The organism is Hydrogenophaga atypica (genome assembly GCF_042665215.1).
In the GTDB taxonomy this organism is placed as follows: Bacteria; Pseudomonadota; Gammaproteobacteria; order Burkholderiales; family Burkholderiaceae_C; genus Hydrogenophaga; species Hydrogenophaga defluvii_A.
In genome coordinates this window covers 109,816-165,092 of sequence record NZ_JBHTCA010000006.1, presented here as the reverse complement: position 1 = coordinate 165,092, position 55,277 = coordinate 109,816, and the positions used below count along the sequence as shown (strand labels likewise).

Genomic DNA, 55,277 nt, shown 5'->3' with positions numbered 1-55,277 from the left:
TCGTTTATGGGGTGAACGCAGGTGAAAGCATCTTCAAGACAGTACAGACGGAGTCGAGCCCGTGGGCAATATGATGGCGGTCGATGTGTGCATTCGCGATTTGATTCGGTGGTCGAGCTCCACGTGCGCGAAAAACGCGCTGGCCGTCTTGAGGAGGCTGTTGGCCTAGCGTAATTTCTTGACCTCTCGCTCGAGCGCCTTGATGGGCTGGGCGACGGACGTTGTTGTGACCGGACTCTGGCTTTGTCTACCTCGACCTTCTTGACCCAATTTCTGAGGGTCTGCGGCACGCAGCCAACCTTCGGGGCAAGCGATTCCATGGTTACCCACAGCGACGGTTAGTCGGCTCGATGCTCCTGCAGCCTGCGTATGGCGCGCTCGCGGGCTTCGGAGGCCACATCATTCCAGCACCACTCAGCTTGTCATGCACAGCTTGACGTGCAACACCGGGTACGGTATCCTTTTGCAACACTGTCGGGTCAACACCGGTAGTCAAAACAACGGTTTTCGTGAGTCGGGCCTCAGTCCCGTCCACTCCGCCAAGATTAAGCCTAAGTAGTTGATCTACTTAGGCTTTTTTCTTTTCTGGCCACCAAACCCAACATCCGACCCAACAAAAACGGTTGCGGTAGGAGATGCCTGGGTTCGCGCCAAAACCCAGCACCTCGATGCGAACGTCCAGAATCTGGTTGCGCATTCGCTGAATAAACCTTGCGTTTTCGAGACCGAGAACTTGCCCGCGCCCGTCGCTTGTCACGCTGAGCGGGGCAGCATGGCATTTCCGCCCGCTTTCAGGGAGAAGGTTGTTTTAACACCAGGCAACCGCATCACCAGGGGCGATGTGCTTATAGGTGGCTGGGCAAACACAAAAAACCTGGTGAAGGGCTTCAAGTGCCGGGCCATCGGCTGTAGGGGGTACAAGGTCACCGCGCAGGTTTGGCCTTGTGAGGCTCTGGACGGCCCTCAGCACTGAAGCGCAGATGTCGAGCCGTTGCGGCCGGTCAGGGTGACATTGAAGCCCAAGACTCCACGTCCAACAGTACCGCTGTGTTGTTCTTGTCGGCACCCCAGAATGGCGAACTCTGGCTCCAATAGTAGAAATGAGCTATCCCATCTCGACCATCTAGAGGCTTCTTGCTTGACGTACCGCGCTTTGTGTAAAGCACGATCAAGTCGCGCCTGTTCACAGCTACGTCTGGGAACCAATAAGCATCCTTGGTGCCAGAAATAGGCTTTCCGCTGTCACTTTTCTTGGATCGCAAGACCACATAAGAGCCGAGCCTCTTGGGGAACCCCACCGCCTCACGGCGGTGCCTTTTAGAGGGGAGGAAAACCCGAGCATGGACGCGGAGCAAATCCGGGAGCGGATACGCGCCCGGCATCCGGGCTTTTCGTATCTGGACACGCAGGTAAGTGCCACTTTCTTCCAGCGGACTGCTGGGATAGGTATAACTGCCGCTGAACTAGATGATGCTGTGAGATCATTGGTTGCAGACCCCACGAAAATGCTTACAGCGGGCGCGCTTTTTGATTTTTTTGCGTCCAGACGGCGGCGGCCTAGACGTTTGGTGGGCGGAGTGGTGTTGTAACTGATTGAGGTCAGCATCAGCCTACAAAGATTAATTAATTACTTAATAAAGGGAATAATTTAGATGGGTGCGATCACTGTTAAACAATGCTGCCACTCTTCTGTTCAAGCCCCAAGATTCCAAGTGATAGCGGGCGACAAAATCATGAAAAAGCATGATGGGATCATTGATTTTGTCGTTGTTACATCAATTTTTTCTCCCGAGACTTTGGATGTCACCTTGGCAAACGGTAGGGTAACATCGATAGATAGCAGTCAGGTTGTTGCGTTAATGCTTGATGATTAGCCTAGACAATAAAAACTTGCTGCTGATGCTTGATCTACTTGCTCCGCCCAATTGGTGTGCATAGTTTTGGCTACGGGGTTCTTTCCAAACACTGAACCATTCTGCTCTCGTCTTTGATTTTTAGGCACCTTTCAATTGCACTATCTGGCTTCTTTTCTTTTGGTGTGGCTTTTGTATTATTGGTGTTTTTGGGCGGGGGATTATTTTGTGGCGCCTTCTGCGGAGTTGGCGTGTTTGTGCTGACAGCCGATGGGGTGTGAGTGGGTGTTGGAATATATGGTGCCGCTTGGCGGGGAACATTTTCCGGTTTGATTTTTTGAATAGACCAAATCGACCACGCCACAATACCAAGTCCGCAAAGGAATGTAAAGGCTAACATTTGACGCTCAACTTTTTTTTCACGTTCTTTGTTTTTAGGGTCAGCATGATATTCTCTGAGCGATTTTTTCCAGCGTGCAATAAACCCATCAGTGGACTGTTTGAACTCCACGTTTTTTAATGCCAATGCCGTGGCAATTACTACCGCCGCGATATCTAACGCCATGTAGGCGGGATTTCCTGTTACCACGCCACTTAAGATGGCGATCAAGGCGGCTATAAAAGTCGCTTTTTTGCTCTGCGACGACTCTGCCACAACATAGACTACAACTGCTGGAACAGCAGCAATTGCCAATGCGACGATCATGTGTATACTTTCGTCAATTGATGGTGTTTGCAGGTCGTCTGCGTATTTGATTTTGTTGCATGACAGGCCGCCAAGTTTTTGGATTAGTATCGGAGGGTGATTATGGGGATCATTTTTCGCATATTGTTAACCATTTTGGTTTATTTTGTTGGGTTCATTGGCATGCGAATTTATCAAGATGTTAATGCTTTGCCAATTAGTCCATCGCAGGCCACCACCGTGGGTTTTACGCTGGCAATAATATGCTGGTTTTTACTTCCGAGGAAGAAGTAGCAATTCAGTCGTCATCCAAGGATGGCGGTTGAGAAAGGCGAAAAAATCGAAGCAGGGAAGCTCGGACCAGCCCGCCCGCGCTCCGGGTAGGTCATGCACCCGCAGAAGATTTTGGCTCTTGGTCTCGTTACCGGGTGCGTCGTGCGGTAGCGCGCTTGCAAGTGGCTCTTTGCTGTCAAATGGCAAGTGTTTTCTGCGGTAGACTGCGATTTTGAGCCCTTCAACTTGAACATCGAAGTGGTCCACTCAGTGGCTCACTCACAGCAAGAGAGTTGGGAAAAAATCGTTATAAATCAACGCTCCGGCAGGGTGTGGAAGGGTATCCCGTCCACTCCGCCAGAGTTTCAAAAAGCCTGCAGATCGTTGATTTGCAGGCTTTTTGTTTTTCGGGGCCTGTCTTTCAGGCCGCAAGCGGTAGAACGTTGGGTTCTTCTTGGGCCTCAGCATAGGCAGCGCGTTCCATCAAGGCTTCCAGCGACAGCTCTCTGGACAAGAGGTGGCCTTGGCCCTGGGTGATGCCGAGCGCGAGCAGTTCGTCAAGCTGGCTCCAGGTTTCCACCCCTTCGGCCACAAACGTGGCGTTGTAGCGTTGGGCCGATTCGAGCGCCAGTTCGATGGCCGCGCGCATTCTGGCGTTGCCAATCAGGGCAATCATGGTGTGGTCCACCTTGAGTTCTGAGAACTGGAACCGCGCCAGCACCGCGAGACCTGAGTAGCCGCTGCCAAAATCGTCGAGCGACAGTTTGATGCGCTGCTGGTTGAGGTGTTGCACGTTTTCCCGCACGGTGTCGATGTCGGGCACCGGGTCGTACTCGGTCACCTCCAGCACCAACGCCTCGGGTGGCAGGTCCATGCGCTTGAGCAGCGCGGCCAGCCGCAAGGCGAAGTTGGCCGTGACGAGCGATGCGCTGGAAATGTTGACCGACAGGGGGCGCGCTCCGCCCGCGAGCGACCACCGCTGGTAGTCGCGGCAGGCGCGTTCGATGGTGCACCACTCGAATGCCGGCAGCAGTTTGTGGCGGGCCGCCAGCACCAGCACCTGCCCGGGGGGAACGTGTTGCCCAAGCCCGTCGTTGAAGCGCAACAACGCTTCCGCCCCCACCACCGCGCGCGTGCGCAGGTGGAATTTGGGCATGTAGGCGAGTGGCGGGTTGTTGTTGTCGATCCAGTCGACGAGGCAGGCCAACAGTTGGGCCTCGCGCCTGGCCACGTGGGTGAAGCTGGTGTGCAGAAAGGTCACCGTTCGCAGTTCGTGGCCGTGGGCATGGAGGTACAGCCCGAGATCGCGCAAGGCGGACGCGGCATCGGCATGCCTTTGCGCGTCACAGGTGGCAACGGTCATGGCCAGGCTGGGGGTGGGGCCGTTGGCAGTGTGGCTGTGCATTTTCAGGCTGAGCTCCTGGTGCAGCCGGGTGGCGAGGCCACTGTCGTCCAGGTCGGCCGGGTTGATGCCATCGAGCACCAGCACCAGGCTCAGGTCGGTGAACTGAAACACCCGCAGCTCGAAGGCATGGAGCAAGGACTTGATCGGTTCTTCGTGGACCGTGATGGCGAGTTGCTGTAAAAACTTGTCGCCCCAGCCGTGGCCTTGTGCCAGCAGCATCTGGGTGTGGTTGTTCACGCCGATACAGATCAGGGCCATCTTGTGGGGGGCAGGGCGACCAAAGTGGCGGGCAAGGTGTTCGCCGAGCGCGCGCCGGTTGGGCAACTGCGTCAACGAATCTTTGCGGCTGCTGTCCCAGTCCAGTCGCTGCCGACGCCGGTCGTGTGCGTCGAGCCTGAACATCGCAAACACGCAGACAAAAAAGAGCAGCGCTGGCGCGGCCATCAAGGTCTTGCGCACCAGAGAACCCAGCGAGTTGGTGCGTGGCAGCAAATCGAAAACAACCCAGCCGTCAGGAAGGTGGTGCAGCCCGAGGAGCACCAGGCCGGAGACCACCAGCGTCAACGACCGCATGGCCCACATCCAGAGCATCTGGCGCAGGCCCACATCGGCGAGATCGAGGTGACGGTACCAATGGTGGGCCCAAATGCCGCCGAGCGTGACGATGGCCATGTCGATGCCGGTGTACACCCCTTGCACCGTGCCGGCAAACTGCAAGCGGGCGCCAAAAATCAGCACATACCCCAGCAAGCCGCCGCGCCAGCCGCCCAGCATGCCAGCCAAGAACAACAAGTCGTAGCGGATGGGGGCGCTGGACGGCGGAGGCAGGTAGATGTGCAGCAGCGCGCTGATGCCATAGCCGGCCACCGCCAGCACCACGCTGTGCAGCCAGCCCGCTTGCCGCGGGCCAATGTGCAGCGGGCGGGTGAGCACCAGCATGAGGGCCATCAGCCCGAGCACGGCAGCGTACTGCCACATGAACATGGGGATGGGCCCCAGCTCATAGCGAATCAATTCAAGCCACGACATGGCGTTCTCCCTGGTTCGGCTGTGGGCCGAATCTGGGCGAGAACATACCATCGCTGGCTGGAAGTGTTAATAAATGTGTCTAAATGCGCCGCAGCCTGTCACAAAGGCAGGCTCATGCCGGTTTTCATTTGAAGTTTTTGACGTTCAGCGAGGGCGTGCCGTCGCCAGTGGCCGCCACAAACCCGTGGCCAGGGAGATGCCCAGCAAGATCACGCCACCGCAGACGATCATCCAGCCGGTCACGGCTTCACCCAGGAAGGTGGTCCCATAAAAGACCGCAAAAAGCGGAATCATGAACGTGACGGTGATGGCTTTGGCGGGGCCGGTTCGCGCGATCAGGCGGAAATAGAGGATGTAGGCGAGGGCACTGCAAAACACCGCCAGCGCCACGATGGCGAGCCAGGCCTGTAGGCTGGGTGTCTGCTCAGGCCAGAACCACAGGGTAGGCAGTGCCAGCCCGACCGTGGCGCCCAACTGGCTGCCGGTGGCGTTGACCAGCGGCGGCACACCGGCCAGAAAGCGTTTGGCGTGGTTGGCCGCCATCCCGTAGCACAGGGTGGCGCCCAGGCAGGCCACCACGGCCCAGCCGGTGCCCCCCGCTGTGAAGGTGGCCTTCTCCCACGACAAGAGGGCCACGCCCGCAAAGCCCAAGGCCAGGCCCAGCAGGCGGTTTCTGTCGAGCCTTTCGTGCAGCCACAACCACGCCACCAAGGCGCCAAACAGGGGGGCTGTCGCGTTGAGGATGGCAGACAGTCCGGTTGAGATCGACGTGACCGCGTAGGAGTACAACGCAAACGGTAGGGCCGAACTCAACATGCCTGAAACAAACAAGGCACCCGCGTGCTGCCGCAACCGCGCGAGCTGTCCTTCGCGCCAGAGAAGCGGCAGCAGCACGAGGGCGGCCAGCCCGACACGCCCGCCCGCAGCCGCCACGGCGCCAAACTCGGCGGCGCCCAAACGCATGAACATGAAAGAGGCACCCCACAGGGCCGCCAGCAGCACGAACTCGGCCGCAACAGTGGATTTCATGAGAACAATTCGAGGGTGGCGCCGGTGGGCGAGGTGGGGGGATGGCCGAGTTCAAGGCGCAGCAGGGCGGTCTTGCGCCACAGGCCGCCGGCGTAGCCGGTGAGGCTGCCGTCCGCGCCCAAAACGCGGTGGCAGGGCACGATGATACCCAGGGGGTTGCGCCCCACGGCGGCGCCCACGGCACGCACGGCCGCCGGTCGCCCGATCTGCCGCGCCAGCGCCCCGTAGCTCAGCGACGCGCGCACGGGAATCGTCAGCAAGGCTTGCCAGACCGCGCGCTGGAAATCGGTGCCTTGGTCCAGGTCCAGCGGCAGGTCGAAATCGTTGCGCTCGCCGGCAAAGTAGGCGTGCAACTGGCGTTCGGTGGTGTCCAGTACCGCATGTTCACTTGCAGGGGCGGGGGTGCGGTTGGCCAGCCAGGCCGGCAGGTGGCGCTGGTCATCAAACCACAGGCCGCTCAGGCCGCGTTCGCTGGCCGCCAGCAGCAGCGGGCCCAGTGGGCTGTCGGTGCGGGCCACGGCGACGATGGGGGAGGTGCTTTTCATGTCGGTGTCTCCTGGGAAGAACGGGTGCCGCCGTGCCAGGCGCACATCACGGCATAGGCGCGCCAGGGCCGCCAGGCCTCGGCGCGGCGTTCGGCTTCGCGGCTGGCCTGGCGCACGTTGAGGCCGCGCAAGCCCAGCGCGTGGTGCAAGGCCACGTCGCCGGCCACAAAGGCGTCGGGCCAGTGCAGGGCGCGCATGGCGATGTAGTGGGCGGTCCAGTCGCCTATGCCGGGCAGGGACTTGAGCTGCTCGATGGTGGCCTGCACCGGGGCATCGCTGTCCAGCCGCAATTCGCCGCTGTCCAGCGCACGAGCCAGCGCGCGCAGGGCGGCCTGGCGCTGGCGCGTCACACCCAGCTCGCCCAGGGCATCTTCGGTGGCCTGCGCGATGCTGCGGGGTGTGGGAAACAACCGGTCCAAGCCGGCCCAGGGCGTGGTGATGGGTTCGCCAAAACGCTGTGCCACCCGGCGGGCGAGGGTGCGGGCTGCGGCCACCGTCACCTGCTGGCCCAGCACCGCACGCACCGCCTGCATGAAGCCGTCAAGCGCGCCCGGCAGGCGCTGGCCTTCGGCGTTGTGAAAATCCCGCCCAAGCACTTGTGTGACGGCCTCGGGCTGCAGGTCCAGGTCCAGCGCGTGCCGCACCCGCTGCAGCACCTGGGGCAGCACCGGGGCCAGGCTGCCGGCCACACGCAGCAGCACGCGGGGCCGTTCGGGATCGAAGGCGGCCACCACCCAGCCGATGTGCGTTTGGCCAGCTTGCATCAGGCGCAGCGTGCTGCCCCATTGGGCGATGGGGTGATCAGGCTGCACCACATCCACGCCGTCTATGGTGCGCTGGGCCAGGAAGTCCAACAAACGTGTGCGGTCCAGCGGCGGGCGGTAGTCGAGCCGGAAGCTGAAAGCCTCGGGCAGGGGCGTGTCGGGGGCCTCGCCTGTGGAGCGCCGGAGTTGCAGCGGTGGCAGACCGTAGCGCGCCTTCCATGCCGCGTGGAAGCTGCGTTGCGAGGCGAAACCACTGAGCGAGGCCACCATGGGCACGGGCAGGCGGGTGTCGGTGAGCAGCAGCTTGGCATTGAGCAGCCGCAGCGTCTGCAGAAACTGCAGTGGCCCGGTGCCCCAGTGCTGGCGGAAGATGCGGCGCAGGTGGCGTTCGCTCACACCCAGCCTTTGGGCGATGTGGTCCAGCCCCTCGTTGTCACCGGCACCGTGTTCGACCTGGGCGCGCAGCAGCCGCACGGCCTCGTGCGCCAGCAGGCGGCTGGCGTCTTCGTGGTTCCAGGGCATGGGGCCGCCGGCCGCAGGTGCCAGTTCGGGCCGACAGCGCAGGCAGGGCCGAAAACCCGCCGCCTCCGCCTGGGCCGCGTGATCGAAAAAACGGCAGTTGCCGGCCTTGGGCGTTCGCACCCGGCACACCGGGCGGCAGTAGACGCCGGTGCTGGTGACACCGACAAAAAACACGCCGTCAAAGCGCGCATCGCGGGCGCTCAGGGCGAGGTAGCGGGCATCGGTGTCGGGGGTGTCCATGGGGGCATGATAGGCCGCGCAGAAGAAAAAAATCGCCGTTTTCGGACTTCGTCCTTGGGTGTGCTCGTGAGCCCGTTCGGACGGACCGACCGGGCGGCGGGTGGGGCGCCGCTGCCTACAATCGCGGCATGCTGCAACTCCAACCGGCCATCTTCAAGGCCTACGACATCCGGGGCGTTGTGCCCGACGCCCTCAACACCGAGGTGGCCCATGCGTTGGGCCGTGCCTTCGGTGCCGAGGCCCTGGCCCAGGGCGAGACCACCGTGGCCGTGGGCCGCGATGGCCGCCTGAGCAGCCCCTCGCTTGCCCAGGCGCTGATCCAGGGCCTGTCTGACGCCGGCGTTCAGGTCATCGACGTCGGCATGGTGACCACGCCCATGCTGTATTACGCGGCCAGCACCGCCTGCCGCAGCGGCATTCAGGTCACGGGCAGCCACAACCCCAAAAACTACAACGGCTTCAAGATGGTGCTGGCCGGCCGCGCCATTTTTGGTGATGACATCCAGGGGCTGCGCCGCCGCATGGAACACGGCGACCTGCCCACCCGCGCGGGTGGCGGTGTGCGCACGCTGGATGTGGGCGACACCTACCGCGATCGGATCGTCGGCGACGTGAAGCTGGCACGCCCCATCAAGATCGTGATGGACTGTGGCAACGGCGTGGCCGGTGCCTCGGCGCCCGCGCTGTTCCGCGCCCTGGGCTGCGAGGTGATCGAGTTGTTCAGCGAAGTGGATGGCGAGTTCCCCAACCACCACCCCGACCCGAGCAAACCCGAAAACCTGCGCTGGCTGATCGAGACCTTGCAAAGTTCGAACGCCGAGCTGGGCCTGGCCTTTGATGGCGATGGCGACCGGCTGGGCATCGTCACCAAGAGTGGCGAAAACATCTTTCCCGACCGCCAGATGATGCTGTTCGCCCAGGACGTGCTCTCGCGCGTGCCCGGCGGCACCATCCTGTTCGACGTCAAGTGCACCCAGCGCCTGGGCCCGGCCATCTCGGCGGCGGGCGGCGTGCCGCTGATGTACAAGACCGGCCACTCGCTGATCAAGGCCAAGATGAAAGAGGTCGACGCCCCCTTGGGTGGCGAGATGAGCGGCCACATTTTCTTCAAGGAGCGCTGGTACGGTTTCGACGACGGCAGCTACGCCGGGGCGCGCCTGCTCGAAATCCTGAGCCGCCACACCAACCCGTCGGCGGTGCTCGAAGCCCTGCCGACCAGCTTCAGCACGCCCGAGCTCAACGTGGCCTGCGCCGAAGGCGAGCCACACGCACTGGTGGCCCAGTTGCAGCAGGCCAGCTTCGAGGCGCCGGCCCAGGTCTCCACCATCGACGGTCTGCGCGTGGACTGGCCTGACGGCTTTGGCCTGATCCGCGCCAGCAACACCACGCCGGTGTTGGTGCTGCGCTTCGAGGGGCAGACGCCCGAGGCCCTGCACCGCATCGAGGCGCGCATGATGGCCTTGCTCAAGTCGGTGAAGCCCGATGCCTTGATTCAACAAGCGGCGCACTGATGACCTCCGCCCGCCCCAGCGACGACCCCGAGGTCATTGTCTTCAACCTCAAGAAGCGCTACACCGGCGTCTCGGCAACGGTCAACGCGCTGGTGCCTATTCAACTGGGGCAGTGGCGCCTGGCCTACTGCGGCACGCCGCTGCCACACGGTGTGCCGGGCATGACGCTGAAGCAGGCCATCGCGCTGTCGCGCAAACCACCCGCCGGGCGCGCGTTCCGGATTTGGCACGTGCGGCGCGACCACGAAATGATGGCTGGCCTGTGGGCGCGCGATGTGCTGCGTTTGCCCATCAAGCTGGTGTTCACTTCGGCCGCGCAGCACCTGCACGGGCGTTTCCCGCGCTGGCTGATCTCGCGCATGGACGCGGTGATTTCCACCACACCCCTGGCCGCCCGTTTTGTGCCCAACACCACCGCCGTGGTGCCACATGGCATTGACCTGCAGCGCTTCGCCCCACCGCCCGACAAGGTGAACGCCTGGGCCGATTCGGGCCTGCCCGGCCGTTACGGCATCGGCACCTTTGGCCGCGTGCGGCCCGACAAGGGCAGCGATGTGTTTGTGGACGCCATGATCGCCGCGCTGCCGCACCTGCCCGACGCCACCGCTGTCATTGCCGGCCTGGCGCAGCCCCAGCACCAGGCTTACGAAACGGCGCTTCGGGAGAAAATCGCCGCCGCCGGCTTGAGCGAGCGCATCGTTTTCCTGGGCGAGGTGCCGGCGGCCGAGGTGCACCGCTGGTACCAACGCTGCCTGCTGTGTGTGGCCTGCCCACGCTACGAACCCTTTGGTCTCACCCCTTTCGAGGCGGCGGCCACCGGCTGTGCCGTGGTGTGTTCGCGCACGGGTGCCTTCGACCAACTCACCGAGCCGGGTGAAACCGGTGAATTGGTGGACACCGGCGACGCGGTTGGCCTGGCGGATGCCGTGCGCCGCGTGATGGCCGACCCGCAGCGCACGCTGGCCATGGGCGAGGCCGCGCGCCAGCGCGTGACCGAGCGTTTCTCGCTGGCGCAGGAGGCGGCCGGTATTGGCCGCGTCTACCGGCAACTCTTCGACAAGACATGACACTGGCCCAGCGCCTGGCCTTGGCGGTGTATGGCGCCGTGACCACGCTGGCCCAACCGCTGCTGCGGCGCAAGCTGCGCCAGCGTGGGCAGGTGGAACCGGGCTACCTGGATGCAGTGGAAGAACGTTTCGGCCGCTATGGCGCAGAAGCGGCGTCGCGCGCTTGGGTGTGGGTTCATGCCGTGTCCCTGGGCGAAACCCGGGCCGCCGCGCCGCTGATCGCCGCCCTGCGCGAGCAACAACCCGGCCTGCGCCTGCTGCTGACCCACGGCACCGCCACCGGCCGCGCCGAAGGCCAGCGCCTGCTGCGCCCGGGTGACCGCCAGGCCTGGCTGCCCTGGGACACGCCGGGTGCCACGCAGCGCTTCCTGGCCCATTTCCGTCCGACCGTCGGTGTGCTCATGGAAACCGAGGTCTGGCCCTGCCTCACACGGGCCTGCCGTTCGGCTGGCGTGCCGCTGCTGCTGGTCAACGCCCGCCTCAGCGAAAAATCACTGAAGCAAGCATGGCGCTTGAAAACCTTGTCGCAGGCCACCTATGGCGGCCTGCACGCGGTCTACGCCCAAACCGAAGCAGACGCCCAGCGGCTGCGCCAACTCAAAGCACCGGTGCAAGGCGTCTTCGGCAACCTCAAGTTCGACGCCACGCCCAGCGCCGCGCAACTGGCGACGGCGCGGCGCTGGCGCGCATCGCCCGCAGCGCGCCCCGTGGCCCTGCTGGCCAGCGCGCGCGAGGGCGAGGCGGCGATGTGGCTGGCGCAGCGCCAACCCGGTGCCCTGTGGTTGGTGGTGCCGCGTCACCCGCAGCGTTTCGACGAGGTGGCGGCCTTGCTGGCCGGTGCGGGCCTGAAGGTGTCGCGCCGCAGCCAATGGCCCGAATCCGGCCCCAGCGCCGCCGACTGGGTGGCCGATGTCTGGCTGGGCGATTCGCTGGGCGAGATGGCGCTGTACTACGGCTTGGCCGAGGTGGCCTTGCTGGGTGGCAGCTTTGCGCCCCTGGGCGGGCAGAACCTGATCGAGGCGGCCGCCTGTGGCTGCCCGGTGGTGATGGGGCCACACACCTTCAACTTCCTGGAAGCCGCCGAGCGGGCCCAGGCCTGTGGCGCGGCCTTGCGGGTGGCCGACATGGGCGAAGCCTGCCAAACCGCGACGACCTTGTTGAACGATGGCGCGCGTTTGGCGGTGGCTCGCCAGGGCACGGTGACATTGATCGATGGCGGGCGGGGTGCCGTGCAACACACGGCCCAGGCGGTGATGGCGGCGCTGGCCCGACCGTGATCAGGCGGGTTCGGGCCCGCTGTGGGGGGCCTGTGTGATGCTGGCGCGTTCGCGCTTCTGGCCATACATGCGGCCATCGGCCTCGCGCAGCAAGGCCACCAGGTTGTCGCCGTCCTCCGGGAAACACGCCACGCCCATGCTGATGCCCACGGGCGTGGGCGGACCATCAAACAGAGGTGACGCGTCCAGCGTGCTCCGCAGCCGCGCCACAGCGGCCTGCACGGCCTGTGGGCTTGAGGCTTCCAGCACCACCACAAACTCGTCACCGCCGAGCCGCGCTACCAGGTCGGTCTCCCGGGTGGCTTGCCGGGCGCGTTGCGCCACTTCGCGCAGCACACCGTCACCGGCGGCGTGGCCGTGGCGGTCGTTCAGTCCCTTGAATCCGTCCAGATCCAGCAGCACCACGGCCAGGTGATCGCCGTGCCGCTGGGCACGTCGCAAGGCCTGCGCGGCAAAGCTGTCGAGCTGGCGGCGGTTGGCCAGACCCGTGAGTGGGTCGATCAAGGCCATCTGCTGCAGCCGTTCCTGCACGCTGAGGTTGACCGCCAGGCTCATGCCACATATCCAGGCCAGGTTGTGGGTCAACAGCAACAGGAACACCAGTCCCATCACCGGGTGGTCCTGCATGGGCGTGCCGGGTGGCGACTGCCAGGACAACGTGGCGCGCACCACCAGGGCCAGGCCGGCCAGCGCCACAAACACGGCGCATGTGCCGTAGAGGGCCCGCCAGTGGCCCTGGGTGTGTTGCAGCAGCAGCACCGCCGTGGCCAGCAGCACACACGCGACCACGGGATCCAGCGTGCCGTAACGCATGCGGGCGTCGGTGGCATACACCGACGACAGGAGCACCACCAGCCCCATCACCGGCGCCCACCAGCCCCAGCGGCCCCTGGCCTGCGGCATGCGTTTGAAACGCAGCAGCCCTTCGATATGCAAGAGGGCCGCACCCACCAGCAGGCTGTTGTTGACGGGCGAGATGAACACGCCCAGCGCCGGGCGCATGATGACCGCCAAAAATCCCAGGCCACTGCAGACCGCCGCCACCGTCCACACCCCCGGGCCGGGCACGTCGCGGTTGATGTGCCACAACGCCAGCATCACCAGGATCGCGACGCCGTTCACAATGGCGACGATCAGGCTGAGCGTGGGGTAGTGAAGCTCATACATGGGCTTGGTAAATTTAACACTTTCGCCCACTTTCCACACCTGTGCCCACCCTGCCTCATGCGCATCCGATGAACCGCCCACCCAAAATCCCCCAGTCGGTGCTGGTCGTCATTCACACACCCGATCTGCACGTGCTGCTGATCGAGCGCGCCGACGCCCCCGGTTTCTGGCAATCGGTGACCGGTGCCAAGGATTTTGCCGAGGAGACGTGGGGCCAGACCGCGGCGCGCGAGGTCGCGGAAGAAACCGGCCTGGACGCACACGCCCCGGGCCACCGGCTGCGTGACTGGGGGCTGGAAAACGTGTACGAGATCTACCCCCAATGGCGCCACCGCTACGCGCCCGGCGTCACCCACAACACCGAACGCCTGTTTGGCCTGTGTGTGCCGGCGCCGCTGCCCGTGCGCTTGAACCCACGCGAGCACACGGCCCAGGGTTGGTGGCCTTGGGCGCAGGCTGCCGAGCGCTGTTTTTCGCCATCCAACGCCGAGGCCATTCTGTGGTTGCCCCGGCTGGGTGGCATGATGGTGTGATGGACAGTTTCCGCGTTGCCACCTACAACATCCACAAAGGCGTGCAGGGCCTGGGGCCGGCGCGCCGGCTCGAAATCCACAACCTCGGTCACGCGGTGGAGCAGCTCGACGCCGACATCGTGTGCCTGCAGGAAGTGCGCAGCCACCACCACAAGCTCAAGAAGCGCTTTCAGCATTGGCCGGAGCAGGCGCAGGCCGACTACCTCTCGCCCGAAGGCTACGAAGCCATCTACCGCACCAACGCCTTCACCCGCCACGGCGAACACGGCAACGCGCTGTTGTCGCGCTGGCCGGTGCTGGCCACGGGCCACCACGACGTGTCGGACCACCGCTTCGAGCAGCGTGGCCTCTTGCACGCGGTTGTCAACGTGGCCCATCGCACGGTGCACGTGGTGGTGGTGCACCTGGGCCTGATCCACGCCAGCCGGGAACGTCAGGTGCAGCGCTTGGGGCAGTTCATCGAACGCGAGGTGCCGGCCGGCGCGCCCCTGGTGGTGGCGGGCGATTTCAACGACTGGAGCGCCAAGCTGCTCGCGCCCATGGCCAACCTGGACCTGCGCACCTTCGACGGCATACGCCTGCCCACCTTCCCCTCGCGCCTGCCTTTGCTGCACCTGGATCGCATCTACGTGCGGGGCCTGCGGCCGGTGTCGGCCCACGTGCCTCATGGGCGGGCGTGGGCGCGCATGTCCGACCACCTGCCGCTGGTGGCGGAGCTGTCGTTCTGAGTGCCATGGCGTCGCCGGCCACAGACAACTGGCGCCCAGCACGCCCACAACCCGGCCACCGCCTGCTGCTGCTGCAGGGCGGTGACGCGTTTTTCCCCGCCCTGGTGGCGGCCATGGACGCGGCCGTGCAGTCGGTGCACCTGGAAACCTACATCTTCGAATTTGCCGGCAGCGCCCTTCAAGTGGCCGAGGCCCTGGAGCGCGCCGCTCGGCGTGGGGTGCACGTGCGCCTGGTGGTGGACGGCATTGGCACGCCCCACATCCCCACCGAATGGCAACAGCGGCTGGCGGCGGCCGGGGTGTACTGGCGCGTGTACGCCCCACTGGGCCGGTTTGGCCTGGCCTTGCCCAGCAACTGGCGCCGCCTGCACCGCAAGCTGTGCGTGGTGGATGGCAGCGTGGGGTTTTGTGGTGGCATCAACATCATCGACGACCTCGACGACGTGGCGCTGGGGCGGCTCGCCCACCCACGGCTGGATTTTTCGCTCCAGGTCAGTGGCCCGCTGGTGGCCGACATGACGGAAACCATGGAGCGCTTGTGGTGGCGCCTGCAGGCCGTGCGCAAGGCGCGGCAGCGCGAGTTCCGTGCCGCCTGGGACGCCTTGCGCGCGGGCACGCCGGTGGGCGATTTTTCGTCGCTGTTCGCGTCCGACCTGGGCCACGGCGCCCACGCCGGCAACGCCGCCCTGGTGCTGCGCGACAACCTGCGCCACCGCCACGACATCGAGCGCGCCTACCTCAAGGCCATTGGCGAATCGCACCACGAGGTGCTCATCGCCAACGCCTATTTCATCCCCGGGCGCAAGCTGCGCCGGGCGCTGACCATGGCGGTGGCGCGGGGCGTGCGCGTGCGCCTGTTGTTGCAGGGCAAATACGAGCACTTTCTGCAGTACCACGCGGCGCGGCCGGTGTTCCACCAGCTGCTGCGTGCCGGCATCGAAATTTACGAATACGTGCCCAGTGCGCTGCACGCCAAGGTGGCTGTGGTCGATCAGCGCTGGGCCACGGTGGGCTCCACCAACCTCGATCCCCTGAGCCTGTTGCTGGCGCGCGAGGCCAACGTGGTCAGTGCCGACGAGGGTTTTGCCAAGGCTTTGCACGAACGCCTGGATCACATCGTCACCCACCAGGGCCGGGCGCTGCAGCGGCACGAGCTGGCGGCGCGCCCTTGGCCGCAGCGTGCCCTGGACCGGCTGGCTTTTATGGTCATGCGCGCGACGCTGTTTGTGACCGGCCACAGATACTGATGACTGCCCCCACGCTCCACCGCTTCGCGGGTCGCTGCCCCCCATGGGGGCTGATCGGCCTTGGGGCGGCCCGGCGGCCGATCGGTTTGTTGACGTGCAAGACCTGATCGTTCAGCGCCCCGAAGGCCTGTACTGCCCGCCGGGCGATTTCTACATCGATCCCTGGCGCCGCGTGGAGCGTGCCGTCATCACCCACGCGCACGCCGACCACGCGCGCGCCGGCCACGGCCACTACCTGGCCACCGCCGTCTCAGAAGGGGTGCTGCGCGCGCGCCTGGGCAACATCACCCTGCAGCCGTTGGCCTATGGCGACGTGGTGGAACACCGGGGTGTGCGCATTTCATTGCACCCGGCCGGGCACGTGCTGGGCTCGGCCCAGGTGCGGGTGGAACAAGCCGGTCGTGTGTGGGTGGCCAGCGGCGATTACAAGGTCGCGCCCGACCCCACCTGCGCGGCCTTCGAGCCCGTGCGTTGCGACGTGTTCATCACCGAATCCACCTTCGGCTTGCCGATCTACCGCTGGCAGACCGATGCGCAGGTCTTTGCCGAGATCAATGCCTGGTGGGCACAGAACGCGGCACTGGGCCGGGCCAGCGTGTTGGCCTGCTACAGCTTTGGCAAGGCGCAGCGCCTGCTGGCGGGGGTGGACGCGTCCATCGGCCCCATCGTCTGCCACGCTGCCGCCGAGCCCATCAACCGCGCCTACCGCGAGGCCGGTGTGGCTTTGCCTGACACCACGCCCGCCACGTCGTTGGACAAATCCGCCGTCGGGCGCGCCCTCGTGTTGTGCCCGCCTGCGGCCATGGCAGGCACCTGGCTGCGCCGCTTCGGCGACCACAGCGACGCTTTTGCCAGCGGCTGGATGCGGCTGCGCGGCGGCCGCCGGCGCGGTGGCTTCGACCGGGGCTTTGCCCTGAGCGACCACGCCGACTGGCCCGGCCTGATGTCGGCCATTGGCGCCACGGGCGCACAACGGGTCATCGTCACCCACGGCAGCGTGCCGGTGATGGTGCGCCACCTCACCGAACAAGGTCTGCAGGCCGAGGCGTTCGAGACCCAGTACGGCGATACGCAGGAAGCGGCGGCGGAGGCGTCGGTATGAAGCGTTTTGCCGCGCTCTACGCCGACCTGGACGCCAGCACGTCTACCCAGGCCAAGCTGGAAGCATTGCGTCGCTATTTCAGCGACGCGCCGCCTGAAGATGCGGCCTGGGTGGTGTACTTCCTGGCCGGAGGCAAGCCGCGCCAGGTCGTGCGCACCGCCGCTTTGCGTGCCACCGCCTGCGAACTGGCGGGTTTGAGCGACTGGCTGTTTGAAGCCAGCTACCAAGTGGTGGGCGATTTGGCCGAAACCATTTCGCTGTTGATTCCTGATGGGCAGGATGGCCAAAGCCCGCTGGCCCAGTTGGGCTTGAGCCACTGGATGACCGAACAACTGTTGCCGCTGCGCGGGCAACCGCCTGAGGCCGTGGACGCCCCCTTGCGCGCTATGTTCACGGCCTTGGATGCCGCTGGCCGCTTCTTGCTCATCAAGCTGGTGGGCGGGGGGTTTCGTGTTGGGGTGAGCAAGCTGCTGGTGCAGCGGGCCTTGGCCGAACACGCGGGGCTGGACCCCAAACGCGTGGCTCAGCGCATGATGGGCTACACCGATGCCAAGCGCATGCCCACCGCCTCCCGCTTCCTGGCCCTCGTCGCGCCCGAGGGCAGCGCCGACGATGAAGCGCGCAACGACGGTCAGCCCTACCCCTTTTTCCTGGCCCATCCTCTGGCCGATTTGTTTGACCCGCCCGACGACACCAGGGCTTGGGGCGCTGTGTTGGGCGCTCTCGATCAGTGGCTGGTGGAGTGGAAGTGGGACGGCGTGCGGGGCCAGGTGGTCAAGCGCGCTGGGCAGGTGTGGGTGTGGACACGCGGCGAAGAGCTGGTGACCGAGCGCTACCCTGAGTTGGTCGCGCTGGCCGCCACCTGGCCCGACGGCACGGTGCTGGACGGCGAAATCCTGGCGTGGAACGCGCCCAACAACAGCCCGGCGCCGTTTGCCCTGCTGCAACAGCGCATCGGTCGTCGAAGTGTGACCCGCAAGCTGCTGACCGAGGTGCCGGTCACTTTCATTGCCTATGACCTGCTGGAAGCCCAAGGGATGGACCAACGCGACCAACCCCTGTGGTGGCGGCGCGAGCAACTGCAGGCCTTGGCGGTTCAATGCCCGACATTGCGCCTGTCCCCGCTGGTGCAGGCCGTGGATTGGCCAGCCCTGGCGGCCCAGCGCGCCCAGGCCCGCGAACAAGGCCATGAAGGCCTGATGCTCAAACAGCGTGAGGCCCGCTATGGCGTGGGCCGCACGCGCGGCGACGGGCTGTGGTGCAAGTGGAAACTGGACCCCATGGCGGTGGACGCGGTGCTGATCTACGCCCAGGCTGGCCACGGCCGCCGCGCCTCGCTCTACACCGACTACACGTTTGCCGTCTGGAGCCGCCCGCCCGTGGACGCGCAAGAGGCGCAGGCGGTGATCGATGCCATCGCGCGGCGCGAGCCGGCACAGCCCGGGGCGTTGCAACTGGTGGCCTTTGCCAAGGCCTATTCGGGCCTGACCGATGCCGAATTCGCGCAGGTGGACGCCGTCATCCGCCAGACCACGCTGGAAAAGTTTGGCCCCGTGCGCAGCGTGCGGCCCACCCTGGTGTTCGAACTGGGGTTTGAGGGCATTGGTGCCAGCACACGCCACAAGAGCGGACTGGCGGTGCGTTTTCCGCGCATGTTGCGGCTGCGCACCGACAAGCCCTTGCACGAGGCCAACACCCTCGCCGACCTGCAGGCCCTGGTGGTCCGGCGCCAATAACCTCATGCACGCGGCGCATGGGGGCCGGTGTTAGCATGGCCCAATGTTGAGGAAAGTTGAGCCAATCATGAACCCTACCGACGATTCCGGTCGGCGCGACGAGGACGTCGGTGTCCCCGTGTCGGTCAAGATCCGCGAGCGGATCAAGAGCGCGCGCAAGCGTTTCCACTCCAACGACAACATCGCCGAGTTCATCCAGCCTGGCGAACTCGACAAGCTGCTCGACGAGGTGACCGTCAAGATGCAGGGCGTGCTCGACGCCATGGTGATCGACACCGAGAACGACCACAACACCGGTGACACCGCGCGCCGCGTGGCCAAGATGTACCTCAAGGAGGTCTTCAACGGTCGCTACGTCAAAGGCCCCAGCGTCACCGAATTTCCCAACGCCGAGCACCTCAACGAGCTGATGATCGTCGGGCCCATCACCGTGCGCAGCGCCTGCAGCCACCACTTCTGCCCGGTCATTGGCAAGATCTGGATTGGTGTGATGCCCAACGAGCACACCAACGTGATCGGCTTGTCCAAGTACGCGCGCCTGGCCGAGTGGATCATGGGCCGCCCACAAATCCAGGAAGAGGCGGTGGTGCAGCTGGCCGATCTGATCCAGGAAAAAACCCAGCCCGACGGCCTGGCCATCGTGATGGAAGCCAGCCACTACTGCATGGCGTGGCGCGGCGTGAAGGACATGGACAGCAAAATGATCAACTCGGTCATGCGCGGTGTGTTCCTCAAGGACCCCAACCTGCGGCGTGAATTCCTGTCCCTCATTCCCCGAAAGAACTGACCATGCTGGTGCGCCTGCTCTACGTCAGCCGCGCGGTCGAAAAAGACTGCTCGGCCGCCATCGAATCCATCCTGCACGCCTCGCGCAACCACAACCTCAACCACGGCATCACCGGCATCCTGTGCTACGGCGGTGGGGTGTTCTTGCAAGCCATCGAAGGCGGTCGCGAGGCGGTCAACAAGCTCTACAACCACCTGATCGAAGACGATCGCCACACGGACGTGGTGCTGCTGCACTACGAAGAGATCACCGAGCGACGCTTTGGTGGCTGGACCATGGGCCAGGTCAACCTGAGCAAGCTCAACACCTCCATCGTGCTCAAGTACTCTGAAAAACCCGAGTTCGATCCGTATTCGGTGTCGGGCAAGGTGTCCTTGGCCTTGTTGGAAGAGTTGATGGCCACCGCCTCCATCATCGGTCGCGCCTGAGCGCAGTGCTCCCGCAAGGCCGCAGCCCGTGCCCGGTGCTGCGGCCTTTGCCATTCTGAACCACCGTGTCGCCCACCGCTTTCCTGCTCATCGTGCTGGCCGGTCTTATCCACGCCGGCTGGAACATCGTCGCCAAAAAGGCCGGTGGCGACGCGCGGTTTGCCTTTTTTACGGCCGTGCTGATGATGCTGGTGTGGGCGCCTTTGGGTGCTTGGCTGGGCGTGGACGAGGTGCCCCGCTGGGGCGCCACCGAATGGGCCTTTGTGGTGGCCAGCGGTGTGTTGCATGTGGCCTATTACGTGGTGCTGTTGCGCGGCTACCGCAAAGCGGATCTCACCGTCGTCTACCCGCTGGCGCGCGGCACCGGCCCGCTGTTGTCGTCGCTGGTGGCCATCGTCTGGTTGGGCGAGCGCATCTCGGCCCTGGGGGCGCTGGGCATCGCGGGGGTGGTGGGTGGTGTGTTCCTGATCGCCGGTGGGCCCGGCTTGTTGCGTGCTGCGCACGACCCCACGGCGCGTGCTCGGGTGCACAAGGGCATGTGGTACGGGGCGATCACGGGGGTCTTCATCGCGTCCTACACCGTGGTGGACGGCTACGCGGTGAAGGTGCTGCTGATGTCACCCATCCTGGTGGACTACATGGGCAACTTTGTGCGGGTGGCCGTGCTGGCACCCAACGCCTTGCGCGATCAGACGGCGATGTGGGCCCTCTGGCGCACGCAGTGGCGCCACGCGCTGGTGGTGGCCATCATCAGCCCGGTGGCTTACGTGCTGGTGCTCTACGCCATGCGTGAAGCCCCGCTGTCGCACGTGGCGCCGGCGCGCGAGGTGTCCATGCTGTTCGCCGCCTTGCTGGGCGGGCATCTGCTGGGCGAGGGTGACCGCATCGCGCGCCTGTTCGGCGCCGCGTGTATTGCGGGTGGTGTCACCGCCCTGGCCTTGGGATGAGCATGAACCTGCCGGCCGTCATCGGTTGCGACTTTTCCAGCGCCCCTTCGCGCCGCAAACCCATTGTGGTGGCGCACGGCCGGTTGGTGAGCGGGCGGGTGGCATTGGGTCACATCGACACCTTCGACAGCCTGGACACCTGGGCCGCGTGGCTGGCGCAGCCGGGTGACTGGGTGGGGGGCTTCGACCTGCCTTTTGGTCTTCCGCGTGAACTGGTCGAACACCTGGGCTGGCCCACCGAGTGGAGCGCTTGTATGGACCACTACGCCGCCTTGTCGCGCGAGCAGATCCGCGCGCAGTTTGCCGCCTTCTGCGATGCGCGTCCCGCCGGCCACAAGTTTGCCCACCGAGCCACCGACGGCCCGGCCGGTTCCAGCCCCAGCATGAAGTGGGTGAATCCGCCGGTGGCCTACATGCTGCACGCGGGCGTGCCGCGGCTGCGTGCGGCCGGCGTGGCCATGCCCGGTTTGTGCGCGGGTGACCCTCGGCGTGTGGCGCTGGAAGCCTACCCCGGCCTGCTGGCGCGCGAGCTGTTGGGGCAGCGTTCTTACAAAAGCGACGACAAGGCCAAACAAACGCCCGAGCGCCTGATCGCGCGCAAAGACCTGGTGGAGGCGCTGGAGCAGGGCCGCACGCGGTTGGGTTTGCGTCTCAAGCTCAGCCACGCGCAGCGCGATGCGCTGGTGGACGACGCCAGCGGCGACCGTCTGGACGCGGTGTTGTGTGTGCTGCAGGCGGCGTGGGCCTTGACACAACACCTGGCCGGGCGCTCCCGCTACGGCTTGCCCGAAAGCGATCCGCTGGAGGGTTGGATCGTTAGCGCCGCCTAGAATGGCGGGGTTCGGTCGTTCAGACCGGGCATGCGTTCTCAGGGCGGGGTGAAATTCCCCACCGGCGGTGATGGTGGCCTGGTCCACACGAGTGCCGCGAGCGCCTGGGTGCCTGTCACCCAGGGTCAGCAGACTCCGGTGAGATCCCGGGACCGACGGTCACAGTCCGGATAAAAGAGAGCGCGAGCCGCTTGCGCGTGCTGGCCTTTGGGTCGCATGAGGCGTGCGCGTGCTTGTGCGCCCTGATTCAGTCCACTCCTTTTTGAGGAAACCATGAATCAGACCCCACTGCCTTCCCACCTTCGTTTTGCGTTTGTCGAGGCCTCCTGGCACGCCGACATCGTGCACCAGGCGCGTGACGCCTTTTTCGAGACCATGGCGCAAGCCGGGTTTGGTGCCGATGCCATCGACGTGTTCGATGTCCCCGGCGCTTTTGAAATCCCGCTCCACGCCCAGCGGCTGGCGCGCTCAGGGCGCTATGCCGCCGTGGTGGGCAGCGCGCTGGTGGTGGACGGCGGCATCTACCGCCACGACTTTGTGTCGGCCACCGTGGTGCAAGCCCTGATGGACGTGCAATTGCAGACCGGCGTGCCGGTGATTTCGGCTGTGCTCACGCCCCACCACTTTCACGAACACGCGGAGCACCGCAAGTACTTCCTGCGTCACTTTGCCGTCAAGGGCACGGAAGCGGCCGAGGCTTGTTTGCAGACGGTGGCCAGTTTGCTGCGTCTGCCGCCGGTGCTGGGCTGATCAGCCGAAAGGGCGCACGCCGATCAGCAGGCCGTGGGCCCACAAGGCAAACACCACCCAGCTGGCGCCCCCCACCAGCACCGACACGGCGGTGCCGGTGCGGCTGGCGGCCGGGTAGGTGGTGCCCAGGGCGCGGTCGTGGCGGCGACTGACAATGAACAACACCACCGCCCAGGCCAGGAAACCGCCGAACAGCAGCACATCAGCCAGGTTGCCGTTGGCCAGCAGGTGGGCCAGCGCCCACAGCTTGGTGCCCAGCAGCATGGGGTGGCCCCAGCGCGCCTTGAACACATTGCGTGGCACGTAGGCCGCCGCCAGCAACACAAAGCTGCCGAGCGTGAGCAGGCTGGCCGCGTGGCGCATGCCCAACGGGGGCACCCACAGCGTCACAGGTGCCTGACGGGCCAGGCCATAGCCCCAGCAGATGGCCACAAAACCGGCCAGGCTGACCAGGCTGTAAAGGCCTTTCCAGGCGCCTTCGCCCAGGCGGGCGCGGGTCGCGTCGCGCCAGGGCGCGGCGAAGACGCGCACGGAGTGCACGCCCAAAAATATCACGAGGCCGAGGATCAGCAGGTTCATGGCGGGTGCGGTTGCGAGGTGGTGCCGATGTGGCTGCCGCATTATGGTTCAGCCATTCCGGTGACGCGCGCAGTGCTCACAAGACCCCCAAGTGGCGGGGGCAGGGGTATGCTCAGGCCCATGTTGCGATGTGCTGCCGTGTGGTGTGTGGCTTGGTCTGTGTGGGCTTTGGCCGGGGCAGCGCCCGCGCGCGGTGGGCACGCCGACGGCGAGGTGTTGCTGGGGGCCGTGGTGCTGCGGGTGGTGGATGGCGACAGCCTGTGGGTGCGCCCGTCGGGTGGTGCGCCACTGCGCCTTCGGGTGTCGGGCGTGGACGCGCCGGAGATTTGCCAGCGCCATGGGCGCGAAGCGCGCGATGCGCTGGCCACACGCTTGCAAGGCCACACAGTGCGTGTCACCCTGCAGCACAAAGACACCTACGACCGCTGGCTGGCGCGCGTCGATGGCCCGGACGGTGATGTGGGCGCTTGGCTCGTGGGGCAGGGGCACGCCTGGTCCATGCGCTGGCACAACAACCCAGGTCCATACGCCGTGCAGGAGAGTGCGGCGCGCAAGGCGCGGCGGGGGCTGTTCAGCGAGCCACGCCCGGAGCCACCACGCGATTTCAGGCGCCGGAATGGGCCCTGTCAGGCCGGTGGTGCGCCACACACCGGGCAGCCAGGTTGACGGCCCATGCGGATGTCGGTGAAGGCCATGCTGCGGCCGTCCAGCATCAGCAAGCGGCCCACCAGCTGTGAGCCCATGCCCGACAAAATTTTGAGCGCCTCGGCCGACTGCATGGTGCCCACGATGCCCACCAGCGGCGCAAACACGCCCATGGTGGCGCAGCGCACCTCTTCCATGTCGTCGCTCTCGGGGAACACGCAGGCATAACACGGGCTGTTGCTATCGCGCGGGTCGTACACCGAAAGCTGGCCATCCAGACGGATGGCCGCGCCCGACACCAGCGGCACACCATGGCGCACACAGGCGCGGTTGATGGCGTGGCGGGTGGCGAAGTTGTCGGTGCAATCGAGCACCACCTGGGCCTGGGGCACGAGTTGGTCCAGCAGCGTGGCGTCGGCCCGCTGCAGCACGGTGGTGATCTGCGGATCGGGGTTGATGGCCGACATGGCTTCGCGCGCCGAGGCGGCCTTGGCCATGCCCACACGGGCCAGCGTGTGGGCCACCTGGCGCTGCAGGTTGGTGGCGTCCACCGTGTCGTGGTCCACCAGGGTGATGTGGCCGACCCCGGCGCTGGCCAGGTAGAGCGCCACCGGTGAGCCCAGGCCACCGGCACCAATCACCAGCGCGTGGGATGCCAGCAACCGTTCCTGCCCCTCGATGCCCAACTCGTCGAGCAGAATGTGGCGCGAGTAGCGCAGCAGCTGTTCGTCGTTCACGCGTGGGCCTGAGCGCTCAGTTCTCTTTTTTCTCTTCCGGGCGTTCGGTCTGCGTCTTGCTGACGATCACCGGCTGGCCTTTGAGTCGGTTGAGCGCTTGCTGCAGCTGGAAGTCTTTGTCGGAGCCGAACTCGGGCATCAGGCGCTGGCCCGGGTTTTTGCGGGTTTCCTCTTCCAGGCGCAGGCGGGCGCGTTCGCGCGCTTCCTCGCGGGCCTTGGTGGTTGCGGCGTCGGGCTTGTCGGCGTTTTTGTCCTGGCCGTTGCCCAGGTGGGCGGTCAGATCGGCCTCGCGGGTGCGCAGGGCCGCAAACAAGTTGCCTTCTTCGGTTTCGTCCACCAGCACCTCGGGCACGATGCCCTTGGCTTGAATCGAGCGGCCCAGCGGCGTGTAGTAACGCGCGGTGGTGATCTTGAGCGCCGTGTCGGGGCCCAGCGGGCGCACCGTCTGCACCGAGCCTTTGCCAAAGGTCTGGCTGCCCATGATCACGCCACGTTTGTGGTCTTGCAGCGCACCAGCCACAATTTCACTGGCCGAGGCCGAACCCTCGTTGACCAGCACCACAAGGGGCACGGTCTTGAAGACGCCCTTGGTGTTGTCGGTCAGGCGTTTGATGGGGTCGTTGCCGCCCCGGCGCAGGTAGAACTGGGGCGCGGCCTTGTAGACAAACTTGCTTTCTTCGAGCTGGCCGTTGGTGGAGACCACGGTCACGTTTTCGGGCAGGAAAGCGGCCGAGATAGCCACCGCTGCGTCGAGCAGACCGCCCGGGTCGTTGCGCAGGTCCAGCACCAGGCCTTTGAGCTGCGGCGATTCCTTGTGGATCTCTTCGAGCTTGCGGGCGAAGTCTTCCACCGTGCGTTCCTGGAACTGCGACACGCGCAGCCAGGCGTAGCCGGGTTCGATCACCTTGGACTTGACGCTCTGGGTCTTGATTTCCTCGCGTGTGATGGTGACCGGGAAGGTCCGGTTCTCATCCTTGCGGAAGATGGTCAGTTGCACCTTGGTGTTGGGCTCGCCGCGCATGCGCTTGACGGCGTCGTTGATCGACAGGCCCTTGACCAAGGTGTCGTCGATCTTGGTGATCAGGTCGTTGGGCTTGAGGCCAGCGCGAAAGGCGGGTGAGCCTTCGATGGGCGACACCACCTTGACCAGGCCATCTTCCATGCTGATTTCGATGCCCACGCCCACAAACCGGCCGCTGGTGCCCTCGCGGAATTCCTTGAAGGACTTCTTGTCGAAATACTGGGAGTGCGGGTCCAGGCTGGCCACCATGCCGGAGATGGCATCAGAGATCAGCTTTTTCTCGTCCACCGGCTCCACGTAGTCGGTCTTGACCATGCCAAACACCGCTGCCAGCTGCTGCAGCTCCTCCAGCGGCAATGGCGACAGCGTGCCCCGTGCCACGGCTTGCACCTGCACGGTGGTCAGTGCGCCCGCCATCGCGCCCAGCGCAATCCAGCCGGCGATCTTCAGTTTCTGGCCCATGTCCCAACACCTTCAAAAATGGTCAAGGCAATATACACCTCAGAGTGCGCTCCAAGGTTTCGGTTCCGCAAAGACCATGGCTCGCTTCTGCGAAGCAGATTGTCCAATGGGCCGCAGCGCCGGGCCGCCCCAAGCAAGGCCGCGCCCCCATGGGGGGCAGCGACCCGCGGAGCGGCGGAGCGTGGGGGTGGCCATTCAGGCCTTGCCCTGATTGGCCACGGCAGCAGCAGCCCGGGCCGCCGCCTCGGCATCGCCCAGGTAGTAGCTCTTGATGGGCTTGAGGTTGGCGTCCAGCTCGTACACCAGCGGGATGCCGTTGGGGATGTTGACGCTGACGATGTCGTTGTCGCCGATGTTGTCGAGGTACTTCACCAGCGCGCGGATGCTGTTGCCGTGGGCGGCGATCACCACCCGTTGGCCACTCTGGATGGTGGGCGCCAGCACCTCGTTCCAGAACGGCATGACGCGGGCCACGGTGTCCTTGAGGCACTCGGTCAGGGGGATCTGCTCGGGCGACAGGGCGGCGTAGCGGCGGTCGCCGCGCTCGCTGCGCGGGTCGGTCGCTTCCAGGGCCGGCGGCGGCGTGTCGTAGCTGCGGCGCCACACCAGCACCTGCTCGTCACCATACTGCTTGGCCATGTCGGCCTTGTTCAGGCCTTGCAGGCCGCCGTAGTGGCGTTCGTTCAGGCGCCAGTCCTTGACGACGGGCAGCCAGGTGCGGTCCATCTCGTCGAGCGTGTACCACAGGGTGTGGATGGCGCGCTTGAGCACGCTGGTGAAGGCGATGTCGAAGTCCCAGCCTTCGGCCTTGAGCAGCTTGCCGGCCGACATCGCCTGCGACACGCCGGTGGGGGTCAGGTCCACATCGGTCCAGCCGGTGAAGCGGTTTTCAAGGTTCCAGGTGGATTCGCCGTGGCGGATCAGGACGAGTTTGTACATGGGGTGTGGGCGTGGTTCGGGGGAAGAAATCGCGTGCGGCCACAGCGGCGCAACCCGACATTCTAAAATCCCGGCTTCTCAAGAAAGGTTTGCTGTGAAGTTTCTGATCGACAACTGGATGCTGATCTCGGTGGCGGTGGCCTCGGGCGGCATGTTGCTGTGGCCCGCGCTCATGGGCGGCGGCGGTGCCGGTGGCCTCAACCCGACCGATGCCGTGATGCTGATGAACCGCGAAAAAGCGGTGGTGATCGACGTGTGTGGTGCCGACGAGTTTGCCGCCGGGCATGTGGCCGGGGCCAAAAACGTGCCGCTGGGCGAGCTGGAGAGCAAGTTGGCCGGCGTGGTCAAGAACAAAACCAACCCCTTGATCCTGGTGTGCGCCAGCGGCATGCGCTCCAAGCGCGCGGTGGCGGTGGCCAAGAAGCTGGGGTTTGAGAACGCCCATTCCCTGACGGGCGGTACGGCTGCCTGGCGCGCGGCCAGCCTGCCCATCGAGAAAGCCTGAAAATCCAGGCCGTTGAAGTTTTTCAGGAGTTCCGCATGAGCGCCGTCAAGATGTACACCACCGCTGTGTGCCCCTACTGCATCCGCGCGAAAGCGCTGTTGAAGCAGCGCGGGGTGGAGCAGATCGAGGAAATCCGCATCGACACCGACCCCGCAGCCCGCGCCCACATGATGGAGACGACCGGTCGCCGCACCGTGCCGCAAATTTTTATTGGCGACACCCATGTGGGTGGCTGCGACGACCTGATGGCACTGGATGCGCGGGGCGGCCTGCAGCCCCTCTTGGCCGCCTGAGATAATGCCCACCTGAGGGCCCGTTGCCGGAGCAACATCTCCGCAACGGGCTTCTTTGCGTTTCAACCCGACATTTCGCACATTCGAAAGATCACCATGGCCGACGAGCAGAACCCCGTTTTTCAGATCCAACGCGTCTACCTGAAGGAAGCGTCGCTGGAGCAACCCAACTCGCCCGCCATCTTGCTGGAGCAGCAGCAACCCAACGTGGACATCCAGCTGGGCGTGGCCGCCGAGCCGGCTGCCGAAGGCGTGTTCGAGGTCAGTGTCACCGCCACCGTGCACACCAAAATCGGTGACAAGACCGTGTTCCTGGTCGAGGTCAAGCAAGCCGGCATCTTCGAGGCCCGCAACATCCCCGAAGACCAGATGGGCGCCATCCTGGGCATCGCCTGCCCACAGATCGTCTACCCCTACCTGCGCGCCAACGTGGCCGACATCGTCAACCGCGCCGGTTTCCCGCCCGTGCACCTGGCCGAAATCAACTTCCAGGCCATGTACGAGCAGCAACAACAGCAACAACAGCAAGGCCTGACGCAGTAAGCGGCCGCCATGCGCGTGCTGGTCATTGGCGCGGGTGCCTGGGGCACGGCCCTGGCGGTGAGCGCCGCGCGCGACGGCCACCGCCGCGTGAGCCTGTGGTCGCGCGATGTGGCCCAGGCGGCCGAAATGGGTTCGTTGCGCCAGAACCGGCGCTACCTGCCGGGCATGGAGTTGCCCGTTGGCTTGCACATCGCTCACGCCGGTGACGCGCCGTTGGCCGCCTTGGCGCAGGCGCAAGACCTGGTGGTGGTGGGCACGCCCATGGCGGGCCTGCGCAGCACCCTGAGCGCCTTGGCCGGCGTGCGCGTGCCCGTGGTGTGGCTGTGCAAAGGCTTTGAAACCGCCCAGCCCGGCGCCCAGGGTTTGCTGGGCCACGAAATCTGGGCCCAGTTGGCGCCACAACACCTGCCCGACGCCAGCTGTGGCGTGCTCAGTGGCCCCAGTTTTGCGCAGGAGGTGGCACGTGGCCAACCCACCGCTCTGGTGGCGGCCTCACCACACGCCGACGTGCGCGACGCCATGGTGCGGGCCTTCCACGGCCCCAGCCTGCGTGTTTATGCCAACGACGACATGGTGGGGGTGGAGGTGGGCGGCGCGGTGAAAAACGTGCTGGCCATTGCCACCGGTTTGTGCGACGGGCTGCAACTGGGCCTCAACGCCCGCGCGGCCCTCATCACCCGGGGGCTGGCCGAAATCACCCGCCTGGGCCTGGCGCTGGGCGCGCGGGCCGACACCTTCATGGGCCTGTCCGGTCTGGGCGACTTGGTGCTCACCGCCACCGGCGACCTGAGCCGCAACCGCAAGGTGGGCTTGTTGCTGGCCCAGGGCCAGACGCTGCAGCAGGCGGTGGACTCGCTGGGCCACGTGGCCGAGGGCGTTTACTGCGCCCGCACCGTGGTGCAGCGTGCCCGCCACCTGGGGGTGGACATGCCCATCGCAGACGCGGTGGTGGCCTTGCTTGACGGCGCCTTGCGCCCCGACGAGGCGGTGGGCCGCCTCATGGGACGCGATCCGGCGGCCGAGCTTTAAAACTCCAGGTTGTCGATCAGGCGCGTTTTGCCCAGGCGTGACGCGCCCAACACCACCAGCTCGCCGGCCTGGCGCTGGTCGGGGGCGGGGGGCAACAGGTCGCTGCGGCGGCGCACGGTCAGGTAATCGCTGGCCCAGCCGCGGGCGTCCAGGGTTTCCCGTGCTTTGGCTTCCAGTTGGTGGAGGTCGATCCCGGTGGTCAGCGCCTCGCGCGCCAGCGCCTTGAGCGCCAGCGACAGCTGCACCGCTTCCTGCCGCTCGGCGGCCGACAGGTAGCCGTTGCGCGAGCTCAGGGCCAGGCCGTCGTCGGCACGGCAGGTGTCGCCACCCACCACCGTGATGGGCAGTGCGAATTGCCGCACCATGTGCCGGATGACCATCAGCTGCTGGTAGTCTTTTTTGCCAAACACGGCGGTGCGGGGCCCTTTGCCCTGCGCCAGCGCACACTGGAACAGCTTCATCACCACCGTGCACACACCGACAAAAAAACCGGGCCGGAAGTGGCCTTCGAGGATGTCGGCCAGTTCGGTGGGCGGAAACACCTTGTAGCCCTGGGGCTCGGGGTAGAGGTCTTTTTCGGACGGGGCGAACACGATGTCGCAGCCTTGTGCCGCCAGCTTTTCGCAGTCGGCTTCCAAGGTGCGCGGGTAGGTGTCGAAATCCTCGTGTGGCGCGAACTGCAGCCGGTTGACGAAGATGCTGGCCACGGTCACGTCGCCCAGGTTTTTGGCCTGTTTGACCAGGGCGATGTGGCCCTCGTGCAGGTTGCCCATGGTGGGCACAAAGGCGGGGGCATCAAAAGGGGCCAGCGCGGCGCGCAGGTCGGCAATGGTGTGAACAACTTGCATAGCGGAATCACCAGGCGTGGAGGGCGTCGTCGGGGAAGCTGCCGTCTTTGACCGCAGCAACAAAGGCGGCCATGGCAGCGCGCACGCTGTCCTGGCCGATCATGAAATTGCGCACGAACTTCGGGTTCTTGCCCAGGTTGATACCCAGCATGTCGTGCATCACCAGCACCTGGCCGGCCGTGCCTTTGCCGGCGCCAATGCCGATCGTGGCGCAACGCGTGAGTTCGTTTGTCAGTTGGGCGGACAACGTGGCCGGCACCATTTCCAGCACCAACATGGCCGCGCCGGCGTCTTGCAGCGCCAGGGCTTCGGTGCGCAAGCGCTCAGACGCAGCGTCTCCCCGGCCCTGCACGCGGTAGCCGCCCAGGGCGTGCACGGTCTGCGGCGTCAGCCCCAGGTGGGCGCACACGGGAATGCCCCGTTCGACCAGGAAACGCACGGTCTCGGTGGTCCAGCCGCCACCTTCGAGCTTGACCATGTGGGCACCGGCCTGCATCAGCACGCTGGCGCTGCGCAGCGCCAACTCGCGCGACTCGTGGTAGCTGCCGAACGGCAGGTCGGCAATCACCCACGTTGTGCCCTGCACCCGTTGCAGACCGCGCACCACGCTTTCGGTGTGGTAGCGCATGGTGTCCAGCGTCACGCCCACGGTGCTGGACAGGCCCTGGCAGACCATGCCCAGCGAGTCGCCCACCAACAGGCAGTCCACGCCGGCGGCATCGGCCACGGCGGCAAAGGTGGCGTCGTAGGCGGTGAGCATGGTGATTTTTTCGCCGCGCGCGCGCATGTCGTGCAGGCGGGGCAGGCTCACCGGCTTGCGCGGCGCCAGGGGCGACGCGGGGGGCAGGGTGCCGTAAGGCGTCGTCTGGGGGCTTGTCTCGCTCATGTGTCTGGTTTGTTGCAGTGCGAAAAGGCGGCAGTCTAGTCGAAGCGCGGTTTGCGCTGACCAGTGGTGAGGCGTGCGCAGACGGGCGGTGTGCTCCGGTGGTGGAAAATGCGGGTCCACAACGTGCCGTGGGGCGCAGGAAGCAGCAATGAGCGAAGTGGCAATGAACGACGTGATCGAGGTGGACTACGAGCAGCCCGCGTGCGCAACCCAACATGCCTGGGTGCGTGTGCCGGTGGAGCCAGGCCCACAGCGCCGGGCCGAACTCAAAGACAAGATCCGCCGCCTGCTCAAAGAGCGCAACGCGGTGATGGTGTCGCACTACTACGTGCACCCCGACCTGCAGGACCTGGCCGAGGAAACCGGCGGCCTGGTGAGCGACTCGCTGGAGATGGCACGCTTTGGCCGTGACCACGCCGCCACTACCCTGGTGGTGTCGGGCGTGCGCTTCATGGGCGAGACCGCCAAGATCCTCAGCCCCGACAAAACCATTCTGATGCCCGAGCTGGAGGCTCACTGCTCGCTGGACCTGGGTTGCCCCATCGATGCCTTCAGCGCCTTTTGCGACGCGCACCCCGACCGCACCGTGGTCGTCTACGCCAACACCAGCGCCGCCGTGAAGGCGCGGGCCGACTGGCTGGTCACCTCCAGCTGCGCGCTGGAGATCGTGGCCGCGCTGCACGCCAAGGGCCACAAAATCCTGTGGGCACCCGACAAACACCTGGGCGACTACATCCAGGGCCAGACCGGCGCCGACATGGTGATGTGGCAGGGGTCGTGCATCGTGCACGACGAGTTCAAGGCCACCGAGCTGCAAGCGCTGATGCACGAGCATCCCCAGGCCAAGGTGCTGGTCCACCCCGAAAGCCCGGCCGACGTGATTGCCCTGGCCGACGCCGTGGGTTCCACCAGCGCCATCCTCAAGGCCGCGCGGGAAATGGATGCACGCGAGTTCATCGTTGCCACCGACAACGGCATGATGCACAAGCTGCGCACGCTCAACCCGAGCAAGACCTTCATCGAGGCCCCCACCGCCGGCAACAGCGCCACCTGCAAGAGCTGCGCGCACTGCCCCTGGATGGCAATGAACGGCCTCGAAGCCGTGGCCCAGGTGCTGGAACAAGGCCACAACGAAATCCACGTGGAGCCCGCCACCGCCGCCCGCGCCCGGCTGCCCATCGACCGCATGCTGGCCTTCACCGCCGCCCTGAAGGGGGGCAACGACGCTGGCGCGCTGGTGCCGAACATCGGCGCCGCGTGAAGCGTGTGGTTCAGGCTGGTGTATAGGCCAGGCGGACGTAAATCGGGGCAAACGCCTCGGCCTGCGTCAGTTCGATGAGGGTTTCCTTGGCCAGCTCCAGCATGGCGATGAAGGTCACCACCATCACCGGTGCGCCTTTTTCGGGGTCGAACAGTTCGCCGAATTCGACAAATTTGCGCCCCTGCAACTGGCGCAACACCAAGCTCATGTGCTCGCGCACCGACAGTTCTTCGCGGCTGATCTTGTGGTGCTGGACCAACTTGGCGCGTTGCAGGATGTCGCGCCAGGCCTGTTGCAGTTCGCTGGCCGAGACATCCGGAAAACGCGGCACCAGGGCCTGCTCCACATAGACCTCGGCACGCAAAAAGTCGCGCCCGTACTGCGGTGCGTCGGCCAGCGCCTGGGCGGCCAGTTTCATCTGCTCGTATTCCAGCAGCCGGCGCACCAGTTCGGCACGCGGGTCCTCCGCTTCCTCGCCGTCCTCGGTCTTCTTGGGCGGCAGCAGCATGCGCGACTTGATCTCGATCAGCATGGCCGCCATCAGCAGGTACTCGGCCGCCAATTCGAGGTTGCTGGCGCGGATTTCATCGACATAGGCCAGGTACTGGCGCGTGAGCGCCGCCATGGGGATGTCGAGGATGTTGAAGTTCTGCTTGCGGATCAGGTAGAGCAGCAGGTCCAGCGGGCCTTCAAAGGCTTCGAGGAAGACCTGCAGCGCATCGGGCGGGATGTAGAGATCCTGCGGCAGTTTGAAGAGAGGCTCGCCGTACAGGCGCGCCAGGGCCACCTGGTCCACTACCTCTGGCATGTCGGCGGCCGTGGCGGCGGTCAGGGCTTGCGCCAGGCTGTCCAGGGACGCGGCGTCCGCGCCACCTTGGCTCATGGCGCTCAGCGCGGGTCGGCGTTGGTCTGGTACACGTAGGGCTTTTGGGCCACGCGGGCGGCGTTGGCCTGAGCCTGCTGGTCACGGTCCACCTGTTTGTCCCACAGCAGGGCGCGGCCTTCGCGTTGCTCGGCTTCCAGCGCGGGCTTGGCGGCCTTGAGGGAATCGATGAACTGCGTGGCGTCGGAGGTGTAGTGGGGGCGGGCGAAGAGGGACATGGCCAAAACCGTTCGGTCAGACGAAAACGGCAATTTTACCGGGAGCGGTGTCTGTCACAGGAAGGTGTGCAGGTGTTGTGCAAACCCCGATCGCTCGATGAGTGAGCGCGGCTGTTCGTTCACGCCCACCATGCCCAGCTTGCCGCCTTTTTTGTCCAGCGCCTTGTGCAGTTGCTCCAGGGCGTCCAGTCCGGTGGTGTCGAGCGAGATCATGTGGGTGGCGTCCAGCATCAGCGCCTGGCCCGGTTCGGCCGCTTCGGCGGCGGCCAGCAACGGGTCCACCTTGGCCACCGCGCCAAAAAACAGCGAGCCGTACAGCTTGAAGGTGATTTGCTGCGGCGTGCGCGCCACCTCCTCCACACGAAAGATGGCGCTTTGCCGCCGCACGAACAGCACACAGGCCAGCACCAGGCCCAGCTCCACCGCCACCGTGAGATCGAACACGATGGTGACAAAGAAGGTGGACAACATCATCAGCCGGTAGTGGTTGCTGAAGTGGCGCAAGCGGCCAAACTCGCGCCACTCGCCCATGTTCCAGGCCACAAACAGCAGCACCCCAGCCAGCACCGCCAGCGGGATGTGCATGGCCAACGGCGCGGCGATGAGCACCACGGCGGCCAGGGTGAGTGCGTGCACGATGCCGGCCACCGGCGACGTGGCGCCCGCGCGGATGTTGGTGACGGTGCGCGCGATGGTGCCGGTGGCCGGCATGCCGCCAAAAAACGGCACCACGGTGTTGGCGATGCCCTGGGCCATCAGTTCCTGGTTGGGGTCGTGTTTCGGACGGTCACCCAACTGGTCGGCCACGCGGGCACACAGCAGCGATTCGATGGCGCCCAACAACGCGATGGTGAGCGTGGGTGTGACCAGCAGGCGCACGGTTTCCCACGAAAACGCCGGCAGTTCGAAGGCGGGCAGACCTTGTGGGATGCCACCAAAACGCGAGCCAATCGTCTCCACCGGCAAACTGAAGACCCAGGCCAGCAGCGACAGTGTGACCAGCACCACCACCGGTGCCGGCAGGCGCGAGGTGGCGCGCAGGGCACTGACGGTGTCCATGTGGTCCAGGCGCTGGCGGAACTTCGAATCGACCGCCCACAGCCTGGGCCACACAAACAGACCCACCACACACAAGGCGCCCAGCAGCAGCGCGTGGCCGTTGATGGTGTGCAGGTGGCGGCCAATGATGGCGATCTGACTGAAGAAGTCGCCCGGCATCTTGGCGATGTCCAGCCCCAGCCAGTCGCGCAGTTGCGAGAGGGCGATCAGCACCGCGATGCCGTTGGTGAACCCAATCACCACACTCACCGGCACATAACGCACGAGGGTGCCCAGCTTGAAAAACCCCAGCAGGAACAGCAGCACCCCGGCGCTGGCGGTGGCAATCAGGAGGTTGGCCACACCGTAGCGCTCCACGATGCCGTAGACGATGACGATGAAAGCACCCGCAGGCCCGCCAATTTGCACCGACGAGCCGCCCAGGGCTGAAATGAGGAAGCCGGCGATGATGGCCGTCCACAGCCCGGCTTCGGGCTTGAGACCGCTGGCGATGGCAAAGGCCATGGCCAGGGGCAGGGCCACGATGCCCACGGTGGCGCCGGCCCCCACGTCTTTGGCCAGGCGTTCGCTGTTGTAGCCTTTCAGATCGCTCAGCAGTCGGGGGCGGAAGGGGGCCAGGGGCGGCAGGCCTTTGGGCAACATCGCGGCATGTTACAGCCGCTCGCATTTCACCGAACTGACAGACGGCACCCCAAAAGGCAGGGGTTTACACTGATTCGCCGCCATGTGGCGGCTTGGCAGGGAAGACATGAACAACACCATTCGCAACCGATTTCGCAACCGATGCGCCGCGCTGGGCCTGGCCGCCAGTGCGCTGGTACTGATGGGCTGCGACCCGCAGCGCATCAGCGAACTGGAAGAAGGCGTCTCGACCGAGGCCGATGTGCGCGAGCGTTTTGGCCCACCCGAGGCGGTGTGGGATGCGCCCGAAGGCGGTCAGGTGTACGAGTACAACCGCCAACCCGCAGGCGACGTGAACTACCAGATCACCATCGGTGCCGACGGCAAGATGTCGGCGCTGCGCCAGGTGCTCACCCCGCAGAACTTTGCCCAGATCACGCCGGGCATGGCCATGGAAGACGTGCGCCGACGCCTGGGTAAGCCCATGAAGGTCACGCCCTACGAACTCAAGCGCGAAACCCACCACGACTGGCGCTACCGCGACGGTCCCAACGACAGCGACCGCAAGGTCTTCACCGTGGTGTTCGACAGCGACCTGCGGGTGCTGTCCACGATGTCGGCGCGCGACCCTGAGTTGGACCAGGGCAGCCGCTGAGCCTTTAGCGCACTCTCATGCCGGGCTGGGCGCCCGGCCAGGGGTTCAGCACGTAAATGCCCGGGTTGGTTTTCTCGTCGCCATGGCTGGCCGCCAGCACTATACCTTCGCTCACGCCGAACTTCATCTTGCGTGGCGCCAGGTTGGCCACCATCACGGTGAGCTTGCCGATCAGATCGGCGGGCTGGTAGGCGCTGGCGATACCGCTGAACACGTTGCGCGTGATCGGATTCCCCTGCGGGTCAGTGCCCTCGCCCACGTCGAGCGTGAGGCGCAGAAGCTTGGTCGAACCTTCCACCGGCTCGCAGTTCACGATCTGGGCAATGCGCAGGTCGATTTTGGCGAAGTCGTCGATGCCGATGGTCGGCGCCAGTTCTTCGCCGCCTGGCACCACCTTCTCGGGCTCGGGCACGGCAGGGGCTTCGAACAGTGCGTCGAGTTGCTTCACGTCCACGCGCTGCATCAGGTGCTGGTAGGCGCCGATGGGGTGGCCGGCGCCCAGCAGGCGGTCGGCGTCGGCAAAGGCCAGGGCGGGCACTTGCAGGAAGGCTTCCACCTGGGCCGCCAGCGACGGCAGCACCGGCTTGAGGTAGAGGGACAGCAGGCGAAAGGCTTCGATGCAGGTGCTGCACACGTCCTGCAGGCGGGCATCCTGGCCGTCCTGCTTGGCCAGTTCCCACGGCTTGTTGGCGTCCACGTATTCGTTCACGCGGTCGGCCAGCAGCATCACCTCGCGCAGGGCGCGGGCGGTGTCGCGGGCTTCAAACAGGGCGGCGATGTCCACACGCTGCTCCTGCAGGCGCGACAGCAAGGCCTGGCCGTCGGCGCTCACCGTGCCCAGCTGGCCGCCGAAGCGTTTGGTCAGGAAGCCCGCCGCGCGCGACGCGATGTTGATGAACTTGCCGACCAGGTCGCTGTTGACCCGGGCCATGAAGTCTTCGGGGTTGAAGTCGATGTCTTCGTTGCGGCCGTTGAGTTTGGCGGCCAGGTAGTAGCGCAGCCACTCGGGGTTCATGCCCAGGCCCAGGTACTTGAGCGGGTCCAGGCCGGTGCCGCGGCTCTTGCTCATCTTCTCGCCGTTGTTCACGGTGAGGAAACCGTGCACATACACCGCGTTGGGCACCTTGCGGCCGCTGAAATGCAGCATGGCCGGCCAGAACAGGGTGTGGAAGGTGATGATGTCCTTGCCGATGAAGTGGAACTGTTCCACCGCCGGGTCGGCCAGGAAGGCGTTGAAGTCGCGGCCAGTCTTGTCAAATAGGTTCTTCAGCGAGGCCAGGTAGCCCACCGGCGCGTCCAGCCACACGTAGAAGTACTTGCCCGGTGCGTCGGGGATTTCGATGCCGAAGTAGGGCGCGTCGCGGCTGATGTCCCAGTCGCCCATTTTGGGTTTGCCATCTTCGCCGGGCTCGATCCATTCGCGGATTTTGTTGAGCACCTCGGGCTGCACCGCGCCGCTGGTGGTCCAGGCTTTCAGGAAGTCCAGGCAGCGCGGGTCGGACAATTTGAAGAAGAAGTGTTCCGAGGTCTTGAGCACGGGCTCGGCGCCCGACAGGGCCGAGTAGGGGTTCTTCAAGTCGGTGGGCGAGTAGACGGCGGAGCAGACCTCGCAGTTGTCGCCGTACTGGTCTTTGGCGCCGCACTTGGGGCACTCGCCCTTGATGAAGCGGTCGGGCAGGAACATGTTCTTCTGCGGGTCGAAGAACTGTTCGATGGTGCGGGTCTCGATCAGGCCATTGGCCTTGAGCGCGCGGTAGATGTCCTGCGCGAGCACGTGGTTCTCGGGGCCGTCGGTGCTGTGCCAGTTGTCGAAGGCGATGTGGAAGCCGTCGAGGTAGGGCTTGCGGCCGGCGGCGATGTCGGCCACGAACTGCTGGGGCGTTTTGCCGGCTTTTTCCGCCGCGATCATGATGGGGGCGCCGTGGGCGTCGTCGGCGCAGACGAAGTGCACCTCGTGCCCCAGCATGCGCTGGAACCGCACCCAGATGTCGGCCTGGATGTATTCCATGATGTGGCCGATGTGGAAATGGCCGTTGGCGTAGGGCAGGGCGGTGGTGACGAACAGGCGGCGGGGCGTCATGGTCTCGGGCTCGGTCAGGGGTCGCGGAAAGCTTGGGATTGTAGGTGGCAGGCCGTGCCGGCAGTGCCGCGTGGCGCCAACGGGCACAAAGCCAGCCAGCCCCAAGGGTCGGCCCGGCTTGGTTAGACTCTGCGCTCTTACAACCAGAGGCAGACGTATTTCATGGCGATCACAGCGCAGCACATCCAGGACGCCCTGCAGGGCGTGGTGGACCCCAACACCGGCAAGGATTTCGTCTCGTCCAAGTGCGTCAAGAACCTGCAGGTGCAGGACGGCGACGTGTCCTTCGACGTCGAGCTGGGTTACCCGGCCAAAAGCCAGATTCCGGGCTTTCGCAAGGCCTTGATCGCCGCTGCCAAAGGCGTGCAGGGCGTGGAGAACGTTTCCGTCAACGTGACCACCAAGATCACCAGCCACGCGGTGCAGCGCGGCGTGCAGTTGCTGCCCAGTGTCAAGAACATCATTGCCGTGGCCTCGGGCAAAGGCGGTGTGGGCAAAAGCACCACCGCCGTCAATTTGGCCCTGGCGCTGGCCGCCGAAGGCGCCACCGTGGGCATTCTGGATGCCGACATCTACGGCCCCAGCCAGCCCATGATGATGGGCATCGAAGGCCGGCCCGAAAGTGTGGACGGCCAGACCATGGAGCCGCTGGAGAACTACGGCGTGCAGGTCATTTCCATCGGGTTCCTGATCGACAAGGACGAGGCCATGATCTGGCGTGGCCCCATGGCCACGCAGGCGCTGGAGCAACTGCTGCGCCAGACCAACTGGAAAGACCTCGACTACCTGATCGTGGACATGCCACCGGGCACCGGTGACATCCAGCTGACCCTGAGCCAACGTGTGCCGATGACCGGCGCCGTCATCGTCACGACGCCGCAGGACATCGCCCTGCTCGACGCCCGCAAGGGCATCAAGATGTTCGAAAAGGTCGGTGTGCCCATCCTGGGCATCGTCGAGAACATGGCCGTGCACGTGTGCACGAACTGCGGCCACGTGGAGCACATCTTCGGTGCCGACGGCGGCAAGAAGATGGCGGCCGAATACGGCATGGACTACCTGGGCGCGTTGCCGCTGAAGATGCAGATCCGCGAGCAGGCCGACAGCGGCCGCCCCACCGTGATTGCCGACCCCGATGGCGAGGTGGCTGGCCTCTACAAGGCTGTGGCGCGCCAGGTGGCCATCAAGATCGCGGCCAAGGCCAAAGACTTCTCCAGCAAGTTTCCCACCATCAAGGTGTCCAAGGACACCTGAAAGCCACACCATGGCCGAGCGCCCAACCCTCACTGTCGCCGTGGTGATGCGGCGCGAGCCGGTGGCCGGCCCGCAGGCAAGATGGATGCCCTGGCGCTGGGTTTTGGCCGACGTGGTGCCCCAGGCCGAGCTGGGGCTGCCCGACGACGTCACCACCGTTCAGCGCATTGAAGACACCCAGGGTGGTGAGGCGCATGGGGCCGAGCATTGGGTGTTCCCGGGGTTTCGCATCGAGCTGTACCGCGACGATGTCGAAGGGCATTTCCTCAACCTCTCCACCGAACGCCCGGCCGTGTGGGTGATGTGGCGGCCCGATGAAAGTGGGGCGCCCGAGGCCTTGCCCGCGCCACAGATCGTGACCCTGAGCTACACCGACGCCGGCCGCTGGCTGGACGCGCAGGAGCGCGTGGACCAGGTGCCGGCCACCGCCGACATGGTGGCGTGGCTGCGCGCTTTTGTGGCCGAGCATTACCAGCCCGAGGCCAAGCGCCGCAAGCGGCCCGAGAGCTTCCGCCCGCTCACCGACCGCTTCGGGCAGCCTGCCCGCATCTCTACCGACAAGTTCAAACCTGGTGGACAGGGGCCAGGGTTGGTACCAGGGCAGGGTCGGGGAGGCGCGGCGCCATGACACTTCGCATCGGCATTTCGGCGCGCCTGTTGCACGAGCCACCCGCCGGCCTGGGCCTGCCGCAGAAACGCCTGCAGTTTCTCGAAAGCTCCATGGCGCACTGGATCATGGCGCACGGCGCCATCCCACTGATGATGCCGTTCGTGGACGAAGCCAGCCCACAATTGGTCAACCGCGCCCCGGTGGCAGAGATGGTGGAGCTGCTCGACGGGCTGGTGCTGCAGGGTGGCATCGACATCTGCCCCGAAACCTACGGCGAGGCCTTGCGCCACCCGGACTGGGCCGGCGATCCGATCCGCGACCGCTACGAGCTGGCCTTGCTGCGCGGCTTCATCGAGGCGGGCAAACCGGTGCTCGGGGTGTGCCGGGGCGCCCAACTCATCAACGTGTATTTTGGCGGTTCGCTGATGCAGGACATCCCCTCCGATTGCGAGGGCGCCACCCTGCACCAGGACACCGCCCGCTATGACCGCCTGATGCACGACGTGTCTTTTGAGCCGGATTCCCTGCTGGCCACGCTGTACCCGGCCCCACTGCCACATCGCATCACCAGCATCCACCACCAGTGCGTGAACCGTCTGGGCGATGGCCTGGTGGTGGAAGCGCGTTGCCCGCAAGACGGCGTCATCGAAGCCATCCGCCATGCCGGGCCCGGCTTTGTGCTGGGCGTGCAATGGCACCCGGAATTCCACTTGAACCTGGACGAAGCGCTGCAAGGCCTGCTCGACAGCGGCCCGGTGATGCAAGCCTTTCTGGACGCCGCCTGGGCCAGTGCTGACCGCCCCCGCACGGCGGCAACGGCATGAGCACCGACGACGGTTTTTTCTCGCGCTGGTCGCGCCGCAAGGCGCAGGTGCGAGGCGGTGAGGCCGTGCCAGAGCCGACAACGGCTTCGCCCGCAGCCCCCTCACCCGCACAGGCGCCCACCGTGGGCACCCAGGGCCGCACCGCGCCCGCTGCGGTGCCCGCCGTGGCGCCTGCGCCCGCCGACACACCTGCCACCGAAGTGGTGCCCGCCGCACCACCCGCACCCACGCTGCAAGACACCGAGGCACTCACGCCTGCGTCCGACTTCAGCCGCTTTGTGGCGCGTGACGTGGCGCCCGATGTGCGCAATGCCGCCGTGAAAAAACTGTTTGCCGATCCCCACTTCAACGTGATGGACGGTTTGGACATCTACATCGACGACTACAGCAAACCCGATCCGCTGCCGCTGGCGTTGGCGCGCAAGCTCACCAGCGCGCAATTCATGAAGGTGTTTGATGCACCTGAGCAAGCGCCCGAGGCAGCCCCTCAGGATGCACCTCAGGTGCCCTCTCAGGCAGCGTCCGCAAAGCGGCCCGAGCCAGCCGCTGCCGACAACCTACCCCCTCCCACGGAACCGACCGAGCCCCATGGGCCCCCCGCATGACCACGCTGATCTGCAACTGCAACCGCACCATGCCGCTGGACGTGCCCGCTCTGGGCCGCGCCCTGGGCGAAACGCTCACCGAACACACCACGCTGTGCCGCCGCGAGGCGCCCGCCTTTCAACAGGCCGCCCGCAGCGGCGACGACCTGGTGGTGGCCTGCACCCAGGAAAGCCGCCTGTTCGTTGAACTCGCCGAGCAGACAGAAGGCAGTCCACCGCTGGACGTGCGGCCCATCCACTTCGTCAACCTGCGCGAGACCGGCGGTTGGGGCCGCGAAGCCCAACAGGCCACACCCAAGATGGCCGCGCTGCTGGCCGCAGCCCGCCTGCCTGAGCCCGAGCCGGTGCCCACGGCCACCTACAAAAGCGCCGGCCGGCTGTTGGTGATCGGTCCGCTGGAGCGGGCTGAGGCCCTGGCCACCCACGTGGCCGACACGCTGCAGGTCAGCCTGTTCGCCACCGGTGGCGCTGGCATGCAGGCGCGCCGCTACCCGGTCATAGCTGGGCGCCTCGCGCGCGTGAGTGGCTGGCTGGGCGCCTTTGACGTGAGCTGGGCCACCGACAACCCCATCGACCTCGACCTCTGCACCCGCTGCAACGCCTGCGTGTCGGCCTGCCCCGAAGGCGCCATCGGGCTGGATTACCAGATCGATCTGAACGCCTGCAAGTCCCATCGCGATTGTGTGAAAGTCTGCGACGCGCCCGGCGCCATCCAGTTCGGTCGCGACGCCACCGAGCACAGCGAGCGCTTCGACCTCGTGCTCGACCTGCGCGACGCACCCGCCTTCACCCAGCACGCTTTGCCCCAGGGCTATTTCCACCTGCCGGCCAGTGCAGATGCCGCGGCGCAGCTGAGCGCCCTGCTCAAGCTGCGCGAGCTGGTGGGCGAGTTCGAAAAGCCCAAGTTCTTCCAGTACAAGGCCAAGCTCTGTGCCCATGGCCGCAACGAACAACTCGGCTGCAACGCGTGTGTGGACATCTGCTCGGCCTCGGCCATCCAGTCGCGCCTGGACAGCGACGCCAAGCGCAACCAGATCGAGGTCAACCCCTACCTGTGTGTGGGCTGCGGCGCCTGCACCACCGTGTGCCCCACCGGTGCGTTGAGCTACCACTACCCGAGCGCGCCCGACCAGGGCCGGCGCGTGCGCACCCTGGTGTCGGCTTACACCAAGGCCGGTGGCAAGGCCGCTGCGGTGCTGTTCCACAGCCAGCAGGCTGGGTCCGCGCTGATCAGCGACCTGGGCCGCGCGGCCAGCCTCGACAAGTCGATCAACGGCGTGCCCGCGCGCGTGCTGCCGCTGGCCGGCTGGCACACCGCCAGCCTGGGCCTGGAGGTCTGGCTGGCCGCCAAGGCCTGGGGCGCCAGCCAGGTGTGGGTGCTGGCCACCGGCGAAGAGGCACCCGACTACGTCCGTGCGTTGGGTGAGCAGATGGCCATTGGCAATGCCTTGTTGCAAGGCCTGGGCTACGCGGGTGAACATTTCCGCCTGCTGCACGCCCGCGATGCGCGGGATCTGGCCACCCTCGACGCCGACCTGCGCGCCGCGCCGGCCGCCACTGTGGCCGTGCCCGCTGCGTTTGCGGTGCAGGCCGAAAAACGCGCCACGCTGGAGCTGGCGCTGGACCACCTCATGGCCCACGCGCCCCAGCGCAACGAGACGCCGATTGCCTTGCCCGCCGCCGGCTCGCCTCTGGGCCAGGTGCTGGTGGATGCGAACAAGTGCACCCTGTGCCTGAGCTGCGTGAGCGCCTGCCCGGCCAGTGCGCTGCTCGACAACCCCGACCGCCCACAACTGCGCTTCACCGAGAAGAACTGCGTGCAATGTGGCCTGTGCGTGAAGACCTGCCCCGAGGACGCCCTGCAACTGCAGGCCCGCCTGTTGCCCCTTGATGCGCGCAAGCAGCCGCGTGTGCTCAACGAAGCCCAGCCCTACGGCTGCATCCGCTGCGGCAAACCCTTTGGCACGCTCAAGGGCGTGGAGGCCATGTTGGGCCGTCTGGCCGGGCACAGCATGTTCCAGGGCGCAGCGCTGGAGCGCCTCAAAATGTGTGGCGACTGCCGCGTGATTGACCTGCACACCGCCACCAACGAATCCCGCATCACCGACCTGTGACCCCGCCATGAGCCTGCCACCCCCCACCAGCAGCGCGCTGGACGAAGAAACCGCCCGTGCCGAGGTCTACGGCCTGTTGGCCGCCCTGTACTACGCGCCGCCTCCGGCCGAGTTGCTGGCGCAGATCCGTGTGGCCGTGACCGAGGCACCGGCGAGCGGCGCCTTTCTGGAAGAAAGCTGGCGCCAGTTGGTGGGCCGGACACGCGAACTCAGCGACCAGGCCGTGGCCGATGAGTTCGACGCCTTGTTCGGTGGCCTGGGCAAACCCGAGGTGCAGCTGTTTGGCTCCCACCACCTGAGCGGTTTTTTGAACGAAAAACCGCTGGCCGCGCTGCGCGGCGATCTGGCCGCGCTGGGCCTCACGCGCGACGAGGCCATGCCCGAAACCGAAGACCACATCGCCTACCTGTGCGAGGTCATGCGTTTCCTCATTGCTGGTGACGATGTCGAAGTCTCCAACCTCACCCGCCAGCAGGCCTTCTTCACCACCCACCTCCAGCCCTGGGTGATGGCCTTGTGCGACGCGCTGGAGGCCCATCCCAAAGCGCGCTTCTACGGTGCCCTGGCCGGCTTCACGCGGGCGTTCTTCAGCGTCGAGGCACAGGGCTTTGACATGTTGACCTGAACCGATCGGAGGAGATGATGGAAGCCAACCACCACCGTTTCAGCGAGTTGTTCGCCCAGCTTGGCCTGCCGGCCGACCCGGCGGGCATCGCCACCTTCATCCAGCGCCATTCGCCGCTGTCGGCCAATGTATTGCTGGCCGAGGCACCGTTCTGGACCCCGGCCCAGGCCACGCTGTTGCGCGAGCAACTGCTGGTGGATGCCGATTGGGCGGAAGTGGTCGATCAGCTCAACGCCGCGCTGCGGGGCTGATCACAAGGCGCCGGGCCGGCCATCGCCCGTGCGTGCGTTGGCCTCGGCCGGCGCCATCGGTTCGGTCAGCAGGCGGATGCGGAACGCGGCGCCGGGTCCATCCGTGCGGTTGTCGGCTTCGAGCTTGCCGCCGTAGCGTTCCACCAGCCCCAGGCTGATCCACAAGCCCAGGCCGTTGCCATCGTTTTTGGTGGTGAAGAAAGGGCTGAACAGGCGCTCGCGCACGGCATTGCTCAGGCCGGGGCCTTGGTCTAACACCGAGATCACGGCGCCCTGGGGCTGGCCTGCATCGTCCAGCCAGTCGCGTGTCTCCAGCCTGAGTTCGCCACCTTCGGGCATGGCCTGGATGGCGTTGATCAGCAGGTTGATCACCACCTGTTGCAGTTCCTGCGGGTTGAAGCCCACACGCTGGGTGGCGCCGCAATCGCGGGTGACGCTGATGCGCCGCTGGTGCAGCAGGTGGCTCACCAGCACCAGGCAGGCATCCACTGTCTGCCGGGTGTCCAGCGTTTCGACGTAGCCCGCGTATTCGGTGGGGCGGGCGTATTGCAGCAGTTGCGTCACGATCAGGCGCATGCGCTCCACTTGCTGGTCCAGCAATTGGATTTCGGCCCGCACCGGTTCGGCTTGTGCGCCCAGTGTTTCGCGCATGAGGTCCAGGTTGCCCTGCATCACCGCGATGGGGTTGTTGATTTCGTGGGCGATGCTGGCGGTGAGCTGGCCGATGGCGGCGAGTTTTTCGCTCTTGACCAGTTGCTGCTGCGCCTGGCGCAGCGAAGCGTTGCTGGCGGCCAGCTCGCGCGTGCGCTCGGCCACCTTGAGGTCCAGCTCGTTGGCCCAGGCCTGCAGCGCACGGGTCTTGTCGTCGATGGTGTCGAGCAACTCGTCGAGGTGGGCCGCCAAGGCGCCGATTTCGTCGCGTGCCGCCACCACGCCCACGCGCGCGTTCGACTCACCCGACTCCACCCGGCGCATGGTCTGGTTCATCTGCTCCACGGGTTTGAAGATGCTGCGCGCCCAGCGCACCGAGAACACGGCGGCAGCCGCCATCACCGCGAGAAAGATCAGGCCGATCACGGCCACCATGGCGTAGCGCACCCAGCGGAACGGTTGTTCCAGGTAGCCCACGTACAACATGCCGATGCGCTGCTCGTCGGCATCGAGCAGCGGCTGGTAGGCGCTCACGTACCAGTCGTTGACCACAAAGGCGCGGTCCAGCCAGGTCTGGCCCTGGCCCAGCACCGCGTCGCGCACCGCTTGCGACACGCGTGTGCCCACGGCGCGCTGGTCCTGGAACAGGCGCACGTTGGTGGTGATGCGCACGTCGTCCAGGAACAGGGTGGCGGTGCCTTGGCTGCCAAAGGGCAGCGAGCCTTCGGGGTAGACGATGCGGTTGATGTGGTCGATGAAGTCCAGGTTCTGGTTGAGCATCAGGCCACCGCTGAGGACGCCCAGCAGCTGGCCGGCGTCGTCACGCACCGGCAGGGTGGACACCATCACCATGGCCCGGTCTTCAATGCTGCGTTCGGTGGGGGTGGCGTTGCGCGTTGGCACCAGCGGGATGCGCAGCCGGTCAGCCACTGCGGGCGCGATCTGCCGCATGGTCTCGGGGGGCAACAACACCAGGCGGGCAGCACTTTGTGGCATGGCGCCGCCGGGCAACGTGGCCGCCAGGGCCGGCGGGAGCGTGGGGCTGCCGGTGGGGTAGAAGTTCAGGAAGTCCAGCCGCAGCCGGTTGCGTTCCTGCGCCAGCAGGGTGTCGGTGGGCTGCTGTTCCGCCAGCGCGCGCACCAGCGCGTGGGATGCCGCCACGCCCCAGGTGCCCGAGCCCACTTCGCTGAGCACCTGTTCGAAGTAACCCTGTGCCACCGCCAGGTCGGCGCGCACCTTGGTGATCATCAGGCGGTCGTAGGCCACGTTGCTCCACAGCGTGAGGGCGAGCACCAGCAGCGGAAACACGACGGCCAGTGGCAGCAGCGCCATGGCCAGCAGCTTGTGGCGGATGGAGGCGGCCAGCCACGCGGGGCTGCGCCAGAAGTTCATGCGCTTTGCCACTCGGCCACACGCCGTTCCAGCGTGCGACGCGACACGCCCAGCAACTGCGCGGCCTTGGTCTTGTCCCCCTGCACCGATTCCAGCACGCTTTGGATGTGCCGTTTTTCCATGGTGTGCAGATCGGTCACGGGGGCATTCGCTGATGGCGTGCTGGGCAGTTGCGGGTACAGCGCCGAGACGTTGAGCTGCCCCAGGATCAGCGAGCGTTCGATCAGGTTGCGCAATTCGCGCACGTTGCCGGGCCAGTCGTATTGCGACAGGAAGCGTTGTTCGTCCTCGCTGATGGCGATGGGCTCCAGGCCCAGGGCGGGGCACAGCTCGCCCATGAAGTGGGCCACCAGCGCGGGGATGTCGGGCTTGTGGTCGCGCAACGGCGGCAGGCTCAGGTCCACCACCTGCAGCCGGTAGAACAGGTCGGCACGGAAGCGCCCGGCGGCCACTTCGTCGGCCAGGCGGCGGTTGGTGGCGGCCACGATGCGCACGTCCACCGGCACCAGCTGCTGGCTGCCGACGGGGCGGATGTGCAGGTCTTCGATGGTGCGCAGCAAGGTGGCCTGGATGGACAGCGGCAGCTCGGCCACCTCATCGAAAAACAGGGTGCCGCCCTGGGCGTAGTAAAACAGCCCGTCGCGCGAGCGGGTGGCGCCGGTGAAGGCGCCTTTGGCGTGGCCGAACAGCTCGCTTTCGATCAGCTCGGGCGAGACCGAGGCACAGTTCAATGGCACAAAGGGGCCGTTGGCGCGCGCGCTGCGGGCGTGCAGCTCGCGCGCCACCAGCTCTTTGCCCGTGCCCGACTCACCCTGCAGCAGCACGGTGCTGTTGACCGCCGCGAGGCGGTTGATCGCGTCGCGCAGGCGGGCCATGTCGGGCGACTCGCCGACCAGCGACGAACTGTCGCTGCGGCGCAGGCTGCAGTCGCGTTTGAGCACGAAGTTCTCGCGCGCCAGGCGGGCGCGCTCGAAGCTGTGTTTGACCGCGTTGAGGATTTGTGGCACCCGAAAGGGCTTGAGGATGAAGTCGGAGGCGCCCGCGCGCAGCGCCTCGATGGCGGTGTCCAGGTCGGCGAAGGCGGTGATCAGAATGACCTCACCCGAGAACCCTTGCTCGCGCAGCTCCTTGAGCCAGGCCACGCCGTTTTTGCCGGGCAGCGAAATGTCGAGCACGATGAGGTCGAAGTGCTGTTCGCGCAGCAGCGCTTCACCTTCTTCGGCGCTGCCTGCGCTTTCCACAAAGTGGCAACGTGGCGCCAGCGTCTTGACCAGGAAGTGGCGCATGCCCTGTTCGTCGTCCACCACGAGGATGGACCAGTTGGGCCAGCCGTCGGCGGTTTTGTCGGTGCCAAGTGGATAGGGGAGGGTTGCCACGGCGCTGGATTCTACGGAGGTATCCGTGTGAATCACTCGGCTATTGGCGAAATCCCCACAACCCACGACGCCGTGCAAACGCGACAAATTGTCGCGGTGTGCGCGACAAGCTGGCGGTTGGTTGGCGCGACATGGGCCACGCCCTGGCGATGGGGTGCTTGGGTGGGCCTGGCCTGTGAATTGCTTAGCGCGTGCCCGTTTTTTCACGCCTGCTCTTGTTGCAGCGCATCAATCCCGACGCTGCGGCGTCGCGCGACAAGTTCCCCGTGCAATCGGATCGCTGGCGCACTACAGTTCATGTTGTTATGAATGCCAAGCCATACGTGAGGTTGCGTGTGGCTGCCCACGCACATCCAGGAGACACGCATGCGAAAACCCGACCCGGCCCAGCCCCGCTCGCTCAACCGCCGTTCCCTGTTTGCCGGCGCCGGCACCCTGGGTGCCGTGGCCGCCGCAGCCACCTTGTTGCCCAGCGCGCCCGAGCTTGAAGCCCAGGTCGCGCCCGCTTTGCCCAAGCCCGAACGTGGCGGTGGCTACACCCTGACGGAACACGTCAAGCAGTACTACAAAACCACCCGCATCTGACGCTGCGGGCGAGGAGATCAACACCATGTTGCTGACCAAAAAAACCTCCGGCGGCGCGGGCTCCAGCTCGACCGCATTTGTGCACAGCCTGCGCCGTGGCTTGCAGAACGCCTTGCCCACGGTGGACCGCCGCAGCTTTCTGCGCCGCTCTGGCTTGGGGCTGGGCGTGGGCCTTGCGGCCACCCAGCTCACGCTGGTGAAAAAGGCCAAAGCGGCCACCGGTGGCTCCATTGACGGCACCGGCAAGATCGAGGTCAAACGCACCGTTTGCACCCATTGCTCGGTGGGCTGTGCCACCGACGCCATCGTGGAAAACGGCGTCTGGGTGCGCCAGGAGGCGGTGTTCGACTCGCCCATCAACCTGGGCGCCCACTGCGCCAAGGGCGCGGCCTTGCGTGAGCACGGCCACGGCGAGTACCGCCTGCGCTACCCAATGAAACTGGTCAACGGCAAGTACCAGCGCATCAGTTGGGACACCGCCCTGAACGAGATCACCGAGAAGATGAAAGAGTTGAAGGCCGCGAGTGGCCCCGACTCCGTGTACTTCGTTGGCTCGTCCAAACACAACAACGAGCAGGCCTACCTGCTGCGCAAGTTCGTGAGCTTCTGGGGCAGCAACAACTGCGACCACCAGGCGCGCATCTGCCACAGCACCACCGTGGCCGGTGTGGCCAACACCTGGGGCTACGGCGCCATGACCAACTCGTACAACGACATGCAGAACAGCAAGGTCGCTCTGTACATCGGCTCCAACGCCGCCGAGGCGCACCCTGTTTCGATGCTGCATATGCTGCACGCCAAGGAAACCGGCTGCAAGATGATTGTGGTCGATCCGCGTTTCACCCGCACGGCCGCCAAAGCCGACGAGTACGTGCGCATCCGCTCCGGCACCGACATCCCTTTCCTCTTCGGGTTGCTGTACCACATCTTCAAGAACGGCTGGGAGGACAAGCAGTACATCAACGACCGCGTCTATGGCATGGAGGCGGTGAAAGCCGACGTGTTGGCCAAGTGGACACCCGACAAGGTGGAAGAGGCCTGCGGTGTCAAGGAAGACCAGATGTTCAAGGTCGCCAAGATGCTGCACGACAACAACCCTGGCACCATCGTGTGGTGCATGGGCCAGACGCAGCACACCATTGGCAACGCCATGGTGCGGGCCTCGTGCATCCTGCAGCTGGCCCTGGGCAACGTGGGCAAAAGCGGTGGCGGCACCAACATCTTCCGTGGTCACGACAACGTGCAGGGCGCCACCGACGTCGGCCCCAACCCCGATTCGCTGCCCGGCTACTACGGCCTGGCCGCCGGCTCGTGGAAACACTTCGCCGCCACCTGGGGCGTGGACTACGAGTGGATCAAGAAGCAGTACGCCGAAGGCATGATGGAAAAGCCCGGCATCACCGTGTCGCGCTGGATCGACGGTGTGCTGGAGAACAACGAGGCCATCGACCAGACCAGCAACCTGCGCGGTGTGTTCTTCTGGGGCCACGCGCCCAACTCGCAAACGCGGGGTCTGGAAATGAAGCGGGCCATGGACAAGCTGGACCTGCTGGTGGTGGTCGACCCCTATCCTTCGGCCACGGCCGCCATGGCCGCCATGCCGGGCAAGCCCGAAGACCTCAACCCCAAGCGCGCGGTGTACCTGTTGCCGGCGGCCACGCAGTTTGAGACCAGCGGCTCGTGTACCGCGTCCAACCGTTCGCTGCAATGGCGCGAGAAAGTGATCGAGCCGCTGTGGGAGAGCCGCAGCGACCACATGATCATGTACCAGTTCGCGCAGAAGCTGGGCTTCGACAAGGAGCTCTGCAAGAACTACAAGATGCAGAAGGTCAAGGGCATGGACGAGCCCGTGCCCGAGGACATCCTGCGCGAGATCAACAAGTGTGTGTGGACCATCGGCTACACCGGCCAGAGCCCGGAACGCCTGAAGGCCCACATGCGCAACATGCACGCGTTTGACGTCAAGACGCTCAAGTGCAAAGGCTCGGTGGTGGACAAGGAAACCGGCTACGACATGAGCGGTGACTACTTTGGCTTGCCCTGGCCTTGCTACGGCACGCCCGAGCTCAAGCACCCGGGCACCGCCAACCTGTACGACACCTCGCGCCACGTGATGGACGGTGGCGGCAACTTCCGCGCCAACTTTGGTGTGGAGCGCGAAGGCGTGAGCCTGCTGGCGGGTGACGGCTCGCACTCCATGGGTGCCGACATCACCACCGGCTACCCCGAACTGGACCACGTGCTGCTCAAGAAGTTGGGCTGGTGGGACGAACTCACCGACGCCGAAAAGACCGCTGCCGAAGGCAAGAACTGGAAGACCGATCCGTCGGGAGGCCAGATCCGGGTGTTCATGAAGAACCACGGCTGCCACCCGTTTGGTAACGCCAAGGCGCGTGCCGTCGTGTGGAACTTCCCCGACGCCATCCCGCAGCACCGCGAGCCCATTTACGGCACGCGTCCCGACCTGGTGGCCAAGTACCCCAGCCACGACGACCAGAAGAACCGCTGGCGCCTGCCCATCCTCTACAAGTCGCTGCAGACCAAGAACGTGGAGGACAAGCTGCACGAGAAATTCCCGTTCATCATGACCTCGGGCCGCTTGGTCGAGTACGAGGGCGGTGGCGAGGAAACCCGCTCCAACCCCTGGCTGGCCGAGCTGCAGCAGGAGATGTTTGTCGAACTCAACCCGGCAGCCGCTTCTGCGCGTGGCATCCGCAACGGCGAACGGGTGTGGGTCAGCACCCCCACCGGCGCGCGCTTGAATGTGCAGGCGCTGGTGACCGAGCGTGTGGGCCCCGACACCGTGTTCCTGCCCTTCCACTTCTCGGGCCGCTGGCAGGGCCAGGACATGAAGGCTTTCTACCCCGACGGCGCCATGCCCGTGGTGCGCGGTGAAGCCATCAACACCGCCACCACCTACGGTTACGACATCGTGACCATGATGCAAGAAACCAAGACGACGATCTGCAACGTCGAAAAAGCGTAAGGAGACACAGACATGGCTCGAATGAAATTCATCTGTGACGCCGAGCGCTGCATCGAATGCAACGGCTGCGTCACCGCCTGCAAAAACGAACACGAGGTGCCCTGGGGCGTGAACCGCCGCCGTGTGGTCACGCTCAACGACGGTGTGCCTGGTGAAAAGTCCATCTCGGTGGCCTGCATGCACTGCAGCGACGCGCCCTGCATGGCGGTCTGCCCGGTCAACTGCTTCTACCGCACCGACGAAGGTGTGGTGTTGCACGACAAGGACGTCTGCATCGGCTGTGGCTACTGCTCGTACGCCTGCCCGTTCGGTGCGCCTCAGTTCCCGTCGCAAGGCACGTTTGGTGTGCGCGGCAAGATGGACAAGTGCACCTTCTGCGCCGGTGGCCCTGAGGAACACGGCAGCCAGAGCGAGTTCGAAAAATACGGTCGCAACCGCCTGGCCGAGGGCAAGCTGCCGGCCTGCGCCGAGATGTGCTCGACCAAGGCCCTGCTGGCCGGCGACGGCGACGTGGTCGCCGACATTTTCCGCACCCGCGTGATTCAGCGTGGCAAAGGCGCTGAGGTGTGGGGCTGGGGCACGGCCTACGGCAGCAAGCCGGGCGCACAAACCAACGGAGCGAAGTCATGAACACGCGACACTTTTCGCTGGCGTTTGCCGCCACCGCTGTGCTGGCCTTGACCGCCTGCGGCGAACAACCGCAGGCCATGGGCGGCGTCAAAAGCGACCAGGCCCCGTACACCGGCGTTGGCAAGAGCCAATACGCCCACACTGGCTGGACGGCCGGCGACAAGGGCAGCTGGGAGCAGCAGCTCAAGGCACGCGCCCAATACGGCCAGAACGAGTACACCCGCACCACTGCCAAGTGAAGGAGCCTTCCATGAACCGGACAAGCAGATGGACGGGCTGGCTGGCGGCGGGGGTGTTGGCGCTGGCTTCGTTGGGTGCCAGTGCCCAGACCCCGCCCAGCGCCGCACCCGGCGTGGCGGGCGTTCAAAGCGCCAACATCTTCGAGGTGGCGCCCGATGCAGCCACCGATCCCAACTACGACAAACAAACCAACGCCGAACGTGCTCAGGTGCAACCGGGCAACAACGCGCCCATGTGGCGCGCGGTGGGGCAGGGCAGCACCGGCGTCACCAACTTTCCCTACGCCGAATACGGCACGCTGATCCAGCCCTTTGTGCAGTACCCCGGTTCGCGGCTGACCAACGCGGGCGAGGCCTGGCGCCAGGTGCGCAACCATTGGCTCATTCCCTACGGCGGCTCGCTGCTGCTGATCGTGCTGCTGGCCATTGGCCTGTTTTACTGGCGCAAAGGCACGCTGCAATTGCACGGCGCTGAGACGGGGCGGCAGATCGAGCGGTTCACCGCTTTCGAGCGGGCCGCGCACTGGGCCAACGCGTTTGCTTTTGTGGCCTTGGCGGTTTCGGGCATCGTCATGGCCTTCGGCAAGTTTTTCATCTTGCCCGTCATTGGCACCACGCTGTTCGGTTGGCTGACCTACGCGCTGAAGAACCTGCACAACTTTGTCGGCCCGCTGTTTGCGGTGTCGCTGCTGGTGGTGATCGTCACTTTCGTGAAGGACAACCTGCCGGCCAAGGAGGACATCAACTGGCTGCTCAAAGGTGGTGGGTTGCTGGGCGGGCACGAAGTGCCGTCGCACCGCTTCAACGCGGGTGAGAAGGTGCTGTTCTGGGGCGGTGTGTTCCTGTTCGGCCTCGTCGTGGTGGGCTCGGGCCTCGTGCTCGACAAACTGGTGCCTGGCCTGGCCTACTTCCGCAGCGACATGCAGATCGCCCACATGATTCACCTGGCTGCGGCGGTGGTGATGATGGCCATGTTCATGGGTCACATCTACATGGGCACGGTGGGCATGAGCGGCGCCTACAAGGCGATGAAGACCGGCTACGTGGACGAGACCTGGGCCAAGGAACACCACGAACTCTGGTATGACGACATCAAGGCCGGCAAGATCCCGGCGCAGCGCAGCGCACCATCTGCCGACGCCTCGGGGCAAGTGGCCAAGGCCTGACCCACCTCTTTCGGAGCACACGCATGAAACCGATCCTGTTGATCGCCCTGATGACCGTGGCGCTGAGCGCCCAGGCCAAGTTGCCGGCGCCTGCGCCCATGGACGACGCGGCCAAAGCCAAGGCCGAAGAAGCCAAGGCCAAGGCGGCGCACGCCACCAAAGTGGACAACTACAAGTTGTGCAAGTCCATGGACGTGGCGGTCGCCCACTACGTCAAGACGGCCGGCGCCAAGGCCACCAAGCCATCCGACAAGGCGCCCGCTTGCGTGGACCCCGGGCCGTTCACGGGCGCACCCGCTGCCGCACCGGCCACGTCGCCCGCCAAAAAGTCCTGATACCCTGCGCGCATGAACGCCCGCCTGCCCGATTCGGTTGCCGCCCTCACCACGCGCGATCTGCCCCGCCTGACGCAGGCGCGGGTGCCGCTCACGCGTGCCATTGAGGTGCGCAACGAATTCGGCGACACCCACACCATCTCCATCCCCGCCGAGCGCGACCTCACGGTCTACGTGGACAAACGCGAGCTGGTCACGCTCATGACCCTGGGTGGTTATCCGGAGTGGCTGGTGCTGGGCTACCTGCTCAACCAGCGCCTGGTGGCTTCGGCCGAAGAGGTCGAGTCCATCACGGTGGACTGGGACGTGGGCTCGGCCGCGGTGAAAACCCGCCACGGCATCGACCGCATCGAGGAACGCACCGCCAAGCGTGTGGTCACCACCGGGTGTGGCCAGGGCAGCGTGTTCGGCGCGTTGATGGACGACGTGGACAAAATCCAGCTGCCCGAAGGCGCGGAGCTGCGCCAGTCCGAGCTGTATGGCGTGGTGGACACCATCCGCCAGATGCAGAGCACCTACAAGGCGGCGGGTTCGGTGCATGGCTGTGCGCTGTTCCGTGGCGCCGAGCTGCTCAGTTTTGTGGAAGACGTGGGCCGGCACAACGCGGTGGACAGCATCGCCGGCTGGATGGCCCTGCAAGACCCAACCGACATGGTGGGAGACGACAAGGTGTTCTACACCACTGGGCGCCTCACCAGCGAGATGGTCATCAAGGCCGCGCAGATGGGCGTGCCGGTGGTGGTGTCGCGCAGCGGCATCACGCAGATGGGGCTGGAGGTGGCGCAACGTGTCGGCCTGTGTGCCATCGGCCGTGCCACCAACAAACGTTTCCTGTGTTTCACCCACCCGCAGCGCCTGCTGCTGGACGCGGTGCCGCCAAAAGTGTCCTGAATCCTTGCGTCACAGCTTGTGGCCACCGACCGAAAACGGAACTGAGCGTGCCTGGGGTCAGTTGGTGCGCGACATCGGAAAGATGCTGCGCTCCAATGTCTCAGAACCGCCCGGAACGGGCGGCAAGGTCACTGGCCGTCTGGTTCAGTCGTCCTTGTGCGTGAACCTTTGCCAACTGTCACCATTTCGATCCAGAGTTTGTTGACAAAGTCTCGGTCGAGCAGAAGCCAGATGAGCGCAGGAACCAGGGGGGTGAGGACCAAGACACCCAGTTGATCGAAGTAGGCGATGACCTCCAGCATCCAACGCGAGATGTCGGCTTGGATGTGGGTTTCCGTGCCCCTGATCAGCACCGATTTGCGCAGCCAGTGAAAGCACATGCTGAAGACTTGGGACGGCACGATGATCAGTGTGCCGAGAGCCATCTTTTTCCATAAGCCTGTCGGATGTGACGCAATCATCAGCGCCCAGAACAGAACAAGCCCATACCCGAAGGTGCGGTAGTCCACTTCTGGAGTGAGATAGGCGAGCACCAAGCGGTTGCCTTGTGTGCCCCAAATGTTCAGTGAGGTGATGAGCGTGCCCACCGTCTCGTGGCGCTCAAAGCCTGAAACCCATGGGAAGGTCCAATCCATTGCGTGACCGGCAAGGTAAATGACCGGTGCGCTCAGGTAGGGTGAGAGGTAGTACCAGGGGATGATCAGCCCAATCAGGGCCAGCATGCTTCTGATCAAGAAGCTGGACAGGCGATTAGGCGGCAAGGGTGGCGCCTTTGTGCTTGGCTACAACACGAATCCACAACATCCACACCACCAGCACATCCAGCATGATCAGCGCCTGCCATAGGTAGATGTGAGCGAAATCGAACACATCCTTGTTCCATTGGGCGAGGTAGTAAAGGCTGATCACGCGCAGTAAATTCACGCCCTGTATGGCGACAAAACCGATCAATATGCCGGCAACCTTGAAGCGCCATGGCGCCGGGAAGGCAAGGACGCCGGCAACCAGGATGATCACGGCTTCC

Annotated in this window: 54 protein-coding genes and 1 riboswitch (1 of these 55 running past the window's edge); of the genes, 34 read left to right on the top strand and 20 right to left on the bottom strand. The window is 65.4% G+C overall.

Going from position 1 to position 55,277, the window contains the following annotated elements; genetic code table 11:
- Window positions 1–1,944: 1,944 nt before the first annotated feature.
- The 5 genes from ACFQPB_RS11305 to ACFQPB_RS11285 all read right to left on the bottom strand — a co-directional run bounded on the left by ACFQPB_RS11305 (window position 1,945) and on the right by ACFQPB_RS11285 (window position 8,345).
- A complete protein-coding gene (locus ACFQPB_RS11305) occupies window positions 1,945–2,559 on the bottom strand; it encodes a hypothetical protein (protein WP_382223148.1) in 615 nt (204 codons plus the stop codon).
- A 673-nt stretch (window positions 2,560–3,232) separates the two neighbouring features.
- On the bottom strand, window positions 3,233–5,245 hold the full coding sequence (locus ACFQPB_RS11300; protein ID WP_382223145.1) for an EAL domain-containing protein: 2,013 nt from the start codon (window positions 5,243–5,245) through the stop codon (window positions 3,233–3,235).
- 144 nt (window positions 5,246–5,389) lie between these two features.
- On the bottom strand, window positions 5,390–6,274 hold the full coding sequence (locus ACFQPB_RS11295; protein WP_382223142.1) for a DMT family transporter: 885 nt from the start codon (window positions 6,272–6,274) through the stop codon (window positions 5,390–5,392).
- Entirely contained in the window at window positions 6,271–6,819 is a 549-nt protein-coding gene (locus ACFQPB_RS11290) for a methylated-DNA--[protein]-cysteine S-methyltransferase (RefSeq protein WP_382223139.1), read from the bottom strand. The genes ACFQPB_RS11295 and ACFQPB_RS11290 overlap by 4 nt, the downstream gene beginning before the upstream one ends.
- On the bottom strand, window positions 6,816–8,345 hold the full coding sequence (locus tag ACFQPB_RS11285; protein WP_382223136.1) for a DNA-3-methyladenine glycosylase 2 family protein: 1,530 nt from the start codon (window positions 8,343–8,345) through the stop codon (window positions 6,816–6,818). The genes ACFQPB_RS11290 and ACFQPB_RS11285 overlap by 4 nt, the downstream gene beginning before the upstream one ends.
- A 131-nt stretch (window positions 8,346–8,476) precedes the next feature.
- Here ACFQPB_RS11285 and ACFQPB_RS11280 point away from each other — a divergent pair, with 131 nt between their 5' ends.
- The 3 genes from ACFQPB_RS11280 to ACFQPB_RS11270 are packed head-to-tail and all read left to right on the top strand — an operon-like array spanning window position 8,477 to window position 12,200.
- On the top strand, window positions 8,477–9,856 hold the full coding sequence (locus ACFQPB_RS11280) for a phosphomannomutase/phosphoglucomutase (RefSeq protein WP_382223342.1): 1,380 nt from the start codon (window positions 8,477–8,479) through the stop codon (window positions 9,854–9,856).
- Window positions 9,856–10,923, top strand: coding sequence for a glycosyltransferase family 4 protein (locus tag ACFQPB_RS11275; RefSeq protein ID WP_382223133.1), 1,068 nt, complete (start codon window positions 9,856–9,858; stop codon window positions 10,921–10,923). The genes ACFQPB_RS11280 and ACFQPB_RS11275 overlap by 1 nt, the downstream gene beginning before the upstream one ends.
- Window positions 10,920–12,200, top strand: coding sequence for a 3-deoxy-D-manno-octulosonic acid transferase (locus ACFQPB_RS11270; protein WP_382223130.1), 1,281 nt, complete (start codon window positions 10,920–10,922; stop codon window positions 12,198–12,200). The genes ACFQPB_RS11275 and ACFQPB_RS11270 overlap by 4 nt, the downstream gene beginning before the upstream one ends.
- Here the strand turns inward: ACFQPB_RS11270 and ACFQPB_RS11265 are convergent, their stop codons facing one another.
- On the bottom strand, window positions 12,201–13,367 hold the full coding sequence (locus ACFQPB_RS11265) for a GGDEF domain-containing protein (protein WP_382223127.1): 1,167 nt from the start codon (window positions 13,365–13,367) through the stop codon (window positions 12,201–12,203). It lies immediately after the preceding gene.
- A 68-nt stretch (window positions 13,368–13,435) separates the two neighbouring features.
- Here ACFQPB_RS11265 and nudB point away from each other — a divergent pair, with 68 nt between their 5' ends.
- The 10 genes from nudB to ACFQPB_RS11215 all read left to right on the top strand — a co-directional run bounded on the left by nudB (window position 13,436) and on the right by ACFQPB_RS11215 (window position 22,455).
- A complete protein-coding gene (gene nudB, locus ACFQPB_RS11260; RefSeq protein WP_382223124.1) occupies window positions 13,436–13,900 on the top strand; it encodes a dihydroneopterin triphosphate diphosphatase in 465 nt (154 codons plus the stop codon).
- Window positions 13,900–14,628 (top strand): endonuclease/exonuclease/phosphatase family protein, encoded by a 729-nt coding sequence (locus ACFQPB_RS11255; protein ID WP_382223121.1) that lies wholly within the window; start codon window positions 13,900–13,902, stop codon window positions 14,626–14,628. Before nudB ends, ACFQPB_RS11255 begins: the two co-directional genes overlap by 1 nt.
- Before the next feature lie 5 nt (window positions 14,629–14,633).
- Window positions 14,634–15,875 carry a cardiolipin synthase ClsB gene (clsB, locus tag ACFQPB_RS11250; RefSeq protein ID WP_382223119.1) on the top strand — a complete coding sequence of 414 codons (1,242 nt, stop codon included), beginning with the start codon at window positions 14,634–14,636 and terminating at the stop codon, window positions 15,873–15,875.
- 43 nt (window positions 15,876–15,918) lie between these two features.
- On the top strand, window positions 15,919–16,977 hold the full coding sequence (locus ACFQPB_RS11245; protein ID WP_382223116.1) for a ligase-associated DNA damage response exonuclease: 1,059 nt from the start codon (window positions 15,919–15,921) through the stop codon (window positions 16,975–16,977).
- Window positions 16,974–18,713 (top strand): ATP-dependent DNA ligase, encoded by a 1,740-nt coding sequence (locus tag ACFQPB_RS11240; protein WP_382223114.1) that lies wholly within the window; start codon window positions 16,974–16,976, stop codon window positions 18,711–18,713. Before ACFQPB_RS11245 ends, ACFQPB_RS11240 begins: the two co-directional genes overlap by 4 nt.
- 67 nt (window positions 18,714–18,780) lie before the next feature.
- Window positions 18,781–19,500 (top strand): GTP cyclohydrolase I, encoded by a 720-nt coding sequence (folE, locus tag ACFQPB_RS11235; protein WP_382203237.1) that lies wholly within the window; start codon window positions 18,781–18,783, stop codon window positions 19,498–19,500.
- Between the two features lie 2 nt (window positions 19,501–19,502).
- Entirely contained in the window at window positions 19,503–19,928 is a 426-nt protein-coding gene (locus ACFQPB_RS11230; RefSeq protein WP_382203239.1) for a BLUF domain-containing protein, read from the top strand.
- A gap of 65 nt (window positions 19,929–19,993) precedes the next feature.
- A complete protein-coding gene (locus ACFQPB_RS11225; RefSeq protein WP_382223111.1) occupies window positions 19,994–20,875 on the top strand; it encodes an EamA family transporter in 882 nt (293 codons plus the stop codon).
- A gap of 2 nt (window positions 20,876–20,877) precedes the next feature.
- Window positions 20,878–21,705, top strand: a complete 828-nt coding sequence (locus ACFQPB_RS11220; RefSeq protein ID WP_382223339.1) for a DUF429 domain-containing protein — start codon at window positions 20,878–20,880, stop codon at window positions 21,703–21,705.
- A gap of 30 nt (window positions 21,706–21,735) precedes the next feature.
- Window positions 21,736–21,891, top strand: a riboswitch (FMN riboswitch).
- 87 nt (window positions 21,892–21,978) lie between these two features.
- On the top strand, window positions 21,979–22,455 hold the full coding sequence (locus ACFQPB_RS11215; protein ID WP_382203243.1) for a 6,7-dimethyl-8-ribityllumazine synthase: 477 nt from the start codon (window positions 21,979–21,981) through the stop codon (window positions 22,453–22,455).
- Here ACFQPB_RS11215 and ACFQPB_RS11210 read toward each other — a convergent pair whose 3' ends face one another.
- A complete protein-coding gene (locus ACFQPB_RS11210) occupies window positions 22,456–23,034 on the bottom strand; it encodes an NnrU family protein (RefSeq protein ID WP_382223108.1) in 579 nt (192 codons plus the stop codon).
- A gap of 120 nt (window positions 23,035–23,154) precedes the next feature.
- Between ACFQPB_RS11210 and ACFQPB_RS11205 the strand changes: the two genes are divergently transcribed.
- Window positions 23,155–23,700 (top strand): thermonuclease family protein, encoded by a 546-nt coding sequence (locus ACFQPB_RS11205; protein ID WP_382223105.1) that lies wholly within the window; start codon window positions 23,155–23,157, stop codon window positions 23,698–23,700.
- Here ACFQPB_RS11205 and ACFQPB_RS11200 read toward each other — a convergent pair.
- The 3 genes from ACFQPB_RS11200 to gpmA all read right to left on the bottom strand — a co-directional run bounded on the left by ACFQPB_RS11200 (window position 23,661) and on the right by gpmA (window position 26,838).
- A complete protein-coding gene (locus ACFQPB_RS11200) occupies window positions 23,661–24,416 on the bottom strand; it encodes a HesA/MoeB/ThiF family protein (protein WP_382223102.1) in 756 nt (251 codons plus the stop codon). The two genes, ACFQPB_RS11205 and ACFQPB_RS11200, sit on opposite strands and share 40 nt — an antisense overlap.
- Window positions 24,417–24,432: 16 nt before the next feature.
- Complete coding sequence (locus ACFQPB_RS11195; protein ID WP_382203251.1) at window positions 24,433–25,899, bottom strand: S41 family peptidase; 1,467 nt, start codon at window positions 25,897–25,899, stop codon at window positions 24,433–24,435.
- A 195-nt stretch (window positions 25,900–26,094) separates the two neighbouring features.
- Window positions 26,095–26,838: a 2,3-diphosphoglycerate-dependent phosphoglycerate mutase gene (gene gpmA, locus ACFQPB_RS11190; protein ID WP_382223099.1), complete on the bottom strand. Its 744-nt coding sequence runs from the start codon at window positions 26,836–26,838 to the stop codon at window positions 26,095–26,097.
- Between the two features lie 94 nt (window positions 26,839–26,932).
- Between gpmA and ACFQPB_RS11185 the strand changes: the two genes are divergently transcribed.
- The 4 genes from ACFQPB_RS11185 to ACFQPB_RS11170 all read left to right on the top strand — a co-directional run bounded on the left by ACFQPB_RS11185 (window position 26,933) and on the right by ACFQPB_RS11170 (window position 29,208).
- Window positions 26,933–27,343, top strand: a complete 411-nt coding sequence (locus tag ACFQPB_RS11185) for a rhodanese-like domain-containing protein (protein ID WP_382203255.1) — start codon at window positions 26,933–26,935, stop codon at window positions 27,341–27,343.
- A gap of 35 nt (window positions 27,344–27,378) precedes the next feature.
- Entirely contained in the window at window positions 27,379–27,636 is a 258-nt protein-coding gene (gene grxC, locus ACFQPB_RS11180) for a glutaredoxin 3 (protein WP_382203257.1), read from the top strand.
- Window positions 27,637–27,732: 96 nt separating this feature from the next.
- Window positions 27,733–28,179, top strand: coding sequence for a protein-export chaperone SecB (gene secB / locus ACFQPB_RS11175; protein ID WP_382203259.1), 447 nt, complete (start codon window positions 27,733–27,735; stop codon window positions 28,177–28,179).
- A 9-nt stretch (window positions 28,180–28,188) separates the two neighbouring features.
- A complete protein-coding gene (locus ACFQPB_RS11170) occupies window positions 28,189–29,208 on the top strand; it encodes an NAD(P)H-dependent glycerol-3-phosphate dehydrogenase (protein WP_382223096.1) in 1,020 nt (339 codons plus the stop codon).
- Here the strand turns inward: ACFQPB_RS11170 and panC are convergent.
- Together panC and panB are read right to left on the bottom strand one after the other, a co-directional pair.
- Window positions 29,205–30,056, bottom strand: a complete 852-nt coding sequence (gene panC / locus ACFQPB_RS11165; RefSeq protein WP_382223094.1) for a pantoate--beta-alanine ligase — start codon at window positions 30,054–30,056, stop codon at window positions 29,205–29,207. The two genes, ACFQPB_RS11170 and panC, sit on opposite strands and share 4 nt — an antisense overlap.
- Window positions 30,057–30,063: 7 nt before the next feature.
- The gene (gene panB, locus ACFQPB_RS11160) at window positions 30,064–30,942 is read right to left on the bottom strand and encodes a 3-methyl-2-oxobutanoate hydroxymethyltransferase (protein WP_382223091.1); all 879 of its coding nucleotides are present in this window, start codon (window positions 30,940–30,942) and stop codon (window positions 30,064–30,066) included.
- A gap of 148 nt (window positions 30,943–31,090) precedes the next feature.
- Here panB and nadA point away from each other — a divergent pair, with 148 nt between their 5' ends.
- Window positions 31,091–32,203, top strand: coding sequence for a quinolinate synthase NadA (gene nadA / locus ACFQPB_RS11155; RefSeq protein ID WP_382223088.1), 1,113 nt, complete (start codon window positions 31,091–31,093; stop codon window positions 32,201–32,203).
- A 10-nt stretch (window positions 32,204–32,213) separates the two neighbouring features.
- Here nadA and ACFQPB_RS11150 read toward each other — a convergent pair whose 3' ends face one another.
- The 3 genes from ACFQPB_RS11150 to ACFQPB_RS11140 are packed head-to-tail and all read right to left on the bottom strand — an operon-like array spanning window position 32,214 to window position 35,005.
- Complete coding sequence (locus tag ACFQPB_RS11150) at window positions 32,214–33,095, bottom strand: segregation and condensation protein A (protein WP_382223336.1); 882 nt, start codon at window positions 33,093–33,095, stop codon at window positions 32,214–32,216.
- Window positions 33,092–33,304, bottom strand: a complete 213-nt coding sequence (locus tag ACFQPB_RS11145) for a DUF3460 family protein (protein ID WP_382223085.1) — start codon at window positions 33,302–33,304, stop codon at window positions 33,092–33,094. The genes ACFQPB_RS11150 and ACFQPB_RS11145 overlap by 4 nt, the downstream gene beginning before the upstream one ends.
- 54 nt (window positions 33,305–33,358) lie before the next feature.
- Window positions 33,359–35,005, bottom strand: a complete 1,647-nt coding sequence (locus tag ACFQPB_RS11140) for a SulP family inorganic anion transporter (protein ID WP_382223083.1) — start codon at window positions 35,003–35,005, stop codon at window positions 33,359–33,361.
- A gap of 106 nt (window positions 35,006–35,111) precedes the next feature.
- Here ACFQPB_RS11140 and bamE point away from each other — a divergent pair, with 106 nt between their 5' ends.
- A complete protein-coding gene (gene bamE / locus ACFQPB_RS11135) occupies window positions 35,112–35,639 on the top strand; it encodes an outer membrane protein assembly factor BamE domain-containing protein (protein WP_382223080.1) in 528 nt (175 codons plus the stop codon).
- A gap of 4 nt (window positions 35,640–35,643) precedes the next feature.
- Here bamE and metG read toward each other — a convergent pair whose 3' ends face one another.
- Window positions 35,644–37,719 carry a methionine--tRNA ligase gene (metG, locus tag ACFQPB_RS11130; RefSeq protein WP_382223077.1) on the bottom strand — a complete coding sequence of 692 codons (2,076 nt, stop codon included), beginning with the start codon at window positions 37,717–37,719 and terminating at the stop codon, window positions 35,644–35,646.
- Window positions 37,720–37,881: 162 nt separating this feature from the next.
- On the opposite strand from metG, the gene apbC reads away from it, so the two are divergent.
- The 7 genes from apbC to ACFQPB_RS11095 are packed head-to-tail and all read left to right on the top strand — an operon-like array spanning window position 37,882 to window position 44,002.
- Window positions 37,882–38,973: an iron-sulfur cluster carrier protein ApbC gene (gene apbC, locus ACFQPB_RS11125; protein WP_382223074.1), complete on the top strand. Its 1,092-nt coding sequence runs from the start codon at window positions 37,882–37,884 to the stop codon at window positions 38,971–38,973.
- 10 nt (window positions 38,974–38,983) lie between these two features.
- Window positions 38,984–39,601: a DUF3305 domain-containing protein gene (locus tag ACFQPB_RS11120; RefSeq protein ID WP_382223071.1), complete on the top strand. Its 618-nt coding sequence runs from the start codon at window positions 38,984–38,986 to the stop codon at window positions 39,599–39,601.
- Window positions 39,598–40,407, top strand: a complete 810-nt coding sequence (locus tag ACFQPB_RS11115) for a gamma-glutamyl-gamma-aminobutyrate hydrolase family protein (protein ID WP_382223068.1) — start codon at window positions 39,598–39,600, stop codon at window positions 40,405–40,407. The genes ACFQPB_RS11120 and ACFQPB_RS11115 overlap by 4 nt, the downstream gene beginning before the upstream one ends.
- On the top strand, window positions 40,404–41,012 hold the full coding sequence (locus tag ACFQPB_RS11110) for a DUF3306 domain-containing protein (protein ID WP_382223067.1): 609 nt from the start codon (window positions 40,404–40,406) through the stop codon (window positions 41,010–41,012). Before ACFQPB_RS11115 ends, ACFQPB_RS11110 begins: the two co-directional genes overlap by 4 nt.
- Window positions 41,009–43,126 carry a 4Fe-4S binding protein gene (locus ACFQPB_RS11105; RefSeq protein WP_382223064.1) on the top strand — a complete coding sequence of 706 codons (2,118 nt, stop codon included), beginning with the start codon at window positions 41,009–41,011 and terminating at the stop codon, window positions 43,124–43,126. The genes ACFQPB_RS11110 and ACFQPB_RS11105 overlap by 4 nt, the downstream gene beginning before the upstream one ends.
- A 7-nt stretch (window positions 43,127–43,133) precedes the next feature.
- Entirely contained in the window at window positions 43,134–43,751 is a 618-nt protein-coding gene (locus ACFQPB_RS11100; RefSeq protein ID WP_382203288.1) for a TorD/DmsD family molecular chaperone, read from the top strand.
- Between the two features lie 17 nt (window positions 43,752–43,768).
- The gene (locus ACFQPB_RS11095; RefSeq protein WP_382223062.1) at window positions 43,769–44,002 is read left to right on the top strand and encodes a DUF2789 domain-containing protein; all 234 of its coding nucleotides are present in this window, start codon (window positions 43,769–43,771) and stop codon (window positions 44,000–44,002) included.
- Here the strand turns inward: ACFQPB_RS11095 and ACFQPB_RS11090 are convergent, their stop codons facing one another.
- A complete protein-coding gene (locus tag ACFQPB_RS11090) occupies window positions 44,003–46,045 on the bottom strand; it encodes a sensor histidine kinase (protein WP_382223059.1) in 2,043 nt (680 codons plus the stop codon).
- A complete protein-coding gene (locus ACFQPB_RS11085) occupies window positions 46,042–47,421 on the bottom strand; it encodes a sigma-54-dependent transcriptional regulator (protein ID WP_382223056.1) in 1,380 nt (459 codons plus the stop codon). The genes ACFQPB_RS11090 and ACFQPB_RS11085 overlap by 4 nt, the downstream gene beginning before the upstream one ends.
- Before the next feature lie 366 nt (window positions 47,422–47,787).
- On the opposite strand from ACFQPB_RS11085, the gene ACFQPB_RS11080 reads away from it, so the two are divergent.
- Genes ACFQPB_RS11080 through ACFQPB_RS11050 form a run of 7 tightly spaced genes read left to right on the top strand, consistent with a single transcriptional unit; the run spans window position 47,788 to window position 54,253 of the window.
- A complete protein-coding gene (locus ACFQPB_RS11080) occupies window positions 47,788–48,006 on the top strand; it encodes a formate dehydrogenase (RefSeq protein WP_382223053.1) in 219 nt (72 codons plus the stop codon).
- A gap of 25 nt (window positions 48,007–48,031) precedes the next feature.
- Window positions 48,032–50,992: a formate dehydrogenase subunit alpha gene (locus ACFQPB_RS11075; RefSeq protein ID WP_382223050.1), complete on the top strand. Its 2,961-nt coding sequence runs from the start codon at window positions 48,032–48,034 to the stop codon at window positions 50,990–50,992.
- Between the two features lie 12 nt (window positions 50,993–51,004).
- The gene (fdh3B, locus tag ACFQPB_RS11070) at window positions 51,005–51,622 is read left to right on the top strand and encodes a formate dehydrogenase FDH3 subunit beta (protein WP_382203300.1); all 618 of its coding nucleotides are present in this window, start codon (window positions 51,005–51,007) and stop codon (window positions 51,620–51,622) included.
- The gene (locus tag ACFQPB_RS11065; RefSeq protein WP_382223047.1) at window positions 51,619–51,861 is read left to right on the top strand and encodes a hypothetical protein; all 243 of its coding nucleotides are present in this window, start codon (window positions 51,619–51,621) and stop codon (window positions 51,859–51,861) included. Before fdh3B ends, ACFQPB_RS11065 begins: the two co-directional genes overlap by 4 nt.
- A gap of 11 nt (window positions 51,862–51,872) precedes the next feature.
- Window positions 51,873–53,027: a formate dehydrogenase subunit gamma gene (locus tag ACFQPB_RS11060; RefSeq protein WP_382223044.1), complete on the top strand. Its 1,155-nt coding sequence runs from the start codon at window positions 51,873–51,875 to the stop codon at window positions 53,025–53,027.
- 23 nt (window positions 53,028–53,050) lie between these two features.
- Window positions 53,051–53,362, top strand: coding sequence for a hypothetical protein (locus ACFQPB_RS11055; RefSeq protein WP_382223041.1), 312 nt, complete (start codon window positions 53,051–53,053; stop codon window positions 53,360–53,362).
- A 12-nt stretch (window positions 53,363–53,374) separates the two neighbouring features.
- Window positions 53,375–54,253, top strand: coding sequence for a formate dehydrogenase accessory sulfurtransferase FdhD (locus tag ACFQPB_RS11050; RefSeq protein ID WP_382223038.1), 879 nt, complete (start codon window positions 53,375–53,377; stop codon window positions 54,251–54,253).
- A 128-nt stretch (window positions 54,254–54,381) separates the two neighbouring features.
- On the opposite strand, the gene ACFQPB_RS11045 is transcribed toward ACFQPB_RS11050, so the two are convergent.
- Together ACFQPB_RS11045 and xrtH are read right to left on the bottom strand one after the other, a co-directional pair.
- Window positions 54,382–54,987, bottom strand: a complete 606-nt coding sequence (locus ACFQPB_RS11045; RefSeq protein WP_382223334.1) for an exosortase H-associated membrane protein — start codon at window positions 54,985–54,987, stop codon at window positions 54,382–54,384.
- A 16-nt stretch (window positions 54,988–55,003) separates the two neighbouring features.
- Window positions 55,004–55,277 carry the 3' portion of an exosortase H gene (xrtH, locus tag ACFQPB_RS11040; RefSeq protein WP_382223331.1) on the bottom strand. The gene runs 227 nt beyond the window's last position, so only the last 274 of its 501 coding nucleotides appear in the window; its start codon lies beyond the right edge, outside the window — the gene reads right to left on this strand; its stop codon occupies window positions 55,004–55,006.

Excerpts from the sequence above, each read along its gene's own strand:
- ACFQPB_RS11305 (WP_382223148.1), bottom strand. The coding sequence starts at position 2,559 with ATGATCGTCGCATTGGCAATTGCTGCTGTTCCAGCAGTTGTAGTCTAT.
- ACFQPB_RS11300 (WP_382223145.1), bottom strand. The coding sequence starts at position 5,245 with ATGTCGTGGCTTGAATTGATTCGCTATGAGCTGGGGCCCATCCCCATG.
- ACFQPB_RS11295 (WP_382223142.1), bottom strand. The coding sequence starts at position 6,274 with ATGAAATCCACTGTTGCGGCCGAGTTCGTGCTGCTGGCGGCCCTGTGG.
- ACFQPB_RS11290 (WP_382223139.1), bottom strand. The coding sequence starts at position 6,819 with ATGAAAAGCACCTCCCCCATCGTCGCCGTGGCCCGCACCGACAGCCCA.
- ACFQPB_RS11285 (WP_382223136.1), bottom strand. The coding sequence starts at position 8,345 with ATGGACACCCCCGACACCGATGCCCGCTACCTCGCCCTGAGCGCCCGC.
- ACFQPB_RS11275 (WP_382223133.1), top strand. The coding sequence starts at position 9,856 with ATGACCTCCGCCCGCCCCAGCGACGACCCCGAGGTCATTGTCTTCAAC.
- ACFQPB_RS11270 (WP_382223130.1), top strand. The coding sequence starts at position 10,920 with ATGACACTGGCCCAGCGCCTGGCCTTGGCGGTGTATGGCGCCGTGACC.
- ACFQPB_RS11265 (WP_382223127.1), bottom strand. The coding sequence starts at position 13,367 with ATGTATGAGCTTCACTACCCCACGCTCAGCCTGATCGTCGCCATTGTG.
- nudB (WP_382223124.1), top strand. The coding sequence starts at position 13,436 with ATGAACCGCCCACCCAAAATCCCCCAGTCGGTGCTGGTCGTCATTCAC.
- ACFQPB_RS11255 (WP_382223121.1), top strand. The coding sequence starts at position 13,900 with ATGGACAGTTTCCGCGTTGCCACCTACAACATCCACAAAGGCGTGCAG.
- clsB (WP_382223119.1), top strand. The coding sequence starts at position 14,634 with ATGGCGTCGCCGGCCACAGACAACTGGCGCCCAGCACGCCCACAACCC.
- ACFQPB_RS11245 (WP_382223116.1), top strand. The coding sequence starts at position 15,919 with ATGGGGGCTGATCGGCCTTGGGGCGGCCCGGCGGCCGATCGGTTTGTT.
- ACFQPB_RS11240 (WP_382223114.1), top strand. The coding sequence starts at position 16,974 with ATGAAGCGTTTTGCCGCGCTCTACGCCGACCTGGACGCCAGCACGTCT.
- folE (WP_382203237.1), top strand. The coding sequence starts at position 18,781 with ATGAACCCTACCGACGATTCCGGTCGGCGCGACGAGGACGTCGGTGTC.
- ACFQPB_RS11230 (WP_382203239.1), top strand. The coding sequence starts at position 19,503 with ATGCTGGTGCGCCTGCTCTACGTCAGCCGCGCGGTCGAAAAAGACTGC.
- ACFQPB_RS11220 (WP_382223339.1), top strand. The coding sequence starts at position 20,878 with ATGAACCTGCCGGCCGTCATCGGTTGCGACTTTTCCAGCGCCCCTTCG.
- ACFQPB_RS11215 (WP_382203243.1), top strand. The coding sequence starts at position 21,979 with ATGAATCAGACCCCACTGCCTTCCCACCTTCGTTTTGCGTTTGTCGAG.
- ACFQPB_RS11210 (WP_382223108.1), bottom strand. The coding sequence starts at position 23,034 with ATGAACCTGCTGATCCTCGGCCTCGTGATATTTTTGGGCGTGCACTCC.
- ACFQPB_RS11205 (WP_382223105.1), top strand. The coding sequence starts at position 23,155 with ATGTTGCGATGTGCTGCCGTGTGGTGTGTGGCTTGGTCTGTGTGGGCT.
- ACFQPB_RS11195 (WP_382203251.1), bottom strand. The coding sequence starts at position 25,899 with ATGGGCCAGAAACTGAAGATCGCCGGCTGGATTGCGCTGGGCGCGATG.
- gpmA (WP_382223099.1), bottom strand. The coding sequence starts at position 26,838 with ATGTACAAACTCGTCCTGATCCGCCACGGCGAATCCACCTGGAACCTT.
- grxC (WP_382203257.1), top strand. The coding sequence starts at position 27,379 with ATGAGCGCCGTCAAGATGTACACCACCGCTGTGTGCCCCTACTGCATC.
- secB (WP_382203259.1), top strand. The coding sequence starts at position 27,733 with ATGGCCGACGAGCAGAACCCCGTTTTTCAGATCCAACGCGTCTACCTG.
- ACFQPB_RS11170 (WP_382223096.1), top strand. The coding sequence starts at position 28,189 with ATGCGCGTGCTGGTCATTGGCGCGGGTGCCTGGGGCACGGCCCTGGCG.
- panC (WP_382223094.1), bottom strand. The coding sequence starts at position 30,056 with ATGCAAGTTGTTCACACCATTGCCGACCTGCGCGCCGCGCTGGCCCCT.
- panB (WP_382223091.1), bottom strand. The coding sequence starts at position 30,942 with ATGAGCGAGACAAGCCCCCAGACGACGCCTTACGGCACCCTGCCCCCC.
- nadA (WP_382223088.1), top strand. The coding sequence starts at position 31,091 with ATGAGCGAAGTGGCAATGAACGACGTGATCGAGGTGGACTACGAGCAG.
- ACFQPB_RS11145 (WP_382223085.1), bottom strand. The coding sequence starts at position 33,304 with ATGTCCCTCTTCGCCCGCCCCCACTACACCTCCGACGCCACGCAGTTC.
- ACFQPB_RS11140 (WP_382223083.1), bottom strand. The coding sequence starts at position 35,005 with ATGTTGCCCAAAGGCCTGCCGCCCCTGGCCCCCTTCCGCCCCCGACTG.
- bamE (WP_382223080.1), top strand. The coding sequence starts at position 35,112 with ATGAACAACACCATTCGCAACCGATTTCGCAACCGATGCGCCGCGCTG.
- metG (WP_382223077.1), bottom strand. The coding sequence starts at position 37,719 with ATGACGCCCCGCCGCCTGTTCGTCACCACCGCCCTGCCCTACGCCAAC.
- apbC (WP_382223074.1), top strand. The coding sequence starts at position 37,882 with ATGGCGATCACAGCGCAGCACATCCAGGACGCCCTGCAGGGCGTGGTG.
- ACFQPB_RS11120 (WP_382223071.1), top strand. The coding sequence starts at position 38,984 with ATGGCCGAGCGCCCAACCCTCACTGTCGCCGTGGTGATGCGGCGCGAG.
- ACFQPB_RS11115 (WP_382223068.1), top strand. The coding sequence starts at position 39,598 with ATGACACTTCGCATCGGCATTTCGGCGCGCCTGTTGCACGAGCCACCC.
- ACFQPB_RS11110 (WP_382223067.1), top strand. The coding sequence starts at position 40,404 with ATGAGCACCGACGACGGTTTTTTCTCGCGCTGGTCGCGCCGCAAGGCG.
- ACFQPB_RS11105 (WP_382223064.1), top strand. The coding sequence starts at position 41,009 with ATGACCACGCTGATCTGCAACTGCAACCGCACCATGCCGCTGGACGTG.
- ACFQPB_RS11100 (WP_382203288.1), top strand. The coding sequence starts at position 43,134 with ATGAGCCTGCCACCCCCCACCAGCAGCGCGCTGGACGAAGAAACCGCC.
- ACFQPB_RS11095 (WP_382223062.1), top strand. The coding sequence starts at position 43,769 with ATGGAAGCCAACCACCACCGTTTCAGCGAGTTGTTCGCCCAGCTTGGC.
- ACFQPB_RS11090 (WP_382223059.1), bottom strand. The coding sequence starts at position 46,045 with ATGAACTTCTGGCGCAGCCCCGCGTGGCTGGCCGCCTCCATCCGCCAC.
- ACFQPB_RS11080 (WP_382223053.1), top strand. The coding sequence starts at position 47,788 with ATGCGAAAACCCGACCCGGCCCAGCCCCGCTCGCTCAACCGCCGTTCC.
- ACFQPB_RS11075 (WP_382223050.1), top strand. The coding sequence starts at position 48,032 with ATGTTGCTGACCAAAAAAACCTCCGGCGGCGCGGGCTCCAGCTCGACC.
- fdh3B (WP_382203300.1), top strand. The coding sequence starts at position 51,005 with ATGGCTCGAATGAAATTCATCTGTGACGCCGAGCGCTGCATCGAATGC.
- ACFQPB_RS11065 (WP_382223047.1), top strand. The coding sequence starts at position 51,619 with ATGAACACGCGACACTTTTCGCTGGCGTTTGCCGCCACCGCTGTGCTG.
- ACFQPB_RS11060 (WP_382223044.1), top strand. The coding sequence starts at position 51,873 with ATGAACCGGACAAGCAGATGGACGGGCTGGCTGGCGGCGGGGGTGTTG.
- ACFQPB_RS11055 (WP_382223041.1), top strand. The coding sequence starts at position 53,051 with ATGAAACCGATCCTGTTGATCGCCCTGATGACCGTGGCGCTGAGCGCC.
- ACFQPB_RS11050 (WP_382223038.1), top strand. The coding sequence starts at position 53,375 with ATGAACGCCCGCCTGCCCGATTCGGTTGCCGCCCTCACCACGCGCGAT.